Origin of the sequence: Demequina capsici, from assembly GCF_032102965.1 — a bacterium.
GTDB classification, from domain to species: domain Bacteria; phylum Actinomycetota; class Actinomycetes; order Actinomycetales; family Demequinaceae; genus Demequina; species Demequina capsici.
In genome coordinates this window covers 3,016,032-3,070,844 of record NZ_CP134880.1, presented here as the reverse complement: position 1 = coordinate 3,070,844, position 54,813 = coordinate 3,016,032, and the positions used below count along the sequence as shown (strand labels likewise).

Below are 54,813 nucleotides of genomic sequence, written 5' to 3'. Positions count from 1 at the left end.
GGGAGGCGACGATCGCCTGCCAGGTGCGCTCGGTGCCCAGCGACATCTCGCCGCGGGACAGCCCTACGGTCGGGAACGCGAGCGTGGAGAGCTGACGGGTCGCCTCGTCCACGGCGTGCTCGGCGAGGCGGCGGCCACGGTTGGCGCGCTCGAGCTCGGCGGCGGCGCCCTCCTCGGCGAGCCGACGTGCGCGCAGCACGCCTTCGAGCGGGAACCGACGGCTCATCACTGCACCCCCATGCGGGTGACGAGCGCGGCGAGCGCGGACCATGACTGCTCGGCGGGGATCGCCTGGTCCACGCTCTGCTGCAGGAAGCCGTCGATCGCCGCGGAGTTGGCGACCGCGGCATCCACCAGGGCGTTCGATCCGGGGGCGTAGGCGCCGACGTCGAGCAGGTCCTGTGCGCGGCGGCGGGCGGCGAGCACCTTGCGGAGCTTGAGCGCCAGGCCTCGCTGCTCGGGGGTGGTGACACGGGTGGCCACGCGGGAGATGGATCCGAGCACGTCGATCGCAGGGTAGTGCCCGGCGACGGCCAGGTCGCGCGTGAGCACCACGTGCCCGTCGAGGATCGAGCGGGCGGCGTCGGCGATCGGCTCGTTGTGGTCGTCGCCGTCCACCAGCACGGTGTAGATGCCGGTGACCGAGCCGTGCTCGTCCGTGCCTGCGCGCTCCAGGAGCTGGGCGAGCATGCTGAACGTCGACGGCGGGTAGCCGCGGGTGGCGGGCGGCTCGCCGACGGACAGGCCGATCTCGCGCTGCGCCATGGCGACGCGCGTGAGGGAGTCCATCATGAGCACGGCGTGGCTGCCGCGAGACCGGAGGTCCTCGGCGATGCGGGTGGCGACGAAGGCGGCGCGCAGGCGCACCATCGCGGGCTGGTCCGAGGTGGCGACCACGACGACGGAGCGGGCGAGGCCCTCGGGGCCCAGGTCGTCCTCGAGGAACTCGCGCACCTCGCGGCCACGTTCGCCGATGAGCGCGATCACGCTCACCTCCGCGTCGGTGCCGCGGGCGACCATGGACAGCAGGCTGGACTTCCCGACGCCGGAGCCGGCGAACAGGCCGATGCGCTGGCCGCGCCCCACCGTGACGAGCGTGTCGAGCGCGGTGACGCCGAGCCCTACGGGGGTGTCGACGCGGGCGCGGGCAAGAGCGTCGGGCGCGGTGGCGGACACGGGGACGCGGGTCATGCCCTCGCCACCGAGCGGACCCTTGCCGTCCATGGGGCGGCCCAGGCCGTCCAGGACGCGGCCCAGCAGCTGCGGGCCGGCAGGCACGGTGAGGGGGCTGCCGGTGGCGCGTGCCGCCATGCCCACGCGCAGGCCGTGGACGGGCCCGAGCGGCATGCAGCGCAGCGAGCGCGGCGTGACGGCCACGACCTCGGCGACGGTCATGCCGTCGTCCCCGCCCTCGATCGCGATCAGGTCGCCGACCGCACCCGGAAGTCCGCACACCTCGACCGACAGGCCGATGATGGACGACACGGAGCCGATGAGCTGCGGCGCCGCGGCGGCGACGGCACGTGCCAGGCGGGACGTGGGGACGACCGCCGCCGGGCCGTGATCCATGAGGACGGGAGTGGTCATGACTGCTCCTCCTCGAGGAGGGCTGCGCGCGCACGCTCGAGCGCGGTGCCGATGCGGGCGTCCAGGACGCCGTCCTCGTACTCGGTGATGGCGTCGCCCGGGCTGAGGTGCGGGTCCGCCATGAGCATCACCGTGTCCGGCAGGTCCGCGTCGCCGGAGTCGATCAGGCGCTGGGCGTGCTCCAGGTCCGACGGGTGGAGGCGCACCCGGGTGGGCGTCACGTCGTCGGGGACGGACAGCGCGCGGTGGAGGATCGTGCGGGCCGAACGGGGGCCGGGCTCGATCTCGCTGCCGAGGATCGCCTCCGCGAGCTCGAAGGCGGCGGCGTGGAGGGCGCGTTCGGCGCTGTCGAGCACGGGCGCGGAGCGCTGCTCCCACTGGGTGATGGCCTCCGCGAGCGCACCGAGGGCGCGGCGCATGGACGCGTCCCTGTTGAGCTCGCGGCGGTCGTGCTCGGCGGCCTGACGGGCGCGGTCGGTGGCGGCGGACTCGGCGGCGGCACGGGTGCCTGCGGCGAACCCTGCGGCGTACCCTGCGGCGTGTCCCACGGGCTGGCCGCTCGCCTCGGTGGCGGGCTCGTCGGTGGGGCGGCGGGCGCCGAGGTCCACGGGGACGAAGGCGGAGACGCGCGCGTCAGGCGACATACTCGTCCTCCCCGTCGCGGCTGATCATGATCTCGCCGGCCTCCTCGAGGCCGCGGATCACCTGGACCACCTGGGAGCGGGCCTCCTCGACCATGGAGATGCGGACCGGGCCCAGCAGGTCGATCTCCTCCACGAGGTTCTCGCGGGCGCGCTCGGACATGTTCCGCAGGATCTTGTCGCGGACGGCGTCCTCGGCACCCTTGAGCGCGGTGGCGAGCGTCATGGTCTCGACGCTGCGCATCACGAGCTGGATGGCACGGTCCTCGAGCAGGGTGATGTCGGCGAAGACGAACATCATCTGGCGGATCTGGTCGGCGAGCTCGGGATCCTGCTCCTGCAGGCCCTCGAGGATCATCTTCTCGGTGGCCGCGTCGGCCTTGTTGATGATCTCCACCAGCGGCTGCACGCCCCCGACGGCGGTCATCTCGCGTGACGTGAGAAGGTTCGCCGCCTTGCGCTTGAGCTGGTCGGCCACCAGCGTCACGACGTCGGGAGAGGCGCCGCCCATGAGGGCGATCCGGTGGGCGACGATCGCCCGCGTCTCGGGGGCGAGGCCCGCCATGATCGCGGACGCGTGCTCGGGGCGCAGGTGCGCGAGCACGAGCGCGATGGTCTGCGGGTGCTCGCCGGCCAGCACGGTGACCACCTGGCGCGCGTCGGCGTGCATGAGGAACTCGAACGGCTGCACCTGGATGCGGCTGGCCAGGCGCTCCAGCACCTCGGCGGCCTTCTCCTTGCCGAGCGTCTCCTCGAGCAGCTTCTGCGCGTACTGGTAGCCGCCCTGGACGATCAGGCCTCCGCCTGCGGACATGCGACGGAACTCGTTGAAGACCTCGGTGAGCGTCTCGTCGTCCACGGACCGCATGCGGGTGATCTCGGTGGTGACGGCGTCGATCTCGGCCTCGTCCATCTGCGACATGACGCGCGAGGCGGACGCCTTCCCCATCTGGATGAGCACGAGCGCGGCCTTCTGGGTGCCGGTGAGCATGGCGGGCATCAGCGGCGCTCCCCCGAGCTGATCCAGCCGCGCAGCACCTCGGCCACCTCGGCAGGCTGCTGCTCGGCGAACGCGGTGATCTCCTCGCGGATCGCGAGCGCCACCGAGTCCATGTCGGGCACGGGCGCGGCCTCGAGCGCGAACAGGTCGCCGGTCGCCTCGGCGGAGGCGGCGTCGATCAGCGCCTGCGAGCGGGCGTCGAGCGCGGCCTGGGCGCGCGCCTCGAGCTCCTCGACCGCCTCGAGGCTGAGCTGGACGCGCTCGTCGTTGGTGCGCCTGCGGGAGCGGACCATGACGATGATGATCAGGACCAGCGCGATCAGGCCGACGACCGCCCACTTCGAGATCGACACGATCATGGCCTTGGTGGCGGCGGACTGCTGCTCGGCCTGCGCCTCGGTGATCGCTGCGGCGGCCGTGTCGGCCTGGGTGGTGTCGAACGCCATGGTGGAGACGGACAGGACGTCGCCCCTGGTGGTGTCCACGCCGGCGGCGGCGGCCACCATCGACTCCAGGTCGGCCTGGTTGATGGACGACGCGACGGCGGAGTTGGTGACGACGGAGACGGACTGCCGACGCACGGTGCCGGGCGCGGACTGCGTGATCTCCGTGACCTTGTTGACCGCGTTGTTGCGCACCCACTCCTCGCTGGAGTAGGCGCCGGCGCTTGCCGAGGCGGCGGGCACCGAGATGTTGTCGGGGCCGAGCACGCCGGTGGCGTTGCTGCCGTCGCCCGTGTAGGCCTCGGTGGTCTGCGACTCGCTGAGCGGCTTGGCGCTGGGGTCGGAGCTGAAGGTCTCGCTGGTGGTCTGCGTCTGGTCGTAGTCGAGCTCCGCGGTGACGGAGACCACGGCGTTGCCAGGGCCGACGATCTGGTCGAGCATCTGCTGCACGTTCGACGCGATGCGGGACTCGTAGTCGGCGGTGGCGCTGGCCTGCTGGATGGAGGAGTCCTCCGCGCCCACGGTGGACAGGACCACGCCGTCGGCGCCGATCACCGCGACGTCGTCCGCGCTCATGCCCTCGATCGATGCGGACACGAGGTTCGCGATCGCCTGGACGTTCTGCGTGCCGAGCGCGCTGCCGGGCTTGGTGGCGACGAACACGGACGCGGTCGGCTTGTCCTTCTGGTCGGCGAACACGGTGTCCTGGGGGATGGCGAGCTTCACGGACGCGGTCTCGACGCCGTCCATCGCCTGGATGGTCTTCGCCAGCTCGCCTTCGAGCGCCCGCTGGTACGTGACCTGCTGCTGGAACTCGGAGCTGGTCATCGACATGTTGTCCAGCAGCTCGTAGCCGACGCCGCCATCGGACGGGAGGCCCGCGGACGCGACGGCCAGGCGGGTGTCGTACAGCTGGTCCTGCGGCACCATGATCGTGGACCCACCGGCGGTGAGCTGGTACTGGACGCCCGACGAGTCGAGCTGGGCGACGATCGCCGCGGCGTCGTCGGTGGACAGGTTGGTGAACAGCGGCGCCATGGTCGGCTTGGACGTCCACTGCATGAGGAAGACGACGGCGACGACGAGCAGCCCTGCGAGCAGGGAGAGGAAGATCTTCTGGGCGAGCGACATCCCGTCGGCGGTGCGACGCAGACGTTCGAGCGCGCTGGCGACCTGCTTGGGCATCAGGCCTGCATCCTCATGATCTCGCTGAAGGCGTCGACGGCCTTGTTGCGCACGGCCGCGGCGAGCTCGAGCGTGACGGAGGCCTCGGTCGCGGCGATCGTGTACTGGTGGACGTCGGCCAGGTCACCCGTGACGGCCTTGATGGCCAGCGAGTCGGCGTTCGACTGCAGCCCCTGCACGTTGTCCACCGCGGAGGCCAGGGTGCTGGCGAACGCCCCGTCGGTGGCGGACGTGGACTGGGTGGGCGTCGTGGCCAGGTAGCTGCTGGGCGCGACCGTGCTGGTGACGGCGGAGATGGCGGGGATCGTCATCAGTTCCTCCCGATGGTGAGGGCGGTGGAGTACATGTCCTTGGCGCGGTCGATCACGGCGGCGTTGGCCTGGTAGCCGCGCTGGGCCATGATCAGCTGCGTCATCTGGCTGCTCAGGTCGATGTCCGGGTAGCGCACGTAGCCGTCGGTGTCGGCCAGCGGGTTGGTGGGCTCGTACACGAGCCGGCCCTCGGCGTCGCCGAACGCCGCCCCCGCGACGTGGACGCCGCCGCCGTTGTCCGCACCGTTCGCCTCCGCGACGATGTAGCGGGCCTGGAATGCGGACTCGTCGGTGGAGCGGACCGTGTTGACGTTCGCGATGTTGTCGGACACGGCGTCCAGCCAGTGCCGGTACACGTTGAGGCCGGAGCCGGCGATCCCGATCGCGCCGAAGGTGGTCATCAGGCGTTCCCGATCGCGGTGCGCAGCTGGCTGAACTCGTTGCTCATCGCCTGGGAGGCGAGCTGGTAGCGCAGGCCCGTGTCGATGTTGGACACCGTCTCGGTGTCCAGGTTGACGTTGTTGCCGTCCTCACGGGTCGGCTCGACGGAGACGCCGACGGTGGCGCTCACCTGGCCTGATCCACGCGCGACCGCGCTCTTCAAGGCGTCCTCGAACGCGACGCGGCGTGCCTGGTAGCCGGGCGTCTGGACGTTCGCGATGTTGTCGGCGATCGTCTGCTGACGCAGAGACAGCGCGTCGAGCGCGGAGGACATCGCATCGAAGCTCACGGATCCGAACACGGCGTAGCCACCCTTCCCACATGGTTGCGGGGCCGATCCGTGGCCAAGTCGTCGAGCGATCCGTGCTCGCCGGGCCCATCGTCACCGGGGGGCGGGTGTGAAGGTTTCTTGCGAGGTATTTCACGAAGAAGTGAGGAACCTCACGCCGTCGTGCCGGGAGGACCGGTGCGCGGGGACCGCGACAGTCAGGCGGGGGCGTCGATGTAGACGGGCACCGGGGGCGTGCCGACCTTGAGATGCGCGACCGCGCGGCTGTGCCGACGCGACTCCCTCGCGGCGTCGGCGAGCTGCTGCGAGACCTTCAGCTGCCGGTCCAGGAGGGTGCGGGCGCGCTCCAGCATGCTGGCCGGCAGCGGCGGCAGCTCGGGAGGCGTCCACGGCGTGGCGCGAAGCGCGACATCACGGTGAGAGGCGGTCAGCAGCGCCTCGGCCTGCGCGACGTCGATCTCCAGCTCGGTGAGGGTGCGCTCCCAGGCGGCGTTCCAGTCGACGTCCACGGTAGTCATGCGACGCCCAGGTCTCCGACAGCCCGGTCGGGAGCGGCCTCTGCGGCCTGCCGGGCGGCCTGCTCCCACGCGGCGTGAAGCGGCTCGACGATGCCCTTGCAGGCAGCGACCTTGTCCGGGTCCGCGGCGATGTTCGCCTCGACCAGGGAGGTGGCCAGGTAGTTGTACAGCGACATCAGCTGGGGTCCGCCGTCCCAGGCGTCCACGTCCAGCGTGCTGGCCAGCTCGGTGACGATGTCCTGCGCGTGGAGCAGCTGCGCGCTGCCCTCGCTCCGCATGCCCTCCCGGAACGCGAGCTCGCCGCGCTCCAGGTCGCGCAGCAGGCGATCGTAGAGCATGACGAGGAGCGTCGCCGGGCTGGCAGTCGAGACGGCGTTGTCGACGTAGCGGGTGCGGGCTGCGGTGTATCCGTTCATGTGCTCGGCGTCCTAGTTGCTCGAGTTCAGCGAGTTGATCTGCTGCGTGATGTAGTCCCCCTGCGACTGGAGCGTCGACAGCGCGGCCTCCATCGCGGTGAACTGCTTCTGCAGCGTCTCCTGACGCGACGCCAGCCGGATGTCCCAGTTGGCGATCTGGTCCGAGAGGTCGTTGATCGTGCTCTGCTCCGCGTTGACCTTGAGCGTGAGCGTGCCGGTGGTCGCGTTGGAGAACGAGTCCGAGGTGGTCTGGATGCGCGCGGACAGCGCCTGCACGAACGACGCGGTCCCGTCGGGGTCGGACGCGAGCGCGGACGCGAACTTGTCGGCATCGAACGCGAACGTCCCGTCGGAGCTGATGGAGATGCCGTACTTGGACGGCGACACCCCATCGATCGGGTAGCTGGCGGCCTGGGTGAGCGCGGACTGGAGGTTCCGGATGGCGCTGTCGCCGCCGAGCGTGCCTGCGGTGATGATGCTGTCGCCGTTGGAGTTGGTGCTGGTGCCCGACTTGGTGAACGACGTGATGTCGCCGAGGATCGTGTTGAGGTTCGTGACCAGGCTGCTCGCGAGGCTCTGCACGGCGCTGGCGTTCGGCGCGACGGTGACCGTCACGGAGGTGCCTGCGGCCACGGCGGAGCTGAGCGACACGTCCACGCCGGTCATCAGGCCGGTGAAGGTGTTCGACGACTGGGTGTAGGTCTGCTCGGCGGCGGTGCCCGCGTACAGGGTGATGCTCGCGTCGGTCGCGGCGGTGGTGACGGTCGAGTCGAGGCGGGTCGCTGTGCCCGCCTCGACCGCGGCCTGATCGCCCTCGTACAGCTGGAAGGAGCCGGCGGTGCCCGTCGCGGTCGACGTGAACTGGAGGCGGTAGGTGGGATTCGAGCCGCCCGAGACCTGCACCTTCGTGGCGGTCACGCCCGCATCGGAGGCGTTGATGGCGGCCGTGATGTCGGCGAGGCTGTTGGACGCGGGGGAGACGGTCACGAAGCTGCCGTCATCCTTGAGGAAGGTGAGCTGCGGCGGGTTCTGCGCGACCAGGCTCGCGCCGTCGACGGCGGCGGCCGTCAGCGACACCTGCGAGGTGGCGACGGCGCCGACCGTGAAGGTGAGCGAGCCTGCGGTGGCGGTGGTGCCCGCGGTGGTGGTCACGGCGGAGCTGGACGAGGTGGCCGCGTAGCTCTTCCAGCTCGCGGGGTCCGCGGCGCTCTTCGCGGCGGAGGTGAGCGAGGCGACCTTGACGTTGATCGACTGGAGCGCCGACAGCACGCTCTCGGCGTCGCTCTTCTTGTTGGAGAGCAGCGTCTGCGGCTGCGCCTCGAGCTTCATGAGCGACGTGATGATCGAGGTCGTGTCCAAGCCGGAGATGATCCCGTCGATACCCGTGGTCGACATGCGTCCGGCCTCCTCTCAAATGAGCCTGTCCACTTGGTGATGCTGCGCCGACGGCGCCGGCCCTGCTCGTGGAAGCGAGGCCGGCGCCGCGCGGCGATCCGTGGGACGGCCTCCGACCAGGTCGGGGGCCGCCTTCCGGATTACTGCAGGAGCTGCAGGACGCCCTGCGGGATGGACTTCGCCTGAGCGAGCATCGCCGTGCCGGCCTGCGACAGGATCTGCTGGCTGGTGAAGTTCACCATCTCGGACGCCATGTCGGTGTCGCGGATGCGGCTCTCCGACGAGGTGAGGTTCTCGACCGCCACGTTGAGGTTCGCGATGGTGTGGTCGAAGCGGTTCTGCACAGCACCGAGGTTCGCGCGCTGCGTGGAGACCGTGGAGATGGCGTCGTCGATCTTGCCGATCGCGACCGAGGCGCCCGAGGCCTGGGTGCCGGTGATCGAGTTGGCGGCGGTCGCCGTGGCGGGGCCCGCGTCCTGGGTGAACACGAGGCCGGTCGCGGTGGCGGACACCGTCATCGAGGTCGCGTCGCCGGCGTTGCCGAACTTGGCGTCCACGGCCGACTGCACGGCAGCGAGGCGCTGCGCCGCGGTCGAGCCGGAGTCGAACTTGACGGTGGACAGGTCGAGCGACTTGTCACCGATCGAGATGGTGCCGTTGAGCGAGTCGAAGCCCTCCGACTTGGTGAAGTCGGTGGTGGAGCCGATCGTGACCTTGCCGGCGGTGCCGTCGGTGGTCGCGACCGTCGTGACGTCGAGGCCCGCGGTGGAGCTGGTGACGTCCACGCCGTCCACGCCGAGGCCCTTGGCCGACATCGAGGTGCTGATGCCCACCGAGATGGTCTCGCCGGCGTTGGCGCCGACCTGGAACTTGCCCGAGTACGAGCCGTCGAGCAGCTTGGTGCCGTTGAACGACGTCGTGTCGGAGATGCGGGTCAGCTCGTCCTTCAGCTGGCTCATCTCGGACTGGATGTTGTCCTTGGCGTCCGAGCTCAGGCCGCCGTCGTTCGAGGCCTGCACCGACAGGTCGCGCATGCGCTGCAGGATCGAGGTCGACTCGTTCAGCGCACCTTCAGCGGTCTGGACGACCGAGATGCCGTCCTGGGAGTTGCGGACGGCGACCTTGAGGCCACCGATCTGCGAACGCAGGCCCTCGGAGATCGCGAGGCCGGCAGCGTCATCCGCGGCGCGGTTGATGCGGTAGCCGGACGACAGCTTCTCGAGCGAGCTGCTGAGCTTGTTCTGCGTGGCGGACAGGTTGCGGTACGAGTTGAGCGCCGCAACGTTGTTCTGAACTGAGAGAGCCATGATGTTTTCCTCCATGAAGTCGGCTCGGTGGTGGCGCCCATCCGTGGGTGCACACCCCCCCCTATCGGGTGGAGCGGTGGGGTGTTGAGGATTTCTGCGATCGACCTGGCGCGAGGCTCAGGAGGCCGCGCGGATGCCGACCATCGCGTCGAGCGTCGGCGCCACGGCGGCGGCGCCACGGGTCTCCGCGGCGCGTGCGGCGATGGCTGCGTAGTACGCCTTGCGGCGACGCTCGGCGACGCCCTCGGCGGGGTCCACGGCGGGGGCGGCATCCTGCTCGAGGTTGGCGTTGAGCCCGTCCTTGAGAAGCGCGAGGGCCTCGGTGCGCAGCTGGCTGACGCGGGAGCGGGTCACGCCCATCTCCTCGGCGAGCTCCACCACGGGACGGTCCTCGAAGAACAGCTGCTCGACGACGTAGCGCAGCTTCTCCGGGAGGCACGCGATGCCGGCGCGCAGGTACTCGACCTGCTCCGCGCCCACCAGCGCGTCGAGCGGGCCGGTGGTGGAGTCGACCACCATGTCCGACACGGCACCGTCGAAGGCGTCGGACGACAGCACGCGGGTGTCGGCGTCGACGCGGGCGGCGTCGACCTCCTCCACGGACACTCCGAGAGCCTGCGCGACCTCCACCCGGGTGGGGGTGCGGCCCAGCTGGGCGGCGAGCCGCTCGGTGGCCTCGGAGGTCTCGCGTGCGCGGCGGCGGGCTCCGCGGGAGACCCAGTCCATCGACCGGAGCTCGTCGACGAGCGCGCCGCGGATGCGGAGCGACGCGTAGCGGGCGAAGGGCACGCCCTTGGACTCGTCGAACGATCGGGCAGCACGGACGAGCGCCAGGGCTCCTGCGGACATCAGGTCGGCGCGGGCGACATGCGAGGGGACCCGGGCCAGGACCTCGTTGACGTTGTAGCCGACGAGCGCAAGGTGGGCCTCCACCAGGGCGTTCGAGGCTTCGTGCTGCGTGTTCATGGCCGGAATACTGACAGGGGAACCCGGTTCGTCAATATTAATTCCGTCACACGGGGTCACGAGAACGGACAAACGCGGTCACGCAGGTAAAGCCTCGATTGTCCGTTTTCTGTGAATGATGCTGTGGCGCGCGTCATACTCCCCACACGCGTTCGAAATTTCGAAGGACTCGCGAAAGCCGCGAATTTTGCCGATGTGATGGTGGTCACAGCCCATGTCCTTTTGGGGCGTTCCTGTCGTTCTAGTAGGTGAAGGCACATCCGACGCAGTTCTTGTCACAAAGTCCGACCGCTGGACGATAGGAAGCACATCGAGCCCCTGACGGGCTTGCAGAGATGGCCCCGCCGACCGCCGACACGGCCCGCGGGCAAGAAGGAGCCTCATGTCCCTCGACGAGCTGTCCACGGTCCTGTGGCGCGAGCGCGAGCTGCTGGAGACCCTGCTGTACCGCCTCGAGACCGAGGAGATGGTCCTCATCGAGGGCCGCAGCCGCTGGGTCGGTCGCGCCGCACGCGAGGTGGAGGCGGTGCTCGACCAGATCCGCGGCGCCGAGCTCGGCAGGGCGATCGAGGCCGACGACGCCGCACGCGAGGTGGGCCTGCACGAAGGCGCCAGCCTCCTGGAGATCGCCGACGCCGCGCCCTCGCCCTGGGGCGAGATGCTGCGCGGCCATCACCTGGCTCTCGTGGACATCACGGCGCAGATCTCCGAGCTCGGCCGCCTCAACCGCGACCTGCTCGCCAGCTCTGTGCGCGCCACCAAGGAGGCGCTGCTCGGCATCGACGAGTCCATGCACGAGTACAGCGCCAAGGGCGCCGCCGAGCACGGGGGAAGCAAGGCGTACCTGCTGGACGAGGCGCTCTGACATGACGGGCACCTTCTCGACGCTCTCGACCGCGCTGTCCTCCCTGAACGCGCAGCGGCAGGCGCTGGACGTGGCCGGCCAGAACATCGCGAACGCGAACACGGTGGGGTACACCCGTCAGCGCGCCAACCTCCAGTCGATCTCGGCGATGAACGTCGCTTCGATCCACTCCGGCGTGGCCCTGACCTCCGGCACCGGCACCTCCGTCGTGAGCCTGGCGCGCCTCAGCGACCAGTTCCTGGACGCCCGCCTGCGCACCCAGACCGCGCAGCAGGCCAGCTCCGAGACCCTCGCGACCACGCTCGAGAGCCTCGAGGCCGTCGTCCCCGAGCCCAGCGACACGGGCCTGAGCTCGACGCTCGGCGAGTTCTGGTCGGGCTGGCAGGACCTCGCGAACTCGCCCGACAGCGCCTCCGCGCGCACGGTCGTGCTCGGCAACGCCCAGACGCTCGGCATCCAGCTCGCCGACACCTACCGCTCGTTCCAGTCCCAGTGGGACCAGGCGCGCGCGCAGGCGGACTCCCTGGTCTCCACCGTGAACTCCACGGCCGCGTCGATCGCGGACCTCAACCAGCAGATCCGCGGCGTGCTCGTCTCCGGAGGCTCCGCGAACGAGCTGATGGATCAGCGCGACCAGCTCGTGACGCAGCTCTCGGGACTCGTCGGCGCCACCGCGACCACCCAGGCGGACGGCACGATGACGGTCCTCGTCGGGGGCAACCCGCTCGTCAGCTCCGACCACGCCAACACGATCGAGGTCGCCGGCTCCTATGTCATGAGCATGGCGACCGCGGAGCCGCCGTCGACCGACGCCGTGAGCCTGCAGTGGTCCAACGGCACCGCGCTGACGCTCACCGGCGGCTCCCTCGCTGCCACCGTCACCGCGCTTCAGCCCACGTCGCTGGGCGGTCCGATCTCGCACGCCGTGGACGCCGTCAACGATCTGGCGACCCGCGTCGCCACCCAGGTCAACGCGATCCACACCACGGGCACGGACCTGAACGGGAACGCCGGCGGGGACTTCTTCACGTTCGCCGCGGGCCTGCCCCCGGCGCTCGGCCTCACGGTGGCCATCTCCGACCCCGACGCGGTCGCGGCGGCGAACGGTGCCAACGGCGCGCTCGACGGCTCGATCGCCGACCAGATCTCGCAGCTGGGCACCGCGACGGACGGCCCGGACAAGACGTGGCAGGCGTTCGTCGTCGACCTCGGGGTGACCACCGCGGCCTCGCGGCGCCGCGCCGACGTCGCCGAGACCACCCGCGCCTCCGCCGAGACCCAGCAGCTCAGCAACGCGAGCGTCGACATCGACGAGGAGATGACGAACATGCTCGCCTACCAGCACGCCTACGAGGGCGCGGCGCGCGTCATGACGGCGATCGACGAGATGCTCGACACCCTGATCAACCGCACCGGAACGGTCGGGAGGTGACCATGATCAACCGCGTCACGCAGCAGACCGTCCAGCGCAGCACGCTGGCGAACCTGCAGATGAACCTGGCCAGAGGCGCGACGCTTCAGGCGCAGATGTCGTCAGGCAAGCTGATCACCAAGGCGTCGGACGACCCGAACGCCGCAGGGCGCTCGATGACGCTCCGTGCGGAGAAGACCGCCGCCTCCCAGGCGCTGCGCAACGCTCAGGACGGCGAGTCCTGGCTGTCGCAGCTCGACAACACGATGCAGCAGTCCATCAGCGTGCTCCAGCGCGCCCGCGACCTGACCGTGCAGGGCGCGTCGGACGGGTCGGGCAGCACGGCCTCCGCCGACGCGATCGCCACCGAGCTCGAAGGCATCCGGGACTCCATGCTCGACCTGGCCAACACCACTCTGAACGGCCGCTCCCTCTTCGCAGGGACCTCGGCGGACGGCGTCGCGTTCGACGACGCGTCAGGGGGGTACACGTGGCACGGCGTCGCGGGGGCGACGGTAGACCGGAGGATCGGCGAGGACGCCACCGTGCGCGTCGACGCGGACGGCGCGGCCATGTACGGCGAGGGCTCGAGCTCCGTGTTCGCGCTGCTGGACAGCATCGCGGCGGATCTGCGCGCGGGCGTCAACGTGTCCGACCGCCTCTCCGCGATCGACGATCGGCTGGACTCGATGACCTCGAGCATCTCGAACGTCGGCATCCGCGCCAAGCAGGTGTCGGACGTGCAGGACTCGCTGACGCTCAAGATCCAGAACCTCACGGCCGGCGTGTCCGACCTCGAGGACATCGACCTCGCCAAGACCGTCATGGACCTGCAGATGCAGGAGGTCACGTATCAGGGCGCGCTCGGCGCGGCTGCCAAGGTGCTCCAGCCGACTCTGATGGACTTCCTGTCATGACGACGATCGCTCTCGCACTCGACGCAGCAGGCGTCCGCGTGCAGCAGCTCCCTGACGTCCTCACGTTCATCGAGGCGCCTCCCGGCATGGCGTCGCTCACGACGTTCCGGCTGGCCGCCATCGACGAGTTCGGCTACCTGTTCACGCTGCGCAGCGCGCAGCAGGAGGGCGTCCGCCTGTTCGCGGTGTCCCCCAGCGTCTACTTCCCGGCGTACGCGCCGCGCGTGTCGGAGGAGGTGCGCGCCGCGCTCGGCCTGGACGACGCCGCGGAGCCCGCGCTGCTCGCCATCGTCAACCCCGGCGAGGGCGAGGCGACCACGGTGAACCTCTTCGCTCCCGTCGTCGTGGATCCGGTCACCGGCAACGCCGTGCAGGTGATCCTCGACAGCGACGAATGGCCGCTGCGCGCTCCGCTGGTCGCCGACGCCGCCTGACCTGGCGCATCCAGCCTGACATCCCGCCGGAAAGGCCTGCCCGTCCTCACGCGCACGCACGTTACGATTCACGCATGGGAGTGCTCGATCGTTTCGAGAAGGGCGTCGAGAACGTGATGCAGAATGCGTTCGCCAAGACGTTCAGGTCCGGCATCAAGCCGGTCGAGCTCTCTGCCGCCCTCAAACGCGAATGCGACAACCGCGCCGCCGCCGTGGACAGGGGTCGGACCGTCGCCCCCAACGAGTACGTCCTCACCCTCAGCCCAGCCGACCATGACACGGTGATGAGCTGGGGCGACGACGCCATGGCGCACGAGCTCGAGGAGGCGCTGCAGGAGCACGCCACCCGCCAGGCGTACAGCCTGGTAGGGGCAGTCACCGTGGCGTTCGCGCAGGACGCGTCGCTCGCGACGGGGCGCTACGCCGTCAGCTCGCGCACCACGCGCGGACCGGTCGCGCCCGCCACGACGCGCAACCCGCAGTCACGCTTCCCGCTGCTCGACGTGGACGGCGACCGCTACTACCTGACGGGCGCCACGACCGTCCTGGGCCGCGGCTCGGAGGCGGACATCGTGATCGACGACACCGGCGTGAGCCGCACGCACGTGCGCCTCGAGGTGACCGAGCACGGCACCATCCTCACGGACCTCGGCTCCACCAACGGCACCTTCGTCGAGGATCAGCGGGTCAAGGAGGCGACGCTGCTGGACGGCAACGCCATCACGATCGGCCGCACCACGATCATGTACTGGGACGCCGTGCCGAGCGACGAGGACCTGTGATCGGATGAGCCAGCTCTCCATCACCCTGCTGCGTCTCGGCTTCCTGCTGCTCCTGTGGTCGCTCGTGCTGACCGCCATCGCGGTGCTCCGCTCCGACCTCTACGGCACCAGGGTCGTCACCCGCGGCCGCGGCCGGACCGCACGCCAGAATCCGGACGCCAGGAGCCAGAAGCAGGCCGCTCCCTCGCGCGCGGGCACGGGCGTCCGCACGGGAGCCGTGTCCACGAAGGAGCGCACGTCCGCCCACCTGGCGGTCACGTCGGGCCCGCTCAAGGGCGCGACCGTGCCCCTCGGGTCGTCGCCGATCCTCGTCGGCCGTGCCGGCACCTGCACGCTGGTGATCGAGGACGACTACTGCTCGTCCCGCCACTGCCGGATCTTCCCCGAGGAGGGGCAGTGGATGGTGGAGGACCTCGGCTCCACCAACGGCACCTTCCTGGGCAACCAGCGGGTGGACGACCCGGTGCCGTTCCGGCCGGGCGAGGTCATCCGCATCGGCGCCACCAGCCTCGAGCTGAGGAGCTGACGGTTGTACATCGCCTTCAACTTCGCCGCGCGCTCGGACGTCGGCCTGGTGCGTGCCAACAACCAGGACTCGGCCTACGCGGGACCCCAGCTGCTCGTGGTCGCGGACGGGATGGGCGGCGCGGCCGGAGGCGACATCGCGTCGTCGGTGGCGGTGGGCAGGCTCGCGGCGCTCGACGGCGAGGCGCACGGCCCCGATGAGGCGCTCGAGGAGCTGAAGAACGCGATAGCCGACGCGCACAGCCAGATCGTCGCCCGTGCCGACAACGACCCCGAGCTGTCCGGGCTCGGCACCACCGTCACCGCGCTGCTGCGCGCGGGGGCCACGCTCCACATGGCGCACATCGGCGACTCCCGCGCATACCTCCTGCGCGACGGCGTGCTGGACCAGGTCACCACGGACCACTCGTTCGTGCAGCACCTCGTGGACACCGGCCGCCTCAGCGCCGCCGACGCGGAGCACCATCCCAAGCGCTCCATGCTGCTGCGCGTGCTCGGCGACATCGACGCCGACGTGCCGGTCGACATCTCCGTGCGCGAGACCCGACCGGGCGACCGCTGGATGCTGTGCAGCGACGGCCTGTCCGGGGTCGTGAGCCGCACCACGCTCGAGGAGACGCTGGCAGAGATCGAGGACCCCGGCGACTGCGCCGACGCGCTCGTGGGGCTCGCCCTCGCCGCGGGCGCCCCGGACAACGTCACCTGCATCGTCGCCGACGTGGTCGACATCGACGCCCTCCCCCGCGGCGAGGGACCCTCCACCCAGTCGCAGATCGTCGGCGCCGCCGCACGCGACAGGAACCGGCCGTCGTCGGGCGGGACGGGAGCCGCCGGCAAGGCCGCCAGGCTGTCCGCACCCGCCGAGCCCGTCGACGACGACGAGGAGCCCTCCCGCTGGACGGACCGATGGTCCACCTGGAAGGCCTGGCTGCTGCCGCTCATCACCCTGCTCGTGGTCGTGGGCGCCGCCTGGGGCGGGTACGTGTGGACCCAGCAGCAGTACTTCGTGGGCGCGCACGACGGTCAGGTCGCGATCTACCGCGGCATCCCCGAGGACCTGCCCCTGGTCTCCCTGCACACCCTGGTCGAGCAGACGGACATCGCGCTCGACTCGTTGGCCGAGTACCAGCAGCAGCGCATCGCCGGCGCCATCCGCGCGAGCAGCCTGCAGGCCGCGGAGGCGATCGTCACCGCGCTGGAGTCGACCGGCTGATGGCCACCATCTCCGAGCTCCGGGTCCACCGCGGTCGACGTGCGGAGGGATGGCTGCTGGTGCTGTCCTGGGCGCTCGCCGTCCTGGCGCGCGGACTGGTCGACTATCACGCCGACTACCTGGAGCTCGGCGCGCTCACCTGGTACGCCGCCGGATTCGCCGTCGCCGCCGCCGTCCTGCACATCGCGCTGCGGATCTTCGCGCCCGACTCCGACCAGGTGGTGCTGCCGAGCGTCCTGGGCCTCATCGCGGTGGCCCTGGCCGAGATCAGGCGGCTCGACTTCGCGTACGCCGCGCGCGGCAGGGACACCGACTTCGCGGGCACCCAGATCGGCTGGGCGATCCTCGGGGCGGTCGTCTTCATCGCCGTCCTCATCGTGATCCGCGACCACCGCGTGCTGCGTCGCTTCACCTACACGGCCGGCGTGCTGGGCATCGTCATGTACCTCCTGCCCGCCGTGCCGGGCCTGGGCAAGGAGATCAACGGCGCCAAGATCTGGATCGGCGCCTTCGGGCACTCCCTGCAGCCTGGCGAGTTCGGCAAGATCCTGCTGGTCGTCTTCTTCGCCGGCTACCTGCAGACCAACCGCGACGCCCTCGCGCTGGCGGGCCCCAAGGTGCTGGGGATGCGCCTGCCGCGCATGCGCGACATGGGCCCGCTGGCCATCATGTTCGGCGCGGCGCTGCTCATCATGATCAACCAGAAGGACCTGGGAGCGGCGCTGCTGTTCTTCGGCATCTTCATCGGCATGGTCTACGTGGCGACGGAGCGCATCAGCTGGGTCGTGATCGGCCTGGTGCTGTTCGTCGTCGGCGCGATCGGCGCCGGCATCGTCTTCCCCCACGTCGCCTCCCGGTACGACGCGTGGCTGCACGCGATGGATCCCCAGGTGTACTCGTCGGGCAAGTCGGAGCAGCTGGTGCGAGGACTCTTCGGCATGGCGTCAGGCGGCCTCTTCGGCACCGGGCTCGGCAACGGCCGGCCCGACCTGGTGCCGTACGCCGAGTCCGACTTCATCATCCCGTCGCTGGGCGAGGAGCTGGGCCTCACGGGGCTCATGGCCATCCTCACGCTCTACGTGATCCTGGTGCAGCGCGCCATGCGCACGGCGATCGGCGTCCGCGACGGCTTCGGGAAGCTGCTCTCGGCAGGCCTCGGTTTCGCGCTGACCCTGCAGGTCTTCATCGTCGTCGGCGGCGTGACCCGTCTGATCCCGCTCACCGGCCTCACCACGCCGTTCCTCGCGTACGGAGGGTCGTCGATGGTGGCCAACTGGGTGGTGATCGCCCTGATACTTCGCATCTCCGACCAGGCCAGGCGCCCCGCGCAGTCCCCGGAGACCAGGACCGACCCCGCCACCGCGCCGTCCCGGCGCAGGCCTGACCTCGAGGAGGCGGCGGCGCAGTGAACGACCCGATCCGGCGCCTCTCCGTCGTCGCCCTCTTCCTGTTCCTGTCCCTCATGGGGATGGCCACCTACATCCAGGTGCTGCATGCGGGCTCGCTGAACGACGACCCCCGCAACGTGCGCACCCTCTACCGCGAGTACGGCACCTACCGCGGGCCGATCCTCGTGGACGGCGCCGCGGTGGCCGAGTCCGTCGCCGTCGACGACCCGTACGGCTACCAGCGCCAGTACACCAACGGCCCCGTGTTCGCCCCCGTCACCGGCTTCTACTCGATCGTGTACGGCCGCACCGGCCTGGAGCAGGCGCAGAACTCGCTGCTCAACGGCACGTCCGACGCGCTGTTCTGGTCGCGGCTCGGCGACCTGTTCGCCGGTCAGGAGCAGCAGGGCGCGTCCGTCGAGACCACGATCGACGGGAACCTGCAGCAGGTGGCGTACGACGCGCTCGGCAGCTACACGGGCGCCGTCGTCGCCCTCGACCCGAGCACGGGCGCCATCAAGGCGATGGTCTCCACGCCGTCGTTCGACCCGAACGACCTGGCGTCCCACGACACCGCGTCCGTGAACCAGTCGTACGCCGCGCTGATCGGCGACGAGAACCAGCCGATGCTCAACCGGGCCATCGCGCAGCTGTACCCGCCGGGATCGACCTTCAAGCTCGTGGTCACCGCGGCGGCGCTCGAGGCCGGCTACACGCCCGACACGAAGATCCCCGCGCCCGACGTGCTCACCCTGCCGGGCTCGACCGCCACGATCCAGAACTACGAGGGCGAGTCCTGCGCGACCGACGGCCAGGGCAGCACCACGCTCGCCGACGCCCTGCGGGTGTCCTGCAACACGGCCTACGCCGCGCTCGGGATGTCTCTCCAGTGGGAAGGCATCGACCGTGTCGCGCGCAGCCTGGGATTCGAGGACTCGTTCCAGATCCCCATGACGGTCGCGACGTCGCAGCTGCCCGTCGACCCCGACGCCCCGCAGACGGCGCAGAGCTCGATCGGGCAGTTCGACGTGCGGTCGACGCCGCTGCAGATGGCGATGGTCGCGGCCGCGATCGCCAACGACGGCGTGGTCATGAAGCCGTACCTCGTCAGCACCGTGCGCGACAACAGCCTGCAGGTGATCGACACCACCGAGCCGTCCGTGTACTCGACCGCGTTCAGCGCCCAGACCGCGCAGTACCTCACCGACATGATGGTGGGCGTCGTGGACGACGGCACCGGCACGCGCGCCCAGATCTCGGGCGTCCAGGTCGCAGGCAAGACAGGCACCGCCGAGAGCGGCACGGACGCGCCGCCGTACACGTGGTTCGTGGCCTTCGCTCCCGCGGACGACCCGAAGATCGCGATCGCGGTGCTCGTCGAGGACGGCGGCACCGGCGCCACCGGAGGGAAGGTCGCCGCGCCGATCGCGCAGAAGGTGCTCCAGGCGGCGCTGGACGGCGGCCAGTGATGAGGGGGATCGCAGGGGGGACCACGCTTGGCGGCCGGTACGTCCTGGAGTCGCTCATCGCGGTCGGCGGCATGGGGGAGGTGTGGCGCGCGTCGGACATCGACCTGTCGCGACCCGTCGCGGTCAAGACGCTGAAGGAGGCCTCCGCCTCGAACGCCACCTTCCTCAAGCGCTTCGGGAACGAGGCGAGGAACGCCGCCGGTGTCCAGCACCCGAACATCGCGCAGGTGCTCGACTACGGCGACCAGGAGGGCACCGCGTACCTGGTCATGGAGCTCGTCGACGGCGAGCCCATGTCCACCATCCTCGAGCGCGACCGCGTGATCCCCGAGCAACGCCTGGTGAAGCTCATGATCGCCGCATGCCGCGGCCTCCAGGCGGCCCACGACGCAGGCGTCATGCACCGCGACATCAAGCCGGGCAACCTGCTCGTGTTCGGTGACGACGACCTCAAGATCACCGACTTCGGAGTCTCCCGCAGCCAGGACCAGACCACCCTCACCGCCACCGGCATGGTGATGGGCACGGCGCAGTACCTGGCGCCGGAGCTCGCGCTCGGCAAGCCTGCGACCCCTGCGTCCGACCTCTACTCGCTCGGCATCATCATGTACGAGTCCGTGGTCGGGAAGCGTCCGTTCACGGCGGCGAACGCTGTGGACATCGCGGTGGCCCAGGTCAACGAGAAGGTGCCCCCGCTGCCGGACCACGTGTCGCCCGAGCTGACCGCGCTCATCCTCAAGGTGCTCGAGAAGAACCCTCGACGGAGGCCCCACGACGCCACCGAGCTGGAGCATCTGCTCGCCGGGCTCGCGCTGCGCGCGCCCTCCGATCGGGTGCTTCCCGACGTCACCGTCGACTCCCAGGACGACCGCTCCGCCCGCCGACGCATGCCCCCGTCGGTCGCGCCGCGCGTCCACAGACCACGACCGGATCTGACGGGTCCACGGGGATGACGGTTCGGGGATGCCACAATAGGCTCCGACGCGAGGGCCTGCAGACGACAGCATGGGACGAGGAATGAACGAGGAATCGAAGATCCTGGGTGGCCGGTACGAGGTCGGCGACCTCATCGGTCGCGGCGGGATGGCCGAGGTGCACATCGGCTACGACACGCGCCTCGGGCGCACCGTCGCCATTAAGATCCTGCGGGCCGACCTGGCACGCGACCCGTCGTTCCAGACGCGCTTCCGGCGCGAGGCGCAGGCGGCCGCGGGCCTCAACCATCCTGCGATCGTCGCGGTGTACGACACCGGTGAGGACCACGTGGCCACCGAGACGGGCCAGCCGCAGGCGGTCCCGTACATCGTGATGGAGTACGTCGAGGGCCACACGGTCCGCGACATCCTCCAGGGGGACGTGGCCGCGCCGATCGACGAGGCCGTCGAGATCACGTCCGGCGTGCTGACGGCGCTCGACTACGCGCACCACGCGGGGCTGGTCCACCGGGACATCAAGCCCGCGAACGTCATGCTGACCCCCACGGGCGCCGTGAAGGTGATGGACTTCGGCATCGCGCGCGCTCTCGCCGACGCGGGCCAGACCATGACGCAGACGCAGGCCGTCGTCGGCACCGCGCAGTACCTGTCCCCCGAGCAGGCGCGCGGCGAGAACGTCGACGCACGCTCGGACATCTACTCGGCCGGTTGCCTCCTCTTCGAGCTGCTCACCGGCCGCCCGCCGTTCGTGGGCGACTCCCCGGTGTCGGTGGCGTACCAGCACGTCCGCGAGGAGGCGCCTCGGCCGTCCCAGTTCGCGTCCGACGTGCCTCCCGCCCTCGACCAGGTGGTGTCCCGCGCGCTCGCCAAGAACCGTGACGAGCGGTACTCGAGCGCACAGGAGTTCCTCGACGACCTCAACTCCGTGATGAACGGCGGGCCTGTCTCGCCGAGCACGGGCGCGGTCGCGATCGGCTCGGCGGCGCTCGGCGCAGGCGCGGCCGGCGTCGCTGCCGCGGCGATGGCCGGCGGCACGGGCGAGAACCCGACCGAGGCGCTCTCCCCGGCGTCCGACGGCACCGCTGTGATGCCCATGGCAGGTTGGGGTCCCACGGGCGCCATGCCTGCCTCCGTCCCGCCCGTGACCGGTGCGGTCGCGGTGCAGGAGGAGCAGGAGCTGGTCTCCGACGACGACGAGCGCAGGCGCAAGTTGATCCTGTGGGGGTCGCTCGGCGCGGCGGCGCTCATCGTGATCCTGCTGCTGATCTTCATGCTGAACCGACCCACGACGCCCACGGTGCAGACCGTCGCGGTGCCGAACGTCGTCGGCTTCACCCAGGCGGACGCGGAGTCCACGCTCCAGGAGGCGGGCTTCGTCACGGACGTGCAGACGGAGGTCAACGCGGACGTGGCGATCGGCACCGTCATCTCGACCGACCCGGTCGCCGACACGCAGGCCGATGAGGGGTCCACCGTGACGGTCGTGGTCAGCGCTGCGCCCGACTCCGTGACAGTGCCGTCGGTGCGTGGCATGACCCAGGACGACGCCACGGCGGCTCTCGAGGCCGCAGGCCTGGTCGTCGACTCGATCGACAGCACGCAGCACGATCCCGGCCTGGACGCCGGTCGCGCCATCGGCACCGACCCGGCAGAGTCGACGGTCGTGGACTACGGCTCGTCCGTCACGCTGTCCGTCGCCGACGGACAGGTGGAGCTGCCCGACCTCACCGGCGACACCGTCGACGCCGCCAAGGCCAACCTCGCGGCCCAGGGACTCAGCGTCGTCGTGACCGAGACCGAGACGGACACCGTCGACCCTGGGACCGTGCTGTCGCAGGACCCCGCGGCCGGCCTGGTCCCGATCAACTCGACCGTGACTATCGAGGTGGCGAAGGCGCCGTCGACGCGGGAGGTCCCGAACGTCGTGGGCCAGACGCAGATCAACGCCACCGCCGCGCTGCAGGCCGCCGGGTTCGGGGTCACCGTGCAGTCGCAGCCGTCCTCCACGGTGCCCGCGAACCAGGTCATCTCCCAGAACCCGTCGGGCGGCACCTCGGTGGCCGTGGGCACGAACGTGGTGATCGTCGTGTCGACCGGACCGACGAGCAACCCGAGCCCGACCGCGACCGCGGCTCCGTGACGCCTGTCGATGAGGCATGAGCCGGCGCCCGGTGGGAATGTCCCACCGGGCGCGGCTGTCTATAGTGACGTGATGGAGCGTGTTGTCAGCGTGGAGTCGCTGCACGAGGTGGTGCGGGGGCGGCTCGATGCTGTGGCGGAGACGATCGCGGAGCACGTGTCCGTCGAGGCCGCGAGGCTCCCCTCTGCAGGTGCGGACTACCGCGACCTGTGGCTGACGCTCGGGGACCAGTTCGAGGGCGGGAAGAGCCTGCGCCCCTCGCTGACCCTGGCCGCATACTCGGGGCTCGGCGGTGAGGAGCCCGACGCCGTGGTGCCCGTCGCTGCCGCCATGGAGATGCTTCACACGGCGATGCTCGTGCACGACGACATCCTGGACCACGACGAGGTGCGGCGCGGCCGCCCGAATGTCGCGGGATCCCGACGCGCCGCCCTCAGCGGGGGACCGCTCACGCAGGCGCAGGTGGACAACCACGTGCTGTCGGCCGCGCTGCTGGGAGGCGACCTGGCGATCGCGTCGGCCTATGACCTGATCTCCACCGCCGCGTTGCCGGCGCATCATCGCCTCGCGTGCCTCAACCTGCTCACGCGGGCCATCCGCACCACGATCGCCGGCGAGCTGCTCGACGCGTACGGCGACCTCACCCCTCCCTCGGAGGCCGACGCGCTCGCCGTCGCCGAGCTCAAGACCGCCACGTACACCTTCGTGGTGCCGCTCCTGGCCGGCGCCCAGCTCGCGGGCGCGGACCCGACGATGATCGGGCACCTGGAGCGCATCGGCACCTCGCTGGGGGTGTCGTTCCAGATCGTCGACGACGACCTGGGGGTGTTCGGCGATCCGTCCGTCACGGGCAAGTCCGTCCTGTCGGACCTGCGCGCGGGCAAGCGCACCGAGCTGATGCGCCTGGGCTTCCACCGTGCCAGCGCGGCCGAGCGCGAGGTGCTGGAGGCCGCGCTCGGTCGCGCCGACCTCGATGAGGCCGGTGCCGCGCAGGTGCGGGAGGCCCTCATCGAGTCCGGTGCGCGCGGTCAGGCGATGGGCGTCGCCCGCCGCCACGCGCGCCTGGCCCGCAGGCTCGCCTTCGAACGGATCCCGGCCCCGCTGTCGGGCTACCTGATCGAGCTCATCGACCTGCTTGAGGACCGCGTGTCGTGAACGACGCCGACGCGCGCCCCCCTGCGGACGTGCCCGACACCGACCTCGCGCTGTACGACCGCACCGCCCACGATGCCGCCTCACAGGTGATCGCGCGCTACTCCACGAGCTTCGGCACCGGGACGCGGCTGCTGCCCAAAGCGATGCGCGGTCACATCGAGGACGTGTACGCGATGGTGCGGGTGGCGGACGAGATCGTCGACACCTACCGCGGTCCCGACGCCGGCGAGCTGCTGGACGCGTTCGAGCGCGAGGTGCATGCGGCTCTCGACCGGGGCTTCTCCACGAACCTGGTAGCGCACGCGTTCGGGCGCACGGCGGCGCAGGTGGGGATCACGCGCGCGCAGACCGAGCCGTTCTTCGCCTCCATGCGCATGGACCTGGAGCGCACGGTGCACACGCCGGAGACGTTCGCCGCCTACGTCCACGGGTCCGCGGAGGTGATCGGGGAGATGTGCCTGGCGGTGTTCCTCAACTCGAGCGAGGGTCCGCGACCGTTGCCTCCCACCGCAGCCGAGGGCGCGCGCAGGCTGGGCGCGGCGTACCAGAAGGTGAACTTCCTGCGGGACCTGGGGGCCGACGAGTCGGCGCTCGGTCGTTCGTACTTCCCTGGCGTCACGGCGCACACGCTGGACGATGCCCGCCTGGCGGCGCTCGTGGCCGACTGCAGGGCCGACGTGCACGCGGCCGAGCGCTGCATGCCCGCCCTGCCCCGCCGCGCTCGGATCGCGGTGGGCACCACCATCGACATCTACCTGCGGCTGCTGGACCGCATCGCGGTCACGCCGGCGGCGCGCCTCAGCGCGCAGCGCGTACGCGTCCCCGACAGCATGAAGCTGGCTCTCGCGTTGCGGAACACGGTGACGCGCCGGCGGGCGCGTGTGGAGAGGAGCGCGCAGTGAGCTCAAGGGACGCACGGGACGCACGGGACGCACGGGCCGCACGCGAGACAGGGAACGCAGCGACGCAGGGCGGCGCCGGCCCCCGGATCGTCGTGATCGGCGGCGGCATCGGGGGACTTGCGACGGCCGGGCTGCTGGCTCGTGGCGGCGCGCGGGTGACCCTGCTGGAGCGCCATGCGCAGCTCGGCGGCCGAGCGGGACGGTGGCAGCGGGCGGGCTACACGTGGGACACGGGACCGTCGTGGTACCTCATGCCGGAGGCGTTCGACCAGTTCTTCGCGCTCATGGGTCGACGGGTCGAGGACGAGCTCGATTTGGTGGACCTGGATCCGCGCTACCGGGTGTTCTTCGAGGGCGACGACGCGCACGGGCCTGCGGAGCAGCTGGACGTGGTCGCCGACCCCGAGGCGAACTATGCACGCTTCGACGCGGTGAGCGCGGGCGACGGTGCCGCGATGCGGCGGTACGCCGAGGACTCGTACTCGCTCTACCGGCTGGCGCTGGACAGCTTCCTCTACACGACGTACGAGAACCCGCTGAAGGTCGCGTCGCGCGAGGTGGTGCGCAGGCTGCCGGCGCTGGGCTCGCTGCTGACGCGACCGCTGGGCGCCAAGATCGACCGCCATGTGCGCGATCCTCGGCTGCGGAAGATCCTGGGCTTTCATGCCGTGTTCCTCGGCTCGGCGCCCGACCGTGCTCCGTCGCTGTACTCGCTCATGAGCCACATGGACCTCACCGACGGCGTCCGGTACCCGCGGGGCGGGATGTACGAGGTGGTGGAGGCGCTGGCGCGGATCGCCCGCGACGAGGGCGCTGTCCTGCGGACCGGCTGCGACGTGTCCCGGATCGTGGTGGGGGACGACGGCCTCGCGTCAGGCGTGGTCCTCGCCGACGGCACGACCCTGCCGGCGGACGTGGTCGTGTCCGGCGCGGACATGCATCACACCGAGACCGCGCTGCTCGAGGCGCCGCACCGCTGGCAGGACGAGCCACGTTGGGCGCGGCGCTCCCCTGGTGTGAGCGCCTTGCTGGTGTTCGCGGGTGTCAAGGGAGCCCTGCCGGAGCTCGCGCATCACTCGCTGTTCTTCACCCGCGACTGGGACGCGAACTTCGCACAGATCGTCGGCGACGGGGAGCTGTCGGCGCCGGTGCCAGGGTCGCTGTACGTGTCCCGCGTGACGGCCACGAACCCGACCGCAGCGCCCGCCGGCTACGAGAACCTGTTCATGCTGGTGCCGTTCCCGGCGGACCCGTCGCTCGGCGCGACGGAGGACTCGCGCGCGCACCTGGAGGAGCTCGCGTGGGGCTACCTTGATCAGGTAGCGGCGTGGGCACGGATCCCCGACCTGCGCGAACGCACCACGCTGTTCAAGGTCACCGCGCCGGCGGACTTCGCCACCGAGCTGTCCGCCTGGAAGGGCTCAGCGCTGGGGCTGGAGCACACGCTGGCGCAGTCAGCGATGTTCCGGCCCGGGAACGCGTCGCCCAAGGTGCGCAACCTGCTGTACGTAGGGTCGTCGACCGTGCCGGGCATCGGCATGCCCATCTGCCTGATCTCCGCCGAGCTGGTGGCCAAGCGGCTGCTCGGCGACACCGGGGCGTCGCCCATGCCGACGCCGGCGCACCGGGGCTTCCTCTCGTCGTCCACGCGTCGAGGCCGGCTCGGCGAGCTCGCTCGCGGCACCCTCACGCCGGGTGGCGTGGTCGACGTGCGAGGAGCGGGCGGGTGAGCCTGACGTACCTGGCCGCGCTCGCCATCAGCATCGGGGGGCTGGCCGTGCTGGACCGACGCCTGAGGCTCGCGCTGTTCGTGCAGCCGGCGCGCACCATGGTCACGGTGGCGGGTGCCGTCGTCGTGTTCCTCGCGTGGGATGCGCTCGGTGTGGGGCGGGGCATCTTCTTCATCGGCGATGCTCCGTACCTCACGGGCGTGCGGCTCGCTCCGCAGATCCCGGTCGAGGAGCTGCTCTTCCTGGTCCTGCTGACCTACCAGACGCTCCTGCTGTGGCGCTGGTTCTCGCGCTCGCGCGACGCCCGGACCCGCTCCGCTCCCGACGACGGGCCTCCGGGCGGCACCAGCCGGGCCGTCGACGCATGATCACGTACGCGACCCTGTCCGGCATGGTCCTCGTCGCGATCGGCCTCGTGACCGTGCCGGCGCTGCGTCGGCTCCCGGGGCGGCCGCTGGTGCTCACCGGGCTGGTGCTGATGACGCTGACGGCGGTCTTCGACAACGTGATCGTGGGGGCGGGGATCGTGGACTACGACGACTCGCTCATCCTGGGGCTGAGGGTGCCGATCGCGCCCGTCGAGGACTTCGCGTACTGCATCGGCGCTGTCCTGCTGGTGCCCGCGCTGTGGACATGGACGGCACGGATCGCGCCTGGCGTGCCGCCTGGCGGTGATGGCGACGTCGCTCCTCAAGGTGACGAGGAGGTCCTGTGATCGCGAGCATCGTCAAGGCGTCGCGGCCGGTGTCGTGGATCAACACCGCCTTCCCCTTCGCGGCCGGGTATCTGCTGGTCACGCGACAGGTCGATGCGGTGCTGATCGTGGGCACCCTGTTCTTCCTGATCCCGTACAACCTGCTGATGTACGGCGTGAACGATGTCTTCGACTACGAGTCGGACCTGGCGAACCCTCGCAAGGGCGGCATCGAGGGCGACGTGATCCGCGACCGCGCGCAGGCGAGGCGGGTGCATCGCGCGATCCTGTGGGCGTCGGCCGTGTCGGTGGTGCCGTTCGTCGTATGGCTCGTGCTGCAGGGCACGGTCGCGGCGGGCGTGGTGCTCCTGACGGTCGTGTTCGCGGTCGTCGCCTACTCGGCGCCGGGGCTGCGGTTCAAGGAACGGCCGTTCCTCGACTCGATCACGTCCGCGGTGCACTTCGTGGGCCCGCTCGTCTACGGGCTGGTGCTGGCCGGCGCGCCGATCGCGGATCCGGGCGTGTGGCAGGTCTGGGCCGCGTTCCTGACGTGGGGCATGGCGAGCCACGCATTCGGCGCGGTGCAGGACGTGACGGCCGACCGTGAGGGCGGCATCTCGTCGGTCGCCACGTACCTCGGTGCGCGGCGGACGGTCTGGCTCGCGTTCGGCTGGTACATCCTTGCCGCCGTCGTGCTCGCGACGCTTCCGTGGCCGGGGCGCCTCGCGGCCCTTCTCGTCGTGCCGTACGTGCTGTCGGTCGCGCGGTTCGGGCGCATCACCGACGACACCTGCGAGGACGCGAACCGTGGCTGGCGTACGTTCCTGTGGCTGAACCAGCCTGTCGGCTTCCTGGTGACCATGCTGCTGATCGCGGTGTGGAAGGGCTGGCTGTAGCGGACGGCGCTACGCGTCCGCGACCAGCCCGGGCTGGGCCACGAGCGCCCGGTAGGCGACCGTGGCCGCGATCTCGTCGCTGAACGTGCCGATGCCGTAGACCAGCTCCTGCGCGCGCAGCGCGGTGCCGTCGGCCGTCAGCCTCACGATGGGGTCGCCTTCCGCGGTCACGATCTCGACGCCGGACGAGCCGCAGCCCCATGAGACCGCCCAGAGGCTCTCGTCGGCCACCAAGGGCGTCGCCGATCCCATGCACTCCGAGGTGCGGCCGGAGGAGTCCTCCACCACCCGCTCGATCGTCGCGACGCCGTCGTCGACGCTGACCACGAGGAACCGGGCGACCCCCACGCCGGACGACCCGTTGTCGAAGATGGTGAAGCGCCCGTCGTCGAGCAGCTGGATGTCGTGGTTGCCGCTCAGCAGCTGCCTGTCACCGAGCAGACCGTCGGGGTCGGAGACCTGGAGCGCCTCGGGCCCCGCATAGTCGCCGAAGGTCCACAGCACCTCGCCTGTCGCGATGTCCACCGCCACCACCGTGCTGACGCCCTTCATCGAGACGTACAGGGTGCCGCCGTCGTCGCTGACCTGCATCGAGTTGCAGTGGAAGGGGTCGCTTGCGCTGAACACCGCGGTGGTGCTGGCCTGGTCGATGACGCCTTCCGGCATGTGCTCGAGCGCAGACCAGGACCACACCTGCTCACCGTCCCGGTAGTGCACGATCTGGCAGTCGTAGACGTGATCCGGGCCCTCCGTGCCCCCCGACAGGCCGCACGCCGCGATGCTCGCATCGCACGCCACCGGCACGTACCGGTCCCCGAAGAACCCGTCGCCTTGCGCGTCCGCGGTCAGCCCATGGAAGTCGAGCGCGTATGCGGCGGTCTCAGGGTGGCGCTGGAGCACGCCGTGCGCGACCGTGTTGACGTGGGCGCACTCGGCCCAGCCGAGCGACTCCGCGAGGCAGTCGTTCGTCGTCAACATCAGGCGACCGTCGACGACCGTGAGGGCGTACCCCCATGCGTCGCCACGCACGGGCACCTCCGCCACGGGCTCCAGCGCGGCGGTGAGCTCGAGCACGGACTGCTCCGTGGAGAACGTCGGCGAGGCGATGTAGACCGCGGCGTCCAGATCCGCGAGCGCGGCCTCGGCGTCGGCATCGATCACCTGGCGCACGAGGTGGAGCCTCGCCAGCGTCGTCTCGCCGTCGAGCGCCGATGCGGACGACGACGCCTGCCCCGATGCCGACGGCGTCCCGCCCGTCGTCGTTCCCGCGTCGGGCGACGCGCCTGTGCACGACGACAGCAGGGCGCCGACGAGGACGGCCGTCGCGAGCGCTCCGAGGCGCGGGGCGATCACGTGGACACCGTTGCGATGCTCGCTCTTCGGGCTACTTGCGCACCAGCGGGCCCAGCCCGGCGGACCTGGCCTCGGCGTCGGGCATGCCGCACATCTCAAGCCAGTTCGCGAGCAGCCTGTGGCCACCCTCGGTGAGCACGGACTCGGGATGGAACTGCACCCCATGCAGCGGCAGCGACCTGTGCTTGAGCCCCATGATGATCCCGTTGGCGGTGCTGCACGTGACCTCGAGGTCGTCCGGCACGGTCGGGTTCTCCACGGCGAGCGAGTGGTAGCGCGTCGCCGTGAACGGCGACGGCAGGCCCGTCAGCACCGAGCCCTCGTGATGGGACACCAGGGATGTCTTGCCGTGCATGAGCTCAGGCGCATGGCTGACCACCGCGCCGTACACCTCGGCGAGCGCCTGGTGGCCCAGGCAGATGCCGAGCATCGGCGTGCCCGTCTCGGCGCAGCGCCTGATGACGTCCATCGACGATCCGGCCTCGGCGGGGGCGCCCGGTCCGGGCGAGATCAGCACCCCGTCGTAGTCGGTGACATCGCCCGCCTCGTGGACTGCGTCGTTGCGCACGACGACGGTCTCGGCGCCCATCTGACGCAGGTAGCCCACGATCGTGTAGACGAACGAGTCGTAGTTGTCGATCACGAGGATCCTCGTCATGTCATCCTCCCTGAACGGTCTGGTCCTGGAGAGGAAGATACGGCTCCAACCAGGGGAACACCCACTCGAACAGCACCGCGACCAGCGCGGCGAACGCGATCGCGACGATCAGGCTCTTGATCCAGACGTTGCCTGGGAGGCGTCGCCAGATCCACGTGGACATCATGATGCGGTCCCTTCCAGCATCTCCGCGGGCTCGCCGTGACCCAGTGGCGCCCAGTACGCGAGCTGTCCGTGAACCACCCACCGCTGCGCGGCCGAGAATCGGGGGTGGCAGGACGTGAGCGTGATGTACCGGCCGTCGGCGGAGGCACCCGGCTGATCAGGCACCGGCGCGATGACGTCGACCGCGGTGGGCAGCACGATCTCGTGGCTCGTCACGGTGTACACGTACCAGGCGTCGGCCGTCTGGATGACGATGCTGTCCCCCTCCTGCAGCCGGTCGATATCTGCGAACGGCTTGCCGTAGGTGGTGCGGTGTCCCGCGACGGCGAAGTTTCCCAGGCCGCCCGGCATCGCCGTGCCGGGGTAGTGCCCGATTCCGATGACGTTGAGCACGCCTGCCTTGTCGACGCCTTGACCGATCGGCTTCGCGTAGTCGGCACCCCAGCGCGGCACGTACATGACCGCGAACGTGTCCGCATGGCCAGGCTCGCTCATGACGGGCGGATCGTCGGTGAACTGGTACTCCGCGGGGATCGACTGGACCACCTGGACGTCATCCGTGGGGTCGCCCGAGCCGGAAGCGCCGCCCGTGTCACCGGCGCTGACGCTGGCGACGAAGTCCTCCACGATCTGCGCCTGCTCACGGTCCGCCGTGACGTCCGTGTAGAAGAGCTGCCACACGACGAACAGGCCCACGAGCACGCCGGCGGCGATCAGCAGCTCGCCCACGACGCCGAGCACGCGGTCGAGCGGGTGCGGACCGCGCCTCCTGTGCCGGGGACCTGCGAGCTCCGGGGATGGCGCCTCGGAGGCTGTGGCGTCGTGGGACATGATGCGTCCCAGCGTACGTGAGCGCCCTCGCGCGGGGGTACCCCTGGGGACCGGCCGACCGGCGGAGGGGCCGCACCCTTCGTGGGCCGGTAACCTGGTTCCCAGCATCCCGCCCAATGCGCGGATCCCGCGCCCGCCTCAGGAGCAACCACAGTGGCACGAGCCAAGAAGAAGAACGACAGCGTCACCTACAAGGCGCCCAGGAACCTGGGCAAGGCGCCGTCCGAGAACCCGCGTTGGCTGGTGCCGACGATCGTCGCCTTCCTCGTGGTCGGTCTCGCGTGGATCGTGGTGCACTACGTGACGCAGGGCCAGTACCCGCTGCCCCTGTACAACTGGAACGTGGCGATCGGCTTCGGCTGCTTCGCGGTGGCGATGGGTCTGCTGACCCGCTGGAAGTAGGACGACGCGGGGCTGCGCGGCTCGACATCGCGCCGCGTCACCCCGGCCGACACGCGCGTGGGCGTGCGCCTCGGCGCGCGCCTTTCGCATTTCTGGACGACGTGCATCCTCGGTTCCTCCCCGGCACCCACAGGGCTGTGGAGGAAGTTCTTCACTGTCCACCGTTTTCTGTGGATAACCCGGTGGAGATGTGAATAACACCCGTGTAGTTATCCCCATCGCAATCCACAATCGGGGATAACTACACCTGTGGGATTCACTTCTCGCGCATGGTGTGACGGCATCCAGCAGGAGCGGCGTCACGTGCAATTTGCACAATCACCAGGAATGATGCGCGTCGTGCGGCGGGCGGACCAGCGGCCTGGGATCCCCGGCCGCGCGGTCGTGAGGCTGCTGCGGCCGCCCATGCTCGGCCTGGGGATGGATCCCTTCGCCGGAGCGCCGTTGTTCGACGGATCCTGTGGAGTGGAGGCGGAGGGGCCCCTCGCCGGCCGCGTTCAGCGTCGCGAGCTCAGCGTCGCGAGGTCAGCGGCACGAGCTCAGCGACGTGCGCGCTGGCGGTTGTCCACCCAATGCAGCATGGCGAGCATGACCACCGTGCCCGTGACGGCGCCGCCGGCATGCGCTTCCCACGAGATGCCGGGAACGATGAAGCCGAGCGCCAGCCAGGGCACCGCGGTGGTGAGCACCGAGCGGTAGTCGAGCTTGAGCTTGTAGAGCACGACGGCGTACGCGGTGAAGAGGCCGAAGATCGCACCTGAGGCGCCGCCATGGACACCCGAGCTCGCCAGGAGCTCCACTCCGAACGATCCCCCGAGCAGCGCGAGGATGTACAGGGCGGCGAATCGCGCGCGCCCCAGGATCGGCTCCAGCTGGCTCCCGAACTGGAACAGCACCAGCATGTTCATGCCGATGTGGAAGATGCTGAAGTGCAGGAATCCCGAGGTGATCCAGCGGTACCATTCCTCGCCGGCGCCCCCGAGCTCGCCGTTGAGACCCGGGATCATGCCCCACTTCGCCGCCCAGGCGGAGGAGCCGAGCACGAGTGTTCCGTAGAGGTACGCCGCCACGTTGAGGCCGATGATCGCGTAGGTCACGACCGGCTTGCCGAAGGCGGAGGTGAAGCCCAGCCGGTTCACGACCGGCCGGGCCTGCTGCCGCGCCTGACGTGCGCAGTCCACGCAGATCACGCCGACGGGAGCCGGGGTCTGGCACTCCGGGCAGGTGGGACGCCCGCAGCGCTGGCAGGAGACGTAGGAGACGCGGTCAGGGTGGCGGGGGCACACGGGTTCCATGGCGGTCCCGCCACCCTGCACGCTCATCGACTACTCGGAGATTGTGACCGACGTGATCATCACGTCCTCGACCGGGCGGTCGCCGGGGCCCGTAGGCGTGGTGGCGATCTTGTCCACGACGGCCTTCGACTCGTCGTCCGCGACCTCGCCGAAGATGGTGTGCTTGCCGTTGAGCCAGTCGGGGTTGGTCACGGTGATGAAGAACTGCGAGCCGTTGGTGCCCGCGGGCTTGCCGGTGATCGGGTTGACGCGCTTGCCCGCGTTCGCCATGGCGAGCAGGTAGGGCTTGTTGAACGTGAGCTCCGGGTGGATCTCGTCGTCGAAGTTGTAGCCGGGGCCGCCGGTTCCGGTGCCCAGAGGGCAGCCGCCCTGGATCATGAAGCCGTCGATGACGCGGTGGAAGACGAGGCCGTCGTAGAACGGCTCGTGGCTGGCCTGACCGGTCGCCGGGTCCTTCCACTCCTTCTCACCGGTGGCGAGGCCGACGAAGTTCGCCACCGTGACAGGGGCGTGGTTCGGGAACAGCTCGACGCGGATGTCTCCGGCCGTGGTCTGGAACGTTGCGATCATGCTCGTCATTGTGGCATAAGGCCTCGCCAGGCCGTGTTGCAGGTGGCACGATAGGTAAAAGGCATACCAACCGCGAAGGGGAGGCTCTCCATGGGACGGGCGAAGCTGGACATCGATGCGGAGCGCTACCGCAAGCAGGCCGAGGAGGCCGCCAAGGTGGCGAAGGAGGCAGCCGACAAGGCGGCCGCCGCCGCAGTCGAGGCCGCGAAGCACGCGAAGGACTGGGCAGGTCCGCAGGTGGAGCACGCGAAGGAGTGGGCGGCCCCGCGGCTCGAGGAGGCCATCGAGTGGGCCAAGCCTCGTGCGGAGAAGGCGTATCACGCCGGGGCCAAGAAGGCGCGGCCTTACGTGCACAAGGCGGGAGACACCACGTCGGAGTGGGTCGACGTCGCGCACGCCGCCATCGTCGGCGCCGCGATCCCGGCGGTCATCGCGGCCGTCGACGCCGCGGCCGAGGACCCCAGGAAGAAGGGCTCGGCAGCCAAGGTGCTGATACCGATCGCCATCGCCGGCGCCGCCGGAGCAGCGCTCGTGGCGTGGGCCCGTCGCGACCCGGGCCGCGATGCCTGGGCCGGTGACGACGACTGGGAGCTCGAGGACCCGAGCGAGGACTTCCCTGCGAAGCTCCGCCACGACGTCAACAAGGCGACAGACATGACCACCTCCGCCATGAAGAAGGCGTTCGCCACCGTGTCGGACGCGGCGCAGACCACCTCCAAGCAGGTCATGGACGCCGCCGGACCGGCCTGGGACAAGGCGATGGGCCAGCTCGGCCCCACCTACGCGAAGGCGAAGGAGGCGGCGGGCCCTGCGTACGAGCGGGTTCGCGAGACCGCGGTCGACGAGGCGAAGAAGATCGCCGACCAGGCCGGTCCCGCGATCGAGCGGGTGAAGGCGACCGCGACCGCCGAGGCGAAGAAGTTCGCCGCCACGGTCGACGAGGCGCGGCATCAGGCCGCCGTCGAGCTCGCGGAGACGATCGACGGTGCCGAGGACGTCTGGGAGGACGAGGGCGGCACGGGCGAGGACGGCCTCACCGCTGAGGAGCGCAAGGACGAGGCGATGGCGCCCAAGAAGACGCCCGCCAAGAAGGCTCCTGCCAAGAAGCCTGCTGCGAAGGCCGACGACGAGGGCTGAGCCCCGCAGACGCCTCGCAAGGCACGTCACGAGGCCCCGGACCGATCGGTCCGGGGCCTCGTCGCATCCGTGAAGCCCGTCAGCCGGCCGCCAGGTGCTCGATGAGGATGCGCACACCGATGCCGATCAGCACCAGGCCTCCGGCGATCTCCGCCCAGGACCTCAGATGCCTCCCCGCGTGATGTCCCACCCGGTAGCCCGCGAGCGAGGCGACGAAGGTGACGGCTCCGATCACGAGGACCGCCGCCACGATGTCCACCGACAGGAACGCGAACGAGACTCCCACGGCGAGCGCGTCGATGCTGGTGGCCACCCCGAGCACCAGGAGCTCCCGCATCCCGATCGTCACCTCGTGATCCGGGACCTCCTCCGCTACATCGTCCTCGTCGGCCGACCGCGCCTCCCAGAGCATCTTCGCGCCGATGGCCGTCAGCAGGCCGAAGGCGATCCAGTGATCGAAGGCCGCCATCTGTGCAGCGAACGTGGATGCGAGCAGCCAGCCGATGACGGGCATGACCGCCTGGAAGACGCCGAAGGTGATGGCGAGCTGCAACGCGGGACGCCACACGAGGCGACGCAGGTGGAGCCCCTTGCCCACGGACACGGCGAACGCGTCGGCGGAGACTCCCAGGGCGGTGAGGAGCAGTGTGAGGATCGACAACGAGGAGCCCTCTCGGGTTCGAACGGTCGTGCCGAGCGGTTCCGGGGTCGCCTCGGCACGCTGACAGCGTGCCGAAGGTCTCGCTCACCCGGCCTCGGCCAGGAACCCGTCCCGGGCGCCTGGGCGCCAGTGTGTCGACACGGGTTCGGATCCTCGCGGATCGCTGGGAGCTACTCCCCTTCGTCGCGGACAGTGTCCCACAGGAGGGGCCTCACGGTCCACGAGCCTCGGCGTCCTCAGCTGGCGGGGACGCGCCTCATCACGAGCACCGCCTCCGCGGGCCCGCCGACCGCCTCGTAGGTGTGCTCCGTGTCGGAGACCCAGTCATAGTGCTCACCGGTCTTCACCATCACCTCGCCTCCTGACCTGCCGACACGTGCGACTCCCCTGGTGACCACCAGGTGCTCGACGACGTGCGGCCCATGCGCGGACGAGCGATGAACCGTGCCCGGGGTGAGGCGGAGCATGTACACCTCGACCGCGTCGTCCACGGAGCCGGTGGTGCCGAGCAGCACGGTCTCGATCCCGGGTGCTCCGACCTCCGCGCCGGGGCGCTCGGCGAGCAACCACGCGAGCGGAAGGTCGAGCGCGTTCGCGAGCGCGTACAGCGTGGACAGGTTGGGGTTGCGGCTTCCGCGCTCGATCTCGGACAGCGATCCCTTGCCGATGCCCGCGGCGGCGGCGAGGGCGTTGAGGGACAGTCCGCGGTCGGCGCGCACCGCGCGCAGACGATCTCCGACGAGGGGAGCGAGCTCGTCGGGATCCATGGGCTCAGCGTATCCGGTGTTCCGTTCTCAGAACGGTTGAACTATCGTTCCGTTCATGGAACACCCGCGCCGTCACACGATCGCCATGGGCCTTGTCACCGCGCTCGTGGGCTTCACCAGCTCCTTCGCGGTGGTGCTCGCGGGGCTTCGAGGCGTGGGCGCGACACCCGAGCAGGCCGCGTCCGGGCTCGCGATCCTCTGCATCACGCAGGCGCTCGGCATGCTGTGGCTCACCTGGCGCTACCGTGCTCCCCTCACGCTCGCATGGTCGACCCCAGGCGCCGCGCTCCTGGCAAGCCAGGGTGCCGTCGCCGGAGGTTGGCCGGCGGCGGTCGGGGCTTTCCTCGTGGTGGGCGTGCTCATCGTCGCCACGGGCCTGGTCCGCCCGCTCGGAAGCCTCATCGGGATGATCCCGCCCACGATCGCCCAGGCGATGCTCGCGGGCATCCTGTTCCCGCTGTGCCTGGCGCCCTTCGCGTCGCTCGCCGACCAGCCGTGGCTCGTCGGAGCGTTGATCCTGGTGTGGATCCTCATGCAGCGCCTCGCGGCACGGTGGGCCACGCCGGTGACGTTCGGCGTGGCACTGGTCATCATGATCGCTGCGACCGCGCGGAGCGGGGGAGCGGCGCTCACCGCGCCGGCACTCGTGCTCACCGCGCCCGCGCTCACCTGGGCCGGCGTGCTCGGGATCGCCGTGCCGCTGTACGTGGTGACCATGGCGTCGCAGAACGTGCCAGGCGTCGCAGTCCTCAAGGCCGCCGGCTATGAGACCCCGTGGAAGGAGACGATGCTGGTCACCGGCGCGGGCACGCTCGCGTCCGCCGGCTTCGGCGGGCACGCGATCAACCTGGCCGCGATCACCGCCGCTCTGCCTGCCTCGCCCGAGTCCCACCCTGAACCACAGCGACGGTGGGTCGCGACCGCCACCGCAGGTTGGGCCTACCTGGGGATCGCGGTGGTCGCGGCCACCCTGACCGCGCTGGTCGACGCCGCGCCCGCGGGGCTGCTCGAATCCGTGGCGGGACTCGCGCTGCTCGGCACGTTCGCAACGTCCGCCTCCGGAGCGATGGCGGAGGCGCGGGACCGCGTGCCCGCGGCGATCACGCTGCTGCTCGCCGCGTCGGGCGTGGCGATCGTGGGTATCGGCTCCGCGTTCTGGGCGCTGCTCGTGGGACTCGCGGTGCGCCGGATCCTGCAACCACGCGTCGCAGCCGTGCCCGCCCCCGCTGAACGCGGCTGAGGCAGGACCGCAGCGCGAGGGGCGGGTTCAGCCCTCGACGGAGGTCACGGCGTCGGTCCATTCGGGGCACAGCTCGATCGCCGTGTACATCACGCCCGCGGCGGCCATGTCGTCCACCCCGTACCGCTCCTTGGTCGCGTCGAGCAGGCCCGTCATCGAGTCGACGCTGTCCGCTGCGCCGGCGTCGTACTGAGCGCACACCCAGTAGCCGGCGTCCAGCGCGGTCGAGTCGTCCAGCCCGGCGTCCCAGATGCCCAGCATCCAGAGATACATGGCCTCCGGGTCGTCGTCGCTGGGCATGTCTGCGTAGTCGAGACCATCGGCCGACGCGGTCGGGTCGGAGGTGCTGGAGTCGGACGCCCAGTACTCGGTGAGGCGGTCGTTGTCGCACAGGTACCACTGGGCTCCCTCGACGGCGGTGGCGTTGAGCTCCCCACCGTCGACGTTCCACGCATCCTCGTAGTACGAGGCGAACTCCTGCGCGGACATCGGATCCGTCGCCTCGCAGATGCCGTAGCCCATGTCGACCAGGTCGGCATCGCTGACGCCGTCGAGCTGCGACTCGTAGTCGGTGCCGTCGAGGTACGCGTGGACGTAGGAGACGTAACCGGCCTCGTCGGGGCCCGACGTTACGAGCCCATCGCTCAGGTCGCTCATCTGCGAGCTCGCCGACGCGACCGCGTCCGACACCGCGTCGGACACCCGGTTGAAGACGAACGACGCCGCCGCGATCCCTCCGACCACGAGCACCAGCACCACCGCGACGACGATCCCGACGATCAGGGGCACCTTGCTCCGCTTCGCCGGCTCGCCGGCGGCGAAGGTGCCGTCGGCCGGCATCGCCACCGTCGACTCGGCCGCCACATAGTCGGCGGCGGTTGCCGGCGGGATCGACTCGGCGCCCGCGGTGGGCAGCACCTCGGTGGGATTCTCCTGAGGATGGGCCTGAGAGGCGACCTGGGCCTGGGCTTCAGCCACCGGGAACGACCGCGGCTCCTGCGAGCCCGGGTCGATCACCCAGTCCGACCACTGCGCCCCGTCCCAGTAGCGCCTGCGCCCGGTGCCGGGCGCGGTCGGGTCGTCGTGCCATTCCGGCGTGGTGCTCATGTGGTTCCCCCTGTGTCGGTGCATGGCCTGAGGGAACACTAGGCGTCGTCGACGAGGCGCGAGCCCGTCAGCCCCCGGCTGTGGAAAGCTTCGCCACGCCACCGATCCCTTCGGCGCACTGCCGACGGTACCTGCACGCCGCACCCTCGGGAAGCCCCCAGATCAGGGGATGCGCGTGCTCACCAGCCCATGGCGACCTTGACTGCCAGACCCAGCACGAGCACACCGCCGATCAGCGCGGACCAGCGACGCGCGCCCGGAGTCATGAGAAGCCTGCGCAGCGCGGAGCCCAGCAGCGCGAGCGTGAGCTGCCACACCGCGGACGCGCCGAGGACGCCGAGCACGAACGCGAACCGGTCGGCGGTCGCGGGATCCGGCCCGAGCGTCGCGCCGGCCACCAGGGCGGCGAAGTAGATCACGGTCGTCGGGTTCGCCATGGTGAGACCCAGGAACACGAGGTACGTCCGCCACGGCGTCGCCACCGCGCGCGCCACGCCCGACGGCATCGCGGGACGCGTCGGCGTCCAGACCGGTCGCAGCATCGCGAAGGCGAGACCCGCGAGCGTCACGGCGGACACGACCCGCAGCGGAGTCTGCACCGAGGCCACCAGGGGAGCCACCGCCGCACCGAGCACGACGGCGACGATCGAGTACACCCCGTCGGCGGAAGCCGTGCCCAGAGCCGCCGCAGCGCCGGTGCGTAACCCATGCTCAGCCGACTGGTAGATGACGAGGACCGCGATGGCACCCACCGGGATCGCGACCGCGAGACCCGCGACGATGCCCGCGACAAGCGCGCCGGTCACGGCAGGGGGCGTGGCTGCGCGACCGACCCGAGGGGGGTCGCGCGCTGTCGCGCCGCCTCGCCACGACCGAGCGTGTCGAGGGCGAAGGCGGTGCGGATGTCCATGTCCGCAAGGTAGCACCGCGTGTGGGATCGTGGAAGGCACACGGGAACGAAGGGGTGACCATGGGTATCTTCACGCGTCCGTCGCTTGCGACGCGGTGGCCCGACCTGGCCAAGGAGTTCGACCTGGAGCGCAACGCGCCCCTGACTGCTGACGACGTCTCGGCGCGCTCGATGAAGCGGGTGTGGTGGACGTCGCCGACGTGCGGGCACTCATGGCAGGACTCCCCGCGCGGCCGCACCGGGCAGACCCCGCGCGACTGCCAGGTGTGCGGCGGTGGCGGTTCAGGGTTCGTCCCGCGCGAGCCTGGCGCCGAGGCGTCGCTCAATCCGGGCCTTCGCGGCGGTCCGATCGTCCCCTGACGCCAGCCCCGGTCGGAAGCGGCCCAGCGAACGCTGCGTCAGACCCGGTGCGAGTACGCCACGAGCACTGTCGCGCAGTGCAATGCGGCGGCGTCGAGATCACGGATCGCGCACAGCGGTGTGCGGCCCCCGAGCAGCGGATTCGGCTTCGTGATCCACTCGATCGCCCGATCGCGGCCCATCGCCGTGAAGGCGACGGTCCAGGTGGCGTGCGCAAGCCTCACCTGGCTGGCCAGACGCGCGCTTCCCGTCGGATCCACGCCGGTCACCGCCTGGGCGATGGTCGGCCCCATCTGACTCTCCAGCTCGGCCGCGAGCTGGGACAACGGCGGAGTCCCGTTCATGCGTCGGCCCCGCGCCGGCAGTGCGCGGTGCGCCGCACGCGGGTCGGATCGCCCACGCGTCCATGCGATCCGCACGCGCGCTCACGCTCGCGTGCGCGACGAGCGCCGTCGACGACCACTGCCATGTGTGCCCCCAGCGGAGAACCTGTGCCCCTCGGCTCTTCTCCTTTGCGAGAACGTTAGCGGCGCATGCGCTCCCGCGCGAGGGTCTGTGGGCCGCGTCACCCAGCGAACCGGGTCGCTGGCAGGCACGACTCGGACAAGGCTCCCACAACCGGACACGCGTGCGCCGCCCTGCCGGACGTGCATCGGCCTGCCCTACGGCAGGAGCACCACCTTGCCGTCCGCATGCCCGCGCTCGAGGAAGCGATGAGCCTCGGCCACGTCGGCGAGCCTGAACGTGCGCACCACCTTCACGCGGATCGCGCCCTCCGCCGCGAGTCGCGTCAGCTCGACGCGCGCGGCCTCGCGGATCTGCGTTCCGGGATCAGCGCCGGCACCGCCGCCCAGCACCTGGATCCCGGCATCCATGGCCGCCGCCCGGGGCACGATGGACGCGATGCGCTCCCGGTCGTCGACCACGGCGAGCGAGGCGGCGAGCGCCTCGTCCGTGCCGATCAGATCGAGGGCGACCGTCACGCCCTGAGGCGCCAGCGCCGTCACCCGCTCCGCGAGGCCATCACCGTACGGTGTGGCTTCACCGCCGAGGTCGGACACGATCGCAGCACCCGAAGGCCCCGCCGTGCCGATCACGCGCGCGCCGCGCAGGCGCGCCAGCTGCACGGCCATCTGCCCGACTCCCCCTGCGGCACCGTGGATCAGCACCGTGTCGTCGGCGCCGACGTGTGTGGCCTCGAGCGCGTGCACGGCGGTCACCCCAGCGAGTAGCAGAGCGGCAGCGTCCACCCACGCGAGGGAGACAGGCTTGGGCACGACCGCCCTGCGCGGTACGACGAGATCCGTCGCGTAGGCGCCTGGCGCCCTGTACGCGATGACCTCGTCACCCACGGAGACATCGGTCACGCCCTCACCGACGGCCGTGACGACGCCCGCCGCCTCGGACCCGAGCCGGACCGGGACGCTGCCGCCGAACCTGCCGGCACGGTGCTTGCAGTCGGCAGGGTTCACGCCGATGGCCCTGACCTTGATCGCGACCTGCTGCGGGCCTGGCGCCTGCAGGTCCGTCTCCTCGAGGGTGAGGACCTCTGGCCCGCCGAACGAGGGAGCCGTCACGATCGTCGTCATGCACGGAGAACACCTGGGCGTGACGGCGCGTTCCCAGGGCGTCGGCATCGGCGGGGCCGGGGGACGACGAAGGCCCGACGCTCATGCGTCGGGCCCGATGGTGGAGCCTAGGGGACTCGAACCCCTAACCCCCTGTTAGGGAAGCGCGATTTCGACCAGTTTCTCCGTAGACCGCTACGGCCACGAATCTGACTTTCTACCAGGTAGTACACATCGGACACCTCTACGCTCACGCCCCTCTCGCGACGCCCGCATACGCGTAAGTTCGTGCAGAGAACGTGTAGAGCAGCCCGCCGCAAGGGGCCTGAGCTCGTACGCCACGCATATGACAAGACATGGACACATACAACGCACATGCACTCTCCGAGCCGCTGCTCGACACGCGCGGCGCGGCGGCCCTCCTCCACTTGAGCCCGAGGACCCTTGAAGGCTGGCGCGCCGACCCAAGGAAGCAGCCGGAGCACGGCGCCCCTCCCCACCTGCGTCTCAGCCGCGGCGCCATCCGCTACCGCCCCTCGGACATCCAGGCGTGGCTTGACCGGGTGGCAGTGGCGTAGTGCGCGGGCGCGAACTGCTGCCGGGTCAGATCACCCTCACTGACCGGTCCGAGCGCACCGCGACGGGCGCGTACACGACGATCGCGCATGTGCGCCTGTGGAGCGGCGCCAAGAGATCTGTCAGCCGGTCGGCGCCGACGCGAGGCCAAGCACGGGCCCGCGCACAGTCCGCGGCCCAGCAACTGCTGGACGCATCCGTCGCCGGACCCGCAGCCGCGTCGACCATCACTCTCGGCGCGATGATCCGCACCCACCTCGAGGCCGTCACCGCTGAGGGGCACGTGCGTGAGCAGTCGCTCGTGAACTATCGCAGTGCAGTCAAGCGGATCATCGCGACGGCGGGCGACGCGCCTCTGCATGACCTCACGCCGTCAAAACTTGGCGCCCTCATGCGCGAGGCGTATGAGGGTGTTCCTACCAGCCACCGGCTCGCGCAAACCGTCGTGGTCGCAGCCATGCGGCGCGCGCTCGCCGACGGTGTGATCGACCGCGACCCCACTGCAGGGTTGCGCGCTGCCCCTCCGAAGCGACGCCCAGCGCCGCGCGCGCTCACCCCTGATCAACTGCGCATCCTCATTCTCTGCCTGATGGAACGCGCCACGGATATGGACGGCAACACGATCCGCTTCCCTTCCACCGAGTCTGACGCAGCGGTACTGCAGCAGAGCATTGGGGCGCGCGTTGGGGAGGTTCTCGCTCTCCGCTGGTCAGACATCACCTTCGACGAAGACGCCGTGATCGTGAGCATCTCCGGCACCGTCGTGTCCGCGGTGCGAGGCGGCGCCAGAAGACAAGACATGGCGAAGACAAGCAGGGGGAATAGAACTGTCCGCACCAAGAACTCCACTGTCCGCAACATGCTCGAACGCCGGCGCACCCAAGCGGGACCAGAGAAGATTCGCGTGTTCTCCGGAGAGAAGGGCGGCTGGCTGTCTCCCCACACCGTGCACGCCACCTGGCGCAAGCGGCTCGCCGACACGGAGCTCGCGGGTTGGACCCCGCACGCCCTCCGCAGCACCTACGTAACAAACCGCGCACTGCAGGGGGTACCCATGGAGAAGGTCGCCGCAGCCGTCGGACATGGTGAGGTCGCTACGACCCGCAAATATTACGCCGCGGTTGACCCGAACCGCATCGTCGATGCCGACTGAAATCAGGTGGGCCCCCAGACCTGGCTGACGCAAATGGCGAGGTCGCGAGCCCGTGAGGATCCCCACCTCGCCCGATGCAACCGGCCCCGGCGTTTCGAACCCACAGTCGGCAAGAAGTGCGGCCCCCGGGGCTGATGGGCGACCCCGACGCTGGAACGGTGAGCGTTGCTGCGATTGCACTCTGCGATGTCGACGGCACATTGCCGTCGGGGCAAGCCTCGCCTGCAGGAAACAAGCCCGGGAAAGTACGATTCCGATGCTCGACCGAGTCCTTGCTTTCCCGAGGGCTTGGGGAGGCGAAACGCGCGAGCGTCCTTCGCCCCTGAGGACACGGACGAACGAAGATGCCTCGACCCGTCACCAGCGATCCGGGTCGGTTGCGGCGCACACCGCGTAGAAAACCCGTCAAGAAATGGGGGGAAATGTCCCGGCATTTTGACGCCGTTTTTCCCCAGGTCTTGAGGGGTTCGAGGGAGTTCAGCCTCCCGCGTCTTGGTCCTTGCTTCTCGCGGGAGCGCGAGGTGATCGCGTGCAGACTGCGGTGCCACTGCTCGGCCCTGTGGGCTGCGGGGCGGGGCCCGTGCCGGCAGCGAAGCCTTCCGATGTCGCTGACCGCCGCGCAGGATCCGCAGGTCGATGCGCGCCGCTCCCGCCGCCTGCAGCCTGGCCCGCGAGTCTCGGAACGGCACTCGCCCGAAGGCGGCTGGCCCCTCGCTTGGACGTGGACTGGTGCGACGCCGGGGCACCTTCCTCGCTCCGCACGCCGGGACTTGGAGCCTGCCTCCCATGCGGATCAGACGAAACTCGTTGGTCCTCGTCGCCCGCGACGGTTGACGGGAATCTTCATTCTGGCCTCACGCCACATGGCGACGCTTCGTGTCTCCCCCCGCTGACATGCTGTTCGCCGACGACGTCCATGGGGTGCATGCACTCCACTGGTCGCAACCGCATCGCCCTTGCGCCGGTCATCGTCGCGCCAGCCAAAGCCCTGCCCTGCTCGAAGGAGGTCTGACCGTGACGGCGAACGAAGTCGCGCCCATCTATGCGCGCATGCTCAGGTGGATCGATGACAACCTGACGCATGCGAACAGCCAGCCAGAACGACAAGTGGCGGTGCCCGTCGCGGCGTTTCTCAAGGATGCACTCGAGCAGATCACAGGGTGCGCCATCGCCGTCACTCCCGAGTTCAACATCGAGGTACTGAGCCGACGGCCCGACTTCGCGGTGTACATCAACGACCGACAAGTGGGCTTCGTCGAAGTCAAGGCGCGTAACGCAGGCCTCGAGCCGTTCGAGTGGCGCCCCAGCAACCCGAACCACCGCCAGTACGCCGAGCTGTCACGCCTGTCGAATCTGATCTACACCGACGGCGCAGAGTGGGTCTTCCACGACGGTGGAAGGCGAGTGCGTGTGAGCGACCTCACAGGAGTCACGCGCGGCCTGAAGCGCTTCGCAAGCGCACGTCAGGTGTGGGTCTCGATGGAGCCCCTACTTGCGCCATCTCCGGCATGGACCCCGAACGGTCTCGAGCAGACGTCGACCCGGGTGGCGCTCGGCTCCGACGCCAGCACCGTGCTGGCATGCATTCGAGGTTGCGTCGAGTCGGGGCGCGCCACGCTCGACCTCGACGATCCAAGGCCTGGCGCATTGAGGATCGGCAGCTTTGGCTTCGTGCACATACCAGGCGGGCGGACGGACGTGGTCAAGTTCGAGCCGAACGTCGTGGCCGACCTGCTTGGATGGCCCGGCGCATCAGCAGTGGTCTACGCGTTGAAGGGGATCGCATTCGACGGCAATGCCACCCGTTACCTCCGGAACACGACAATCGGATCCCGGAAGGTGAAGGCGCTCGTGATCGATCGGCATTTGTATGAAGCGAAGCCGCGCCACCTCCAGCGGCCCGACTGATTGGCGCGTCGCAAGACGACGGAACCGCGGTTGGTTTGGGAATGCAGAAGCGTCAGCCGAGCAAGCGGGTTACTCGGGCGCCGGCAAACCCACCTGGGTCAGCCCGGAGCAACCGCCAGAGGTGCGTCGGCTACAGAACTCCACCATGTCGCCGACTGCGCTACCCAACAGGTCGCCCTCGCGGCCTGACCACCCCAGTCAATCGATCGTGGGGCAGGCCCGGGCGCTTCTGATTGGCGTGCGACCAACGCGCGGCAACGAGACTACTTCTCACCTGCCCCGGCAAGCAGAGATAGGGTCGAGAAGTCGAGCGGCTGCGTGCTCACGAACTCGGAGTAACGGAGATCGTCGCCCGAGACAACTACGAGTTCTACCGAGGCCGAATCGCTCGAGTCGGGGCCCAGGCACTCGACCTGGAGCAGCTCCTGCCACTTCTGCCACAAGTGGACGAGCGCGGCATCGTTGCGCGCGTCGATGTTGATAACGATGAGCTCCGACACTCGCTCAAGCTTGATGTGGTCCGGGTGCTCGCTCGGTTTGAGCCCTGCGACTGTGGACGGTTGCCACACCCAGCCCCGCGGCGCCGATGCTGCATCAGGCAGCGCTTCGGCGCCGATGATCGCGTAAAGCGTCAGGTCCGAGGCCGGGTTCTCCCATCCAGCGCTCGCAACTCGAAACTCGTCGATCACTTCGAGCGTCTGAGCGAAGAAGGTGGTCTTCCCATAGCCCAGTTGGATCTTCTTCTGCAGGCGTCGAAGAGCCTGGTGGACGAGGTCCGGGAAGGCGAAGCGAGAGAGAGCGCGGGCTATCCTCGCCGCGAGCAGCGCAGCATCTTTGCCGCTCTGCTTCGTACACGTGCGGTCAATGACTTGCGTGTCCCCGAGCCGTGAGCGCGGTACTGAGACCATTCGGTCCACTTCAGCGACAAGGTCCAGATTCTCACCCACGAGCACCAGGAGCGGCTTCTGGCCGCGCTTGATGGCCGACCACTCCGCAGCGTCGAGCGCATGTCGGACAGGCGCTATGAGTACACGATCTTCCGGCCGACCCCTGACGAGGTCGCAAGTCTGGCTCATCAGCGCGATGCCGACCTCCGGAAGATACTTTTCAGGCGGCCCGGACGGCCCTTCGAGGAAGTGAACTTCGCTGAAGGCGAGAATGTCGCCCTGAGCAGCGCTTGCCCAGACCAACCGCGACGACTCCTCCTCAAGCCCCATTGAACTACGCGAACCGCTCAATCATCGGGACGGGGTACTCGACACGGGCCGCCCGAGTGGTGCCATCCGCGAACTGCCGATACAGGCTCGGGCCCGTGGCGGAGTCGAGGAGGATGTCTCTCCGTTCTGCAAGGTTCGTCGCCTCGAGCTCAAACACGAGATCGTGGAGTTGCTGCAGCCGCGCCTGGTGCTTGGGTGCAATCGCGGCACCAGCGGCCCAGTTGTGCACAGACCGACGTGTGACACCGAGCATCTTGCCAAGTTGATCCGCCGTAAGCCCTGACTCGTCCTTCAGTTGTTGAGCCATCGCAGCACCATCTGGTACGTCAGTCTCCGCGCGCAGGCCGATGAAGACGCCCGACGTGGACGTCTGCCCACCGGAGGTCATCATCCAATCCGCATGGAACTCCACGTCATGCATTGCAGGAGCTTCATAGACCGCGGACTCCATCACTCCGGGCCAGACGCTGAAAAGCGCCATGGCACCCGTCATGCCCAGGCTCGTTGATGCGGTAAGAGCCCGCATCAGTCCGCTCCCTCCAGGATGGCTTCGGCGCCTTCCTCCACGACCAGAGTGAAGAAGTCGTAGTCGACATCCGCAAGACGGCTCACAGTCGCCATGATTTCGCTCGCGTCGAAAATCGCCTTGCGTTCGACCGAAGCGTCAATATCGAGGACCCAGGATTCGTCAGTGAGCGGCGCAACGGACGGATCGACCGTCTGACCCGGGCCGAGGGTGCCCGAACGCGACTGGAGCTTGACATCGTCGACCTCGTACAGTGCCTGACTCATGGTCTGCGCAAGCGCGACGTCCTCACCACATTGCAGTCGCGAGTATCCAAGGACCTCCGGTTTGAATGCCTCGTGAAGACGCGCAAGGACTGTAGGGGACGACAAGCGATTGACGTAGCGCAGGCCAACGCGGTTCACGCTCTTGACCTGCAGCACGTCCGAAACGAGACCAACGACGCGCTCCAGGTGCGCCTTCAACTCCCCAAACCCGTAGCCGGCATGCCGAATGCAGTGAACCGTCACAAAGTGGCGCGTAAGACTCACAGTCCATACTTCGTCGATTGTCTGCCACTGGAAGGCGGAGTCGCCGCTGAACTGCCTGACACCCTGCGGCGTGATCTCTATGCCCTGCTCATTGCGACGCTCAAACAGGGGGAAGTCCTCGAGCCGCGCCCCGAAATCCAAAGCGAGCGTCTCGAAGTCTCGCGCCAACCGCGCATGCTCGGGCCAGCGGATCTGGACCAGCACGAGCGCCAGCGGCGGGTTGGCAAGCTCTATCTTGCGTCCACTCGCCCCTGTAAATGGGCGGAAGTGCTCTCGATTTGCCATGCTTCACACACTACTTCACACCCCTGACACGGTCCACAGCACCCGTGCGCGTTGGACGGCCGTGGTTCATTGGCAGACAGGGGCACCGCGCTCCGCGGTCTTCCCGCCATGTGTCCGTTAGCCGATCGCCTATCGGGCTTCCCGGGGAGCAAGCATTGGTGGCGGCCGGTGAGCACGAAGTCAGGGTGCCCGATAGGTCTGCCCGAAACGGTGCCCGGTGAAGGGGCGCCTATTGGCCCGAGGGTCCCGGCGCTGGTCGCGCGTCCGACACGTAGCCGATTTCGGAAGCGATCGCCTCGAGCAGCGCCCGCACCTTCACGTCGATGGCGGGGGCGGCCATGTCTGGCGAGCTCGGCAGCTTCGCGATGCCAGCAGGGAACAGCGTCACGTTCACGCCCGTCATCGTCGACGACGAGTACAAGCCGTCAAGGTCCGGCCGGGCGTCGAGGATCGCCCGCGCCCAAGTGCGGCATACGGGGAGGGGTGCATGCGGCAGTGATGCGCCGCCGCCGTTCCTGATCGGCCAGTCGCCGGTGAGGTCGAGCAGGTCGAGCGGCTGGGCCGGTGTGGCTCGGACGACGATGGGGGAGCCGGTGCGGACGTCGATGCGGCGCTTCCTAGCCCACGCCTCTGCGACCGCGGCCTTGACGGTCGTCGCCATGTAGAGGACGGCCCGGTCAGGCTGACCCGAAGCGGGAGGATGGTGCGGATCCCAGCGCATGGCGGGGAGCGGACCCCAAGCACGACCGTCGTTCCAGGCGTGCGTGTACAGGCCGGTCGTGCGGACGATGCGCCACAGCGGACCGTCATACGTCATGAGATCGGCTGGCTCGAACGAGAGGGCGCCCGGCTTCTGCGGGACCTTCACCACCGAGCTTCGGCCTCCACGATGTCGCGCACCGGAGTGACGTCCCCGCCGTCGGTGAGCCACGCGACGATCGACGCGCCGCCGAGAAGTTCCTGAGGCGCCGCGACGAGGTTCGTCACACCGACCGGATCGGCGCCGAGGAGAGACGGGATGATCTCCTCCAAACCGGGAAGCGGCCCCTTCTGCGTGAACTGCCACAGCGGCAGGAGCACGCGTCCGCGGGCGCCGGCGACCGTGAGGAGCTCACGCCGCTGGATGCGTCGGGACACGGTGGACCTGCTCACGCCTTCACGGTCGGCTGCTTCCGCGATGGTGAGTGCGGCACGGGCGGTCATGGCGAGTGATTCGGCGTCACGCGCCTGCTGCGCGAGCGCGAGCTTCTTCGGTTCGGCCCAGGAGGCGCGCACCTGCGACTGCGAGGCGGCGTCGAGGCCGGACTCCGCGACCATCACGTCCAGGTCATCCTGGGGGACGCTCGAGTAGTCCGGCGTGGATGCCAGGATTGTCGCGAACGCTGCCGAGAGCTCCTCGTTCAGCGAAGCCTCTAGGGTCGCACCGTCCTCGACGAGCATGGTTGATCCCGCGGGGAGGTCGAGTTCGAGGAGCATCTTCATGACTCAAGAGTACGCGCCATGCACGGCGACGCACAAGAGTGCGCGCGTGTGCAGACTCCGATGATCCCGACCCGCTGAGCCCGTTTGTCGCCCCCTTCTGAGACAGTGGGTTCATGCTGATCGGGTATGCACGAGTCTCCACGGTCGACCAGGACGTCACGGCGCAGAGGAATGCGCTCACGGCGCTTGGTGTCGCTGAGGCGGACATCTACGTCGACCACGGTTTGACGGGTACGAACCGGGCTCGCCCGGAGTTGGAGAAGGCTCTCGCGGCGGTGCGGGCGGGCGACACGCTCGTCGTCACGAAACTCGACCGCCTCGCCCGCAGCCTGCCGGACGCACGTGACATCGTCGACGAGCTCACCCGCAAGCAGGTGGCCCTGTCCCTCGGCGGATCCGTGCACGACCCGAACGACCCGGTCGGCCGGCTCCTGTTCAACGTCCTGGGCATGGTCGCCGAGTTCGAAGCCGACCTGATCCGTGCCCGCACCCGCGAGGGGATGGCCGTCGCGAAGGCGAAGGGCCGGCTCAAGGGCCGGAAGCCGAAGCTCACCGCCGCGCAGCGCAAGCACCTCGTCGAGATGCACGCGACGGGGGAGCACACGCAGGGCGAGCTCGCGGAACTGTTCAACATCGGCCGCGCGACCGTCTACCGCGAGATCGAACGGGAGAAGCGCCGCAAGATCGACGCGGGCGAGACCGTGGTGTTCGACACCGACCCCGGCAAGGCAGCCGAACGCGTCGCCGCAGCACGAGCAGCCAGCTGAGGTGCTCGAACAAGGCTCGCTCCGGGAGCGGGGCTCTTAACGAGCCGTCCAGTGCTCCCGCTGGAGCGCCGCGGCCCGTTCGGGGTCGAGTCGCCGAATCTCCTCATCGTTGGGGAAGCAGAGTTTGTTACGTTGCACCGCCGCGAAAGGGAACGTAACAAACTCGACCGCCAATCGAGCCTGGCTCGGTGCCGTTACCGGGAGAGGTACGTGCGTGCGGCCGCCATGACCGCCCCGTCACCGTCGCTCATGCGCGGGCCTCGGCGGTCACGGCGTCGAGCCGGTCGCCCACCATCGCAACGTTCGCCGCCGAGACTCCCGCCTCTGCGGCCTGCACGTCCCAGTGCGCGACCGCGTCCTCGACCTGGTCGATGATCGACGCGGCGCCCGGCACATCCTGCCGGTCCGCGAAGTCCATCAGGTCGCGTCGCGTGATCCCGGCGCGCTTGCCACCGACAGACATCAGATGCGACGACACCCACAGGCTTTCAGGGCTGTACGAGTAGGTGAGGTCGTAGGCGGGGGCGAGCGACCATGCGCCAGTCGAGTCCATGAGGAACGCGAAGTTCTTCGTGTGGTCGTCGTTGTTCGATGCGAGCACGTTGAACACGAGACGCCGGAACGCTTCACGACGGTCCGCGTCGCTGTCGACGCCCATCCTGGTCAGCGTCGCGAAGTAGTCCTCGTAGCGGTTGCCGCGGCCCGCCTCGTCGGGCTGCAGGTTGAAGTCCAAGCCGGTGAGACCACACAGCGACTGCTGGTGGAGACGCTCGTCCGTGTCGGTCCGGTCGAAACGGCGGATCATGAAGTGCGCGCGACCGCCTTCCTCGAGCAGCGCGGTCTCTGGCACGTTCAAGCCCGCCGCGCGGGCCATGAGGTAGTACGCCTGCTCGATGCGCGTGTAGCCGCGTGGATCGCCGAGCCGCTGGCCGGTCGACGTCGACGTCCGCTTCCCGACCCCGTCGAACTTGAGGAGCCACTGCTGGAAGCCAGGCACATCCAAGTCGATATTCCCGGCCCGCAGCTCGACCGTGTCAGGGTTGAAAGCGACGACAGCCTTGGGGCGGGCGCCGCCCGCGGACGTGCCGACCTGAAGCAGGTGCTTCAACGCCGCCGACGTGCCGTCCTCCGTGGAGAGGTCTCCGCTGACGGTGGCGCGTGCTGTCTCGACGAGCTCGCGCAGGTCGATCGCGGTCGCCGGATCGGCGGGAGGATCGCCGGCGGGCTCGAACGTGAGCGCGCCCATCGTCCGGCTGCCCATGTACGCAAGCCGATCCAGCGCGGTCGCCTCACCGTCGATCCCTCCCTCGCGCAGCGCCGCGTCGATGAGGGTGTTGCCGAACGCGTCGGGCAGCGAGTCGGCGAGCATCGGCGGCAGGCCCTTGAACGTGATGTCGTTGTACTGGTCCGTGGGGAACAGGAACGTGTCGCGTCCGCGCCCGGTGCCGGCGCCCCGCGCCATGAGCAGGGGGGCGAGTTCGATGCTGGTGGTGAGCCAGTCGGGGTCGTACTGGAACACGTAGGCGCCGCGGGCGCGCTCGGATGCGGTGAGGACTCCGACCCGTCGGCCCCACGCGTGGATGCCGAGGAGGTCGACGTGCGTGTAGTCGGCCATCAGCCGCGGACCTTGTCCGAGGGGTGGCTGTTCGGCGTGAGGCGGTACGTCACAGGCTTCGCGCTCTTGTCGGACGTGACGGTGCGGGCCTTCTTCTTCGATGCGCGCTTCGGCTCGACGACTTGGTCGATGCCGCGGAGTCGGTCGAGCGGCCCGATCTCGGGCTCAGGTTCGAGGGTGAGCAGCCAGTCCTCGAGGTCGAGAGAGCGCAGCACGCGCACAAGCGTGGTGAGGCGGGCGCCCTTGCCGGCTTCGAGGTTGCGGAGCGCGCCGACGGAGATGCTGGCACGGTCCGCGAGGGTGGCCTGGTCGATGTCGAGGCGGAGCCGGGCACGTCGAATCTGCTTGCCGAGGGCCTCCTCAAGCTCTACCGTCGTTGACGTTTTAATTGCCATGTTTATGAGTATAACGAGTGCGGTTGTGCATGTGAAGATCAGTAACACACATATTCATGGTGCTAATCATCGTCGTCGTGGTGATTCTCGACATCGTCATGTGTGCGCTTCGACGGTGTTGATGAAGAAGCGGGCGAGCTCCTCACGAGAGTGCAGCGCACGTGCCATGAGCCGACGCTACCGGCGGCGTGTGACAGGGGGGAAGGGGGTGGTTCAGCGGACGCGTCTTTGCGCGCGGGCCGCGAACTCGTCCATCACGTCGAGCACGTCCTTCGCCTGCCACAGCTGGTTGCGGCGATCACGGCTGGACTGGGTGAGGACGCCCGCCTCGACGAGCGTGTTGATCGCGTTGAACGCGCCCTGCGGGGACGAGCCGAGGAACCTTGCGACGTGGGTGGAGTTCACGACGGGCTGCGCGAACAGGTGGTCGGCGAGACGCCACGCACCGGAGTCGGAGCGCGCCTTGATGCGCGCCTTCCACTGCTCGTGGATGGAACTGGTCTGCGCGGCGAGGGTGCGTCCATTGGCGACGGCGCGCAGCGTCGAGGCTGCGAACGTGTCGACGATCGGAGCGGGATCCCCGTCGCGGTACGCCGACAGGGCACGGAAGTAGCCGTCGACGTCGCCGAGCAGCCCGGACGAGATCGGCACCGTCGCATGCTGGGTGTAGCCGGCGTCGCGCAGCAGGGTGTGCACGATCGCGCGTCCAGTACGGCCGTTGCCGTCCGCGAACGGGTGGATCGTCTCAAACTGCGCGTGGACGATCGCAGCCTGCACGAGCCCGTTGACGTCCGTCCGGGCGGCGAACGCCGCGAGGTCGTCGACGCACACGTCGATGCGTTCCCAGCGGGGCGCGATGAAGTCGGCGCCGTGCGGCGACAGGTTCGGGCTGCCGATCCACACGGGCTCGCGTCGGAACTGGCCGGCGATGTCAGGGTCGGACCGTTCCATCAGGACGCGGTGGATCTCGAGGATCTGGTCGCGGGTGACTGGCCCGTCGCTGTCGAGCGCGCGGGTCATCGCGGAAGCGTTGTCCGCTACGAGCTCGGCGTTCTGCCCGGCTGTCTCCCCGAGCGCGGCGACGGCCAGGTTGCGGGAGTTCGCCGTCAGGTGCTCGATCTGGGAGCTCGACGCGGACTCGGTGCGCAGCAGGACGGTGGGCATCGGCACTGGCAGGGCGGAGGCTTCCCGGTCGAACGCGCTGATCTCGACGGCGGCCGCGGACACTGCTTCGATCGACGTGGCCGGCAGGGCGACGAGCGGGTCCAGGTCTGCGATCCGGGCGGGGACCGCCGACTGGTACGGGCGCGCCTCGAGACGTGCGACCTGGTATGCGGGGACGACTCCCTCGAGTTCGGGGGAGAGGCGCCAGTCGACGTCCTCGAACGTGAGCGCGGGCCATGCAGCGGGCGCCGCGGCTCTGAAGTCAAGGTCCGCTTCCGGTCGTGGCGGCAACGCGCCGTACTGGCCGCCGTCAGGGCGTCCTGCGGGCTGTCGCGGCTGCTCCATATCCTTGACCATCCTCTCGCGTTATTCAAGGATACGCGCATAGCCTTGAATAAGGAAGGTGTTGTTCAAGGATAACTGGAAAGCCTGGAATGACGGCGGGTGCTGTTCGACGCTGCACAGCACCCGCGTGCCGTCCTCCATCCCCAGACTCGAACCCGGGAGCGGGACCGGATCAACGCGCCCGTGCGCGCAGCGCCTCGAACTCCGCGGCGGGATCCCGCTCAAGGCCGCCACCATGCTGCCCGGACGCGTGGTCGACGGCCGCCAAGAGGGTCCGATGCGACTCCCGATCCAGGCGGGCAACTTCCGTCAGGTCGAACGGCTCACCGCCTAGGAGAACTAGTGCCTCTCAGAAGTACTGCGAGCCTCAAGCGCGGCGCGCACCTCATCTGCTGATGAAACGTCGCCGGCGTCGGCTTCGGCGAGCGCGGTCTGCAAGGCCGCATGCTTGACCGGGTTCGCACGGAGTTCGGCCACTTCATCGTCCGACAACTGCGAGTGGACGGCGTCTCCGTCTTCGATCAGATTGGTCGCACCGTCTGGCAGTTCGATCGTGAGCCGGATGGTCCGACGCTGATCGGTGTCGTCTGTGTCGGTCATCCGGCCTCCGTCTCGTGTCGCCACTTCGAGCGTACCCAGCCCACGCCGGGGGTGGGAGGATTCGCACCGCTGGGCCTAGCGGCCGCCGCGGTTGTCGTCGATCAAGTTCTCGAGCCAGCGGTCGTCGAGCGCACGGGCGTCCCGCGGCGGGTAGGGCCGGTTCACGCGTCCGGCTGCGGCGTCGCGTGAGATCACCTCGATGAGCGGGCTCGCCTTGAGGTATTTCACGAAACCGTCGTCGCCGTCCCACCGTTCGACGGTCATGATCGTCGCGTTCACGGGGCGCCCGATCCTGCGTTCCAGGTCGCTGGCGATGCCGTGCGCTTCGAGATTCGAGACGTCACCCACGACGAGCACATCTACGTCGTTGGGGAACGGCCCCGGCTGCCCGACGATGCGAGCGGCCCACGAACCGAAGATGAGCAGCTGCTCAAGGCCACGCAGGTCGACGTACGCGTCATGCAATAGCGCTGCGGGTCCGTACGTTCCGGCGATGATCTGCATCAGCGGCGCCAAGAACGGATAGTCGGGGTTCGCGGCGACGATCCGTGCGGAGCCGATCTTCCGAGAGTTGAGAATCCCGGCGACCGCAAGCCGGTCAACCTCGCGACTCACGGTCGGCTGCGATACACCAGACCTAGCAGCAACCTCCCCGACGGTGTGCTCACCTTCGCGCAGCAGGACCTCGGCGAGGATGCGGGACTGACTGTCGGAGCGCAGAAATGGTGCGACCGCCGGAACGTCACTTCTCATATATGAATGCTCTCATGCATTTATCACATACTTTAGCGTGGCGCTGTTGGCCGCCGGCGGGCTCACCACCCAGCCGCCACCGCAACGGCTACGAACCGGATACGCCAGCGGCGATGGCTCGGCACTCCAAGCGAAGCGCCTCGAGTTCCGGGAGCGCGCGAGGATTGTCCTGGAGATTCAGCAGTGGCGTGTGCTCGCGGATCAGCGCGACCTCTGTCTCATGCACTGTGGGCTGCGACAGGACTGACCAGCTCACCTCGAGGTTCACGTTCATCCACGCAACAATGGCCGCACGGTCGGCGGGTGCGAAGCGATAGTTCTGAACTCGGGCTCTGCCGGCCATCGCGCCGAAGACGGGCCGATAGCCAAGGACCGCGCCGATGCTGCGTAGGAAGGTTCCGTTGCCACGGGCTCGGAGTTCGTTCCCGAGCAAGCGCTTCGGGAGCGTTTGCTTCTCTGCTTGCCCGATATAGAGCAGGCGAGTGACGCGAGCGGCGAGAAGGGACTGAAACGGCTCC

Annotated in this window: 62 protein-coding genes and 1 pseudogene (2 of these 63 running past the window's edge); 26 read left to right on the top strand and 37 right to left on the bottom strand. The window is 69.5% G+C overall.

Going from position 1 to position 54,813, the window contains the following annotated elements; genetic code table 11:
• The 13 genes from RN607_RS14590 to RN607_RS14530 all read right to left on the bottom strand — a co-directional run.
• Positions 1 to 226, bottom strand: partial view of a flagellar export protein FliJ gene (locus RN607_RS14590; RefSeq protein WP_313543413.1) — the start only. It extends 230 nt beyond the left edge of the window; only the first 226 of its 456 coding nucleotides appear in the window; the start codon lies at positions 224 to 226; its stop codon lies beyond the left edge, outside the window.
• The gene (locus tag RN607_RS14585) at positions 226 to 1,569 is read right to left on the bottom strand and encodes a FliI/YscN family ATPase (protein ID WP_313501776.1); all 1,344 of its coding nucleotides are present in this window, start codon (positions 1,567 to 1,569) and stop codon (positions 226 to 228) included. The genes RN607_RS14590 and RN607_RS14585 overlap by 1 nt, the downstream gene beginning before the upstream one ends.
• A 14-nt stretch (positions 1,570 to 1,583) precedes the next feature.
• The gene (locus RN607_RS14580) at positions 1,584 to 2,231 is read right to left on the bottom strand and encodes a FliH/SctL family protein (protein ID WP_313543412.1); all 648 of its coding nucleotides are present in this window, start codon (positions 2,229 to 2,231) and stop codon (positions 1,584 to 1,586) included.
• The gene (gene fliG / locus RN607_RS14575) at positions 2,221 to 3,228 is read right to left on the bottom strand and encodes a flagellar motor switch protein FliG (protein ID WP_313498451.1); all 1,008 of its coding nucleotides are present in this window, start codon (positions 3,226 to 3,228) and stop codon (positions 2,221 to 2,223) included. Before fliG ends, RN607_RS14580 begins: the two co-directional genes overlap by 11 nt.
• A complete protein-coding gene (gene fliF / locus RN607_RS14570; protein ID WP_313498448.1) occupies positions 3,228 to 4,856 on the bottom strand; it encodes a flagellar basal-body MS-ring/collar protein FliF in 1,629 nt (542 codons plus the stop codon). The genes fliG and fliF overlap by 1 nt, the downstream gene beginning before the upstream one ends.
• On the bottom strand, positions 4,856 to 5,167 hold the full coding sequence (gene fliE / locus RN607_RS14565; RefSeq protein WP_313498446.1) for a flagellar hook-basal body complex protein FliE: 312 nt from the start codon (positions 5,165 to 5,167) through the stop codon (positions 4,856 to 4,858). Before fliE ends, fliF begins: the two co-directional genes overlap by 1 nt.
• Complete coding sequence (flgC, locus tag RN607_RS14560; RefSeq protein ID WP_313498444.1) at positions 5,167 to 5,568, bottom strand: flagellar basal body rod protein FlgC; 402 nt, start codon at positions 5,566 to 5,568, stop codon at positions 5,167 to 5,169. The genes fliE and flgC overlap by 1 nt, the downstream gene beginning before the upstream one ends.
• Entirely contained in the window at positions 5,568 to 5,909 is a 342-nt protein-coding gene (locus RN607_RS14555) for a flagellar basal body rod protein FlgB (protein WP_313498442.1), read from the bottom strand. The genes flgC and RN607_RS14555 overlap by 1 nt, the downstream gene beginning before the upstream one ends.
• A 185-nt stretch (positions 5,910 to 6,094) precedes the next feature.
• On the bottom strand, positions 6,095 to 6,415 hold the full coding sequence (locus RN607_RS14550) for a hypothetical protein (RefSeq protein ID WP_313498440.1): 321 nt from the start codon (positions 6,413 to 6,415) through the stop codon (positions 6,095 to 6,097).
• Entirely contained in the window at positions 6,412 to 6,831 is a 420-nt protein-coding gene (fliS, locus tag RN607_RS14545) for a flagellar export chaperone FliS (RefSeq protein WP_313498438.1), read from the bottom strand. Before fliS ends, RN607_RS14550 begins: the two co-directional genes overlap by 4 nt.
• 12 nt (positions 6,832 to 6,843) lie before the next feature.
• A complete protein-coding gene (gene fliD / locus RN607_RS14540) occupies positions 6,844 to 8,226 on the bottom strand; it encodes a flagellar filament capping protein FliD (RefSeq protein ID WP_313543410.1) in 1,383 nt (460 codons plus the stop codon).
• A 140-nt stretch (positions 8,227 to 8,366) separates the two neighbouring features.
• On the bottom strand, positions 8,367 to 9,533 hold the full coding sequence (locus RN607_RS14535; protein ID WP_313543409.1) for a flagellin N-terminal helical domain-containing protein: 1,167 nt from the start codon (positions 9,531 to 9,533) through the stop codon (positions 8,367 to 8,369).
• Between the two features lie 117 nt (positions 9,534 to 9,650).
• Positions 9,651 to 10,499, bottom strand: coding sequence for a sigma-70 family RNA polymerase sigma factor (locus tag RN607_RS14530; protein WP_313543407.1), 849 nt, complete (start codon positions 10,497 to 10,499; stop codon positions 9,651 to 9,653).
• A 382-nt stretch (positions 10,500 to 10,881) separates the two neighbouring features.
• Between RN607_RS14530 and flgN the strand changes: the two genes are divergently transcribed.
• From flgN to RN607_RS14445, 17 genes are all read left to right on the top strand, one after another.
• The gene (gene flgN, locus RN607_RS14525; protein WP_313498431.1) at positions 10,882 to 11,364 is read left to right on the top strand and encodes a flagellar export chaperone FlgN; all 483 of its coding nucleotides are present in this window, start codon (positions 10,882 to 10,884) and stop codon (positions 11,362 to 11,364) included.
• Between the two features lies 1 nt (position 11,365).
• Entirely contained in the window at positions 11,366 to 12,796 is a 1,431-nt protein-coding gene (flgK, locus tag RN607_RS14520; protein WP_313543405.1) for a flagellar hook-associated protein FlgK, read from the top strand.
• A 2-nt stretch (positions 12,797 to 12,798) separates the two neighbouring features.
• Entirely contained in the window at positions 12,799 to 13,692 is an 894-nt protein-coding gene (flgL, locus tag RN607_RS14515) for a flagellar hook-associated protein FlgL (protein WP_313545452.1), read from the top strand.
• The gene (gene fliW, locus RN607_RS14510; RefSeq protein ID WP_313543403.1) at positions 13,689 to 14,126 is read left to right on the top strand and encodes a flagellar assembly protein FliW; all 438 of its coding nucleotides are present in this window, start codon (positions 13,689 to 13,691) and stop codon (positions 14,124 to 14,126) included. The genes flgL and fliW overlap by 4 nt, the downstream gene beginning before the upstream one ends.
• A 74-nt stretch (positions 14,127 to 14,200) precedes the next feature.
• The gene (locus RN607_RS14505; RefSeq protein ID WP_313498421.1) at positions 14,201 to 14,908 is read left to right on the top strand and encodes an FHA domain-containing protein; all 708 of its coding nucleotides are present in this window, start codon (positions 14,201 to 14,203) and stop codon (positions 14,906 to 14,908) included.
• A 4-nt stretch (positions 14,909 to 14,912) separates the two neighbouring features.
• A complete protein-coding gene (locus RN607_RS14500; RefSeq protein ID WP_313498418.1) occupies positions 14,913 to 15,434 on the top strand; it encodes an FHA domain-containing protein FhaB/FipA in 522 nt (173 codons plus the stop codon).
• Between the two features lie 3 nt (positions 15,435 to 15,437).
• Positions 15,438 to 16,646 (top strand): PP2C family protein-serine/threonine phosphatase, encoded by a 1,209-nt coding sequence (locus tag RN607_RS14495; protein WP_313543401.1) that lies wholly within the window; start codon positions 15,438 to 15,440, stop codon positions 16,644 to 16,646.
• Positions 16,646 to 18,055: an FtsW/RodA/SpoVE family cell cycle protein gene (locus RN607_RS14490; protein ID WP_313543399.1), complete on the top strand. Its 1,410-nt coding sequence runs from the start codon at positions 16,646 to 16,648 to the stop codon at positions 18,053 to 18,055. The genes RN607_RS14495 and RN607_RS14490 overlap by 1 nt, the downstream gene beginning before the upstream one ends.
• Positions 18,052 to 19,503, top strand: coding sequence for a peptidoglycan D,D-transpeptidase FtsI family protein (locus RN607_RS14485; protein ID WP_313498411.1), 1,452 nt, complete (start codon positions 18,052 to 18,054; stop codon positions 19,501 to 19,503). The genes RN607_RS14490 and RN607_RS14485 overlap by 4 nt, the downstream gene beginning before the upstream one ends.
• Complete coding sequence (locus RN607_RS14480) at positions 19,503 to 20,456, top strand: serine/threonine-protein kinase (RefSeq protein WP_313498409.1); 954 nt, start codon at positions 19,503 to 19,505, stop codon at positions 20,454 to 20,456. The genes RN607_RS14485 and RN607_RS14480 overlap by 1 nt, the downstream gene beginning before the upstream one ends.
• A gap of 64 nt (positions 20,457 to 20,520) precedes the next feature.
• Entirely contained in the window at positions 20,521 to 22,578 is a 2,058-nt protein-coding gene (gene pknB, locus RN607_RS14475) for a Stk1 family PASTA domain-containing Ser/Thr kinase (protein WP_313543397.1), read from the top strand.
• A 72-nt stretch (positions 22,579 to 22,650) separates the two neighbouring features.
• Positions 22,651 to 23,733: a polyprenyl synthetase family protein gene (locus RN607_RS14470; RefSeq protein ID WP_313543395.1), complete on the top strand. Its 1,083-nt coding sequence runs from the start codon at positions 22,651 to 22,653 to the stop codon at positions 23,731 to 23,733.
• Complete coding sequence (locus tag RN607_RS14465; RefSeq protein WP_313543393.1) at positions 23,730 to 24,635, top strand: phytoene/squalene synthase family protein; 906 nt, start codon at positions 23,730 to 23,732, stop codon at positions 24,633 to 24,635. Before RN607_RS14470 ends, RN607_RS14465 begins: the two co-directional genes overlap by 4 nt.
• A complete protein-coding gene (gene crtI, locus RN607_RS14460; protein ID WP_313543391.1) occupies positions 24,632 to 26,365 on the top strand; it encodes a phytoene desaturase family protein in 1,734 nt (577 codons plus the stop codon). Before RN607_RS14465 ends, crtI begins: the two co-directional genes overlap by 4 nt.
• Positions 26,362 to 26,733 carry a lycopene cyclase domain-containing protein gene (locus RN607_RS14455; RefSeq protein WP_313543389.1) on the top strand — a complete coding sequence of 124 codons (372 nt, stop codon included), beginning with the start codon at positions 26,362 to 26,364 and terminating at the stop codon, positions 26,731 to 26,733. Before crtI ends, RN607_RS14455 begins: the two co-directional genes overlap by 4 nt.
• Positions 26,730 to 27,080 (top strand): lycopene cyclase domain-containing protein, encoded by a 351-nt coding sequence (locus RN607_RS14450; protein ID WP_313543388.1) that lies wholly within the window; start codon positions 26,730 to 26,732, stop codon positions 27,078 to 27,080. Before RN607_RS14455 ends, RN607_RS14450 begins: the two co-directional genes overlap by 4 nt.
• Positions 27,080 to 27,955: a prenyltransferase gene (locus RN607_RS14445; RefSeq protein ID WP_313545450.1), complete on the top strand. Its 876-nt coding sequence runs from the start codon at positions 27,080 to 27,082 to the stop codon at positions 27,953 to 27,955. The genes RN607_RS14450 and RN607_RS14445 overlap by 1 nt, the downstream gene beginning before the upstream one ends.
• 9 nt (positions 27,956 to 27,964) lie before the next feature.
• Here the strand turns inward: RN607_RS14445 and RN607_RS14440 are convergent, their stop codons facing one another.
• From RN607_RS14440 to RN607_RS14425, 4 genes are read right to left on the bottom strand one after another with little or no spacing between them, the layout of a single operon-like run.
• Positions 27,965 to 29,308 carry an aryl-sulfate sulfotransferase gene (locus RN607_RS14440; protein ID WP_313543386.1) on the bottom strand — a complete coding sequence of 448 codons (1,344 nt, stop codon included), beginning with the start codon at positions 29,306 to 29,308 and terminating at the stop codon, positions 27,965 to 27,967.
• 31 nt (positions 29,309 to 29,339) lie between these two features.
• Positions 29,340 to 29,966: an aminodeoxychorismate/anthranilate synthase component II gene (locus RN607_RS14435; protein ID WP_313498396.1), complete on the bottom strand. Its 627-nt coding sequence runs from the start codon at positions 29,964 to 29,966 to the stop codon at positions 29,340 to 29,342.
• 1 nt (position 29,967) lies between these two features.
• The gene (locus RN607_RS14430) at positions 29,968 to 30,132 is read right to left on the bottom strand and encodes a hypothetical protein (RefSeq protein WP_313543385.1); all 165 of its coding nucleotides are present in this window, start codon (positions 30,130 to 30,132) and stop codon (positions 29,968 to 29,970) included.
• The gene (locus RN607_RS14425; protein WP_313543384.1) at positions 30,129 to 30,962 is read right to left on the bottom strand and encodes a class E sortase; all 834 of its coding nucleotides are present in this window, start codon (positions 30,960 to 30,962) and stop codon (positions 30,129 to 30,131) included. The genes RN607_RS14430 and RN607_RS14425 overlap by 4 nt, the downstream gene beginning before the upstream one ends.
• Positions 30,963 to 31,115: 153 nt before the next feature.
• Between RN607_RS14425 and RN607_RS14420 the strand changes: the two genes are divergently transcribed.
• Positions 31,116 to 31,364: a cell division protein CrgA gene (locus RN607_RS14420; RefSeq protein WP_313543383.1), complete on the top strand. Its 249-nt coding sequence runs from the start codon at positions 31,116 to 31,118 to the stop codon at positions 31,362 to 31,364.
• 539 nt (positions 31,365 to 31,903) lie between these two features.
• Here RN607_RS14420 and RN607_RS14415 read toward each other — a convergent pair.
• Positions 31,904 to 32,686: a rhomboid family intramembrane serine protease gene (locus RN607_RS14415; protein WP_313543381.1), complete on the bottom strand. Its 783-nt coding sequence runs from the start codon at positions 32,684 to 32,686 to the stop codon at positions 31,904 to 31,906.
• A gap of 3 nt (positions 32,687 to 32,689) precedes the next feature.
• Positions 32,690 to 33,229: a peptidylprolyl isomerase gene (locus tag RN607_RS14410; protein WP_313498386.1), complete on the bottom strand. Its 540-nt coding sequence runs from the start codon at positions 33,227 to 33,229 to the stop codon at positions 32,690 to 32,692.
• A 90-nt stretch (positions 33,230 to 33,319) separates the two neighbouring features.
• Between RN607_RS14410 and RN607_RS14405 the strand changes: the two genes are divergently transcribed.
• Entirely contained in the window at positions 33,320 to 34,366 is a 1,047-nt protein-coding gene (locus tag RN607_RS14405) for a hypothetical protein (RefSeq protein WP_313543379.1), read from the top strand.
• Positions 34,367 to 34,445: 79 nt separating this feature from the next.
• Here the strand turns inward: RN607_RS14405 and RN607_RS14400 are convergent, their stop codons facing one another.
• Together RN607_RS14400 and RN607_RS14395 are read right to left on the bottom strand one after the other, a co-directional pair.
• Positions 34,446 to 35,027 (bottom strand): manganese efflux pump MntP, encoded by a 582-nt coding sequence (locus tag RN607_RS14400; RefSeq protein ID WP_313543378.1) that lies wholly within the window; start codon positions 35,025 to 35,027, stop codon positions 34,446 to 34,448.
• Positions 35,028 to 35,263: 236 nt separating this feature from the next.
• On the bottom strand, positions 35,264 to 35,794 hold the full coding sequence (locus tag RN607_RS14395; RefSeq protein ID WP_313543375.1) for a helix-turn-helix domain-containing protein: 531 nt from the start codon (positions 35,792 to 35,794) through the stop codon (positions 35,264 to 35,266).
• Between the two features lie 55 nt (positions 35,795 to 35,849).
• On the opposite strand from RN607_RS14395, the gene RN607_RS14390 reads away from it, so the two are divergent.
• Positions 35,850 to 37,034: a benzoate/H(+) symporter BenE family transporter gene (locus RN607_RS14390; protein ID WP_313543373.1), complete on the top strand. Its 1,185-nt coding sequence runs from the start codon at positions 35,850 to 35,852 to the stop codon at positions 37,032 to 37,034.
• Positions 37,035 to 37,061: 27 nt separating this feature from the next.
• On the opposite strand, the gene RN607_RS14385 is transcribed toward RN607_RS14390, so the two are convergent.
• The gene (locus tag RN607_RS14385; protein WP_313543371.1) at positions 37,062 to 38,141 is read right to left on the bottom strand and encodes a hypothetical protein; all 1,080 of its coding nucleotides are present in this window, start codon (positions 38,139 to 38,141) and stop codon (positions 37,062 to 37,064) included.
• Between the two features lie 179 nt (positions 38,142 to 38,320).
• The gene (locus tag RN607_RS14380; protein ID WP_313543369.1) at positions 38,321 to 38,947 is read right to left on the bottom strand and encodes a LysE family transporter; all 627 of its coding nucleotides are present in this window, start codon (positions 38,945 to 38,947) and stop codon (positions 38,321 to 38,323) included.
• A 164-nt stretch (positions 38,948 to 39,111) separates the two neighbouring features.
• On the opposite strand from RN607_RS14380, the gene RN607_RS14375 reads away from it, so the two are divergent.
• Positions 39,112 to 39,411: a zinc-ribbon domain-containing protein gene (locus RN607_RS14375; protein ID WP_313498367.1), complete on the top strand. Its 300-nt coding sequence runs from the start codon at positions 39,112 to 39,114 to the stop codon at positions 39,409 to 39,411.
• A gap of 38 nt (positions 39,412 to 39,449) precedes the next feature.
• On the opposite strand, the gene RN607_RS14370 is transcribed toward RN607_RS14375, so the two are convergent.
• A complete protein-coding gene (locus RN607_RS14370; RefSeq protein ID WP_313543367.1) occupies positions 39,450 to 39,755 on the bottom strand; it encodes an antitoxin Xre/MbcA/ParS toxin-binding domain-containing protein in 306 nt (101 codons plus the stop codon).
• Positions 39,756 to 40,073: 318 nt separating this feature from the next.
• Positions 40,074 to 41,000 carry a quinone oxidoreductase family protein gene (locus RN607_RS14365; protein WP_313543365.1) on the bottom strand — a complete coding sequence of 309 codons (927 nt, stop codon included), beginning with the start codon at positions 40,998 to 41,000 and terminating at the stop codon, positions 40,074 to 40,076.
• A gap of 335 nt (positions 41,001 to 41,335) precedes the next feature.
• On the opposite strand from RN607_RS14365, the gene RN607_RS14360 reads away from it, so the two are divergent.
• From RN607_RS14360 to RN607_RS14350, 3 genes are all read left to right on the top strand, one after another.
• Complete coding sequence (locus RN607_RS14360; RefSeq protein WP_313543363.1) at positions 41,336 to 41,557, top strand: helix-turn-helix transcriptional regulator; 222 nt, start codon at positions 41,336 to 41,338, stop codon at positions 41,555 to 41,557.
• Positions 41,558 to 41,838: 281 nt separating this feature from the next.
• Positions 41,839 to 42,708: a tyrosine-type recombinase/integrase gene (locus tag RN607_RS14355; protein WP_313543361.1), complete on the top strand. Its 870-nt coding sequence runs from the start codon at positions 41,839 to 41,841 to the stop codon at positions 42,706 to 42,708.
• A gap of 1,014 nt (positions 42,709 to 43,722) precedes the next feature.
• Positions 43,723 to 44,616: a hypothetical protein gene (locus tag RN607_RS14350; RefSeq protein WP_313543359.1), complete on the top strand. Its 894-nt coding sequence runs from the start codon at positions 43,723 to 43,725 to the stop codon at positions 44,614 to 44,616.
• A gap of 263 nt (positions 44,617 to 44,879) precedes the next feature.
• On the opposite strand, the gene RN607_RS14345 is transcribed toward RN607_RS14350, so the two are convergent.
• The 5 genes from RN607_RS14345 to RN607_RS14325 all read right to left on the bottom strand — a co-directional run bounded on the left by RN607_RS14345 (position 44,880) and on the right by RN607_RS14325 (position 48,656).
• A complete protein-coding gene (locus RN607_RS14345; protein WP_313543357.1) occupies positions 44,880 to 45,833 on the bottom strand; it encodes a hypothetical protein in 954 nt (317 codons plus the stop codon).
• A 4-nt stretch (positions 45,834 to 45,837) separates the two neighbouring features.
• Positions 45,838 to 46,326 carry a hypothetical protein gene (locus RN607_RS14340; RefSeq protein ID WP_313543355.1) on the bottom strand — a complete coding sequence of 163 codons (489 nt, stop codon included), beginning with the start codon at positions 46,324 to 46,326 and terminating at the stop codon, positions 45,838 to 45,840.
• 32 nt (positions 46,327 to 46,358) lie between these two features.
• Positions 46,359 to 47,174, bottom strand: a complete 816-nt coding sequence (locus RN607_RS14335; RefSeq protein WP_313543353.1) for a TIGR04255 family protein — start codon at positions 47,172 to 47,174, stop codon at positions 46,359 to 46,361.
• A 229-nt stretch (positions 47,175 to 47,403) separates the two neighbouring features.
• A complete protein-coding gene (locus RN607_RS14330; RefSeq protein ID WP_313543351.1) occupies positions 47,404 to 48,042 on the bottom strand; it encodes an RES family NAD+ phosphorylase in 639 nt (212 codons plus the stop codon).
• Positions 48,039 to 48,656, bottom strand: coding sequence for a hypothetical protein (locus RN607_RS14325; RefSeq protein WP_313543349.1), 618 nt, complete (start codon positions 48,654 to 48,656; stop codon positions 48,039 to 48,041). Before RN607_RS14325 ends, RN607_RS14330 begins: the two co-directional genes overlap by 4 nt.
• Before the next feature lie 113 nt (positions 48,657 to 48,769).
• Between RN607_RS14325 and RN607_RS14320 the strand changes: the two genes are divergently transcribed.
• Positions 48,770 to 49,423 (top strand): recombinase family protein, encoded by a 654-nt coding sequence (locus RN607_RS14320; RefSeq protein ID WP_313543348.1) that lies wholly within the window; start codon positions 48,770 to 48,772, stop codon positions 49,421 to 49,423.
• 247 nt (positions 49,424 to 49,670) lie between these two features.
• Here RN607_RS14320 and RN607_RS14315 read toward each other — a convergent pair whose 3' ends face one another.
• From RN607_RS14315 to RN607_RS14305, 3 genes are all read right to left on the bottom strand, one after another.
• On the bottom strand, positions 49,671 to 51,038 hold the full coding sequence (locus tag RN607_RS14315; RefSeq protein ID WP_313543346.1) for a type II toxin-antitoxin system HipA family toxin: 1,368 nt from the start codon (positions 51,036 to 51,038) through the stop codon (positions 49,671 to 49,673).
• Positions 51,038 to 51,433 carry a helix-turn-helix domain-containing protein gene (locus RN607_RS14310; RefSeq protein WP_313543344.1) on the bottom strand — a complete coding sequence of 132 codons (396 nt, stop codon included), beginning with the start codon at positions 51,431 to 51,433 and terminating at the stop codon, positions 51,038 to 51,040. Before RN607_RS14310 ends, RN607_RS14315 begins: the two co-directional genes overlap by 1 nt.
• A gap of 213 nt (positions 51,434 to 51,646) precedes the next feature.
• Positions 51,647 to 52,942 carry a Fic family protein gene (locus RN607_RS14305; protein WP_313543342.1) on the bottom strand — a complete coding sequence of 432 codons (1,296 nt, stop codon included), beginning with the start codon at positions 52,940 to 52,942 and terminating at the stop codon, positions 51,647 to 51,649.
• 58 nt (positions 52,943 to 53,000) lie between these two features.
• Here RN607_RS14305 and RN607_RS14300 point away from each other — a divergent pair, with 58 nt between their 5' ends.
• Positions 53,001 to 53,276, top strand: coding sequence for a hypothetical protein (locus RN607_RS14300; RefSeq protein WP_313543340.1), 276 nt, complete (start codon positions 53,001 to 53,003; stop codon positions 53,274 to 53,276).
• Between the two features lie 5 nt (positions 53,277 to 53,281).
• On the opposite strand, the gene RN607_RS14295 is transcribed toward RN607_RS14300, so the two are convergent.
• The 4 genes and pseudogenes from RN607_RS14295 to RN607_RS14285 all read right to left on the bottom strand — a co-directional run.
• A complete protein-coding gene (locus RN607_RS14295; RefSeq protein ID WP_313543338.1) occupies positions 53,282 to 53,542 on the bottom strand; it encodes a hypothetical protein in 261 nt (86 codons plus the stop codon).
• 75 nt (positions 53,543 to 53,617) lie between these two features.
• The gene (locus tag RN607_RS14290; protein ID WP_313543336.1) at positions 53,618 to 54,157 is read right to left on the bottom strand and encodes a hypothetical protein; all 540 of its coding nucleotides are present in this window, start codon (positions 54,155 to 54,157) and stop codon (positions 53,618 to 53,620) included.
• 6 nt (positions 54,158 to 54,163) lie between these two features.
• Positions 54,164 to 54,295 (bottom strand): annotated as a pseudogene (locus RN607_RS14690) (hypothetical protein); the annotation flags it as partial.
• 88 nt (positions 54,296 to 54,383) lie between these two features.
• A protein-coding gene (locus RN607_RS14285; RefSeq protein ID WP_313543334.1) for a GIY-YIG nuclease family protein crosses the window boundary here: on the bottom strand, positions 54,384 to 54,813 show its 3' portion. The gene runs 110 nt beyond the window's last position; only the last 430 of its 540 coding nucleotides appear in the window; its start codon lies beyond the right edge, outside the window; it ends in the stop codon at positions 54,384 to 54,386.

Coding starts and splice junctions, on each gene's coding strand:
- RN607_RS14585 (WP_313501776.1), bottom strand. CDS start 1,569: ATGGATCACGGCCCGGCGGCGGTCGTCCCCACGTCCCGCCTGGCACGT.
- RN607_RS14580 (WP_313543412.1), bottom strand. CDS start 2,231: ATGTCGCCTGACGCGCGCGTCTCCGCCTTCGTCCCCGTGGACCTCGGC.
- fliG (WP_313498451.1), bottom strand. CDS start 3,228: ATGCCCGCCATGCTCACCGGCACCCAGAAGGCCGCGCTCGTGCTCATC.
- fliF (WP_313498448.1), bottom strand. CDS start 4,856: ATGCCCAAGCAGGTCGCCAGCGCGCTCGAACGTCTGCGTCGCACCGCC.
- fliE (WP_313498446.1), bottom strand. CDS start 5,167: ATGACGATCCCCGCCATCTCCGCCGTCACCAGCACGGTCGCGCCCAGC.
- flgC (WP_313498444.1), bottom strand. CDS start 5,568: ATGACCACCTTCGGCGCGATCGGGATCGCCGGCTCCGGCCTCAACGTG.
- RN607_RS14550 (WP_313498440.1), bottom strand. CDS start 6,415: ATGACTACCGTGGACGTCGACTGGAACGCCGCCTGGGAGCGCACCCTC.
- fliS (WP_313498438.1), bottom strand. CDS start 6,831: ATGAACGGATACACCGCAGCCCGCACCCGCTACGTCGACAACGCCGTC.
- fliD (WP_313543410.1), bottom strand. CDS start 8,226: ATGTCGACCACGGGTATCGACGGGATCATCTCCGGCTTGGACACGACC.
- RN607_RS14535 (WP_313543409.1), bottom strand. CDS start 9,533: ATGGCTCTCTCAGTTCAGAACAACGTTGCGGCGCTCAACTCGTACCGC.
- RN607_RS14530 (WP_313543407.1), bottom strand. CDS start 10,499: ATGAACACGCAGCACGAAGCCTCGAACGCCCTGGTGGAGGCCCACCTT.
- flgN (WP_313498431.1), top strand. CDS start 10,882: ATGTCCCTCGACGAGCTGTCCACGGTCCTGTGGCGCGAGCGCGAGCTG.
- flgK (WP_313543405.1), top strand. CDS start 11,366: ATGACGGGCACCTTCTCGACGCTCTCGACCGCGCTGTCCTCCCTGAAC.
- flgL (WP_313545452.1), top strand. CDS start 12,799: ATGATCAACCGCGTCACGCAGCAGACCGTCCAGCGCAGCACGCTGGCG.
- fliW (WP_313543403.1), top strand. CDS start 13,689: ATGACGACGATCGCTCTCGCACTCGACGCAGCAGGCGTCCGCGTGCAG.
- RN607_RS14505 (WP_313498421.1), top strand. CDS start 14,201: ATGGGAGTGCTCGATCGTTTCGAGAAGGGCGTCGAGAACGTGATGCAG.
- RN607_RS14500 (WP_313498418.1), top strand. CDS start 14,913: ATGAGCCAGCTCTCCATCACCCTGCTGCGTCTCGGCTTCCTGCTGCTC.
- RN607_RS14490 (WP_313543399.1), top strand. CDS start 16,646: ATGGCCACCATCTCCGAGCTCCGGGTCCACCGCGGTCGACGTGCGGAG.
- RN607_RS14480 (WP_313498409.1), top strand. CDS start 19,503: ATGAGGGGGATCGCAGGGGGGACCACGCTTGGCGGCCGGTACGTCCTG.
- pknB (WP_313543397.1), top strand. CDS start 20,521: ATGAACGAGGAATCGAAGATCCTGGGTGGCCGGTACGAGGTCGGCGAC.
- RN607_RS14470 (WP_313543395.1), top strand. CDS start 22,651: ATGGAGCGTGTTGTCAGCGTGGAGTCGCTGCACGAGGTGGTGCGGGGG.
- RN607_RS14450 (WP_313543388.1), top strand. CDS start 26,730: ATGATCACGTACGCGACCCTGTCCGGCATGGTCCTCGTCGCGATCGGC.
- RN607_RS14435 (WP_313498396.1), bottom strand. CDS start 29,966: ATGACGAGGATCCTCGTGATCGACAACTACGACTCGTTCGTCTACACG.
- RN607_RS14430 (WP_313543385.1), bottom strand. CDS start 30,132: ATGATGTCCACGTGGATCTGGCGACGCCTCCCAGGCAACGTCTGGATC.
- RN607_RS14425 (WP_313543384.1), bottom strand. CDS start 30,962: ATGTCCCACGACGCCACAGCCTCCGAGGCGCCATCCCCGGAGCTCGCA.
- RN607_RS14415 (WP_313543381.1), bottom strand. CDS start 32,686: ATGAGCGTGCAGGGTGGCGGGACCGCCATGGAACCCGTGTGCCCCCGC.
- RN607_RS14410 (WP_313498386.1), bottom strand. CDS start 33,229: ATGATCGCAACGTTCCAGACCACGGCCGGAGACATCCGCGTCGAGCTG.
- RN607_RS14405 (WP_313543379.1), top strand. CDS start 33,320: ATGGGACGGGCGAAGCTGGACATCGATGCGGAGCGCTACCGCAAGCAG.
- RN607_RS14395 (WP_313543375.1), bottom strand. CDS start 35,794: ATGGATCCCGACGAGCTCGCTCCCCTCGTCGGAGATCGTCTGCGCGCG.
- RN607_RS14390 (WP_313543373.1), top strand. CDS start 35,850: ATGGAACACCCGCGCCGTCACACGATCGCCATGGGCCTTGTCACCGCG.
- RN607_RS14385 (WP_313543371.1), bottom strand. CDS start 38,141: ATGAGCACCACGCCGGAATGGCACGACGACCCGACCGCGCCCGGCACC.
- RN607_RS14375 (WP_313498367.1), top strand. CDS start 39,112: ATGGGTATCTTCACGCGTCCGTCGCTTGCGACGCGGTGGCCCGACCTG.
- RN607_RS14370 (WP_313543367.1), bottom strand. CDS start 39,755: ATGAACGGGACTCCGCCGTTGTCCCAGCTCGCGGCCGAGCTGGAGAGT.
- RN607_RS14365 (WP_313543365.1), bottom strand. CDS start 41,000: ATGACGACGATCGTGACGGCTCCCTCGTTCGGCGGGCCAGAGGTCCTC.
- RN607_RS14360 (WP_313543363.1), top strand. CDS start 41,336: ATGGACACATACAACGCACATGCACTCTCCGAGCCGCTGCTCGACACG.
- RN607_RS14345 (WP_313543357.1), bottom strand. CDS start 45,833: ATGGGGCTTGAGGAGGAGTCGTCGCGGTTGGTCTGGGCAAGCGCTGCT.
- RN607_RS14340 (WP_313543355.1), bottom strand. CDS start 46,326: ATGACGGGTGCCATGGCGCTTTTCAGCGTCTGGCCCGGAGTGATGGAG.
- RN607_RS14335 (WP_313543353.1), bottom strand. CDS start 47,174: ATGGCAAATCGAGAGCACTTCCGCCCATTTACAGGGGCGAGTGGACGC.
- RN607_RS14325 (WP_313543349.1), bottom strand. CDS start 48,656: ATGAAGATGCTCCTCGAACTCGACCTCCCCGCGGGATCAACCATGCTC.
- RN607_RS14320 (WP_313543348.1), top strand. CDS start 48,770: ATGCTGATCGGGTATGCACGAGTCTCCACGGTCGACCAGGACGTCACG.
- RN607_RS14315 (WP_313543346.1), bottom strand. CDS start 51,038: ATGGCCGACTACACGCACGTCGACCTCCTCGGCATCCACGCGTGGGGC.
- RN607_RS14310 (WP_313543344.1), bottom strand. CDS start 51,433: ATGGCAATTAAAACGTCAACGACGGTAGAGCTTGAGGAGGCCCTCGGC.
- RN607_RS14305 (WP_313543342.1), bottom strand. CDS start 52,942: ATGGAGCAGCCGCGACAGCCCGCAGGACGCCCTGACGGCGGCCAGTAC.
- RN607_RS14295 (WP_313543338.1), bottom strand. CDS start 53,542: ATGACCGACACAGACGACACCGATCAGCGTCGGACCATCCGGCTCACG.